The organism is Isoptericola sp. MSGPD8_1_ISO-PGPR-S23-394, assembly GCF_058072785.1.
The window spans coordinates 3,453,957-3,510,961 of sequence record NZ_CM176517.1 but is presented as its reverse complement, the minus strand read 5'-3'; the positions used below and the strand labels follow the sequence as shown (position 1 = coordinate 3,510,961).

Annotated in this window: 49 protein-coding genes and 1 pseudogene (2 of these 50 cut by a window edge); 34 read left to right on the top strand and 16 right to left on the bottom strand. The window is 72.1% G+C overall.

The genetic code is table 11. The features are described 5' to 3' along the window. The 8 genes and pseudogenes from AC3RJ8_RS16140 to AC3RJ8_RS16105 form a co-directional block, all read left to right on the top strand. Window positions 1–86, top strand: the end of a protein-coding gene (locus tag AC3RJ8_RS16140; RefSeq protein WP_489713563.1) for a pyridoxal phosphate-dependent aminotransferase. 1,129 nt of this gene lie to the left of the window's left edge; only the last 86 of its 1,215 coding nucleotides appear in the window; its start codon lies off the left edge, out of view; it ends in the stop codon at window positions 84–86. Window positions 87–164: 78 nt separating this feature from the next. Then, window positions 165–1,418 carry an MFS transporter gene (locus tag AC3RJ8_RS16135; RefSeq protein ID WP_489713562.1) on the top strand — a complete coding sequence of 418 codons (1,254 nt, stop codon included), beginning with the start codon at window positions 165–167 and terminating at the stop codon, window positions 1,416–1,418. Continuing rightward, entirely contained in the window at window positions 1,411–2,241 is an 831-nt protein-coding gene (locus AC3RJ8_RS16130) for a MerR family transcriptional regulator (protein ID WP_489713561.1), read from the top strand. Before AC3RJ8_RS16135 ends, AC3RJ8_RS16130 begins: the two co-directional genes overlap by 8 nt. 148 nt (window positions 2,242–2,389) lie before the next feature. Further along, window positions 2,390–4,057 (top strand): ABC-F family ATP-binding cassette domain-containing protein, encoded by a 1,668-nt coding sequence (locus AC3RJ8_RS16125; protein WP_489713560.1) that lies wholly within the window; start codon window positions 2,390–2,392, stop codon window positions 4,055–4,057. A 193-nt stretch (window positions 4,058–4,250) separates the two neighbouring features. Then, window positions 4,251–5,432, top strand: a complete 1,182-nt coding sequence (gene pdhA / locus AC3RJ8_RS16120; protein WP_489713559.1) for a pyruvate dehydrogenase (acetyl-transferring) E1 component subunit alpha — start codon at window positions 4,251–4,253, stop codon at window positions 5,430–5,432. Further along, the gene (locus tag AC3RJ8_RS16115) at window positions 5,429–6,457 is read left to right on the top strand and encodes an alpha-ketoacid dehydrogenase subunit beta (RefSeq protein ID WP_489713558.1); all 1,029 of its coding nucleotides are present in this window, start codon (window positions 5,429–5,431) and stop codon (window positions 6,455–6,457) included. The genes pdhA and AC3RJ8_RS16115 overlap by 4 nt, the downstream gene beginning before the upstream one ends. Before the next feature lie 25 nt (window positions 6,458–6,482). Continuing rightward, window positions 6,483–7,960 (top strand): annotated as a pseudogene (locus AC3RJ8_RS16110) (dihydrolipoamide acetyltransferase family protein). Between the two features lie 151 nt (window positions 7,961–8,111). Then, on the top strand, window positions 8,112–8,897 hold the full coding sequence (locus AC3RJ8_RS16105; RefSeq protein ID WP_489713557.1) for a hypothetical protein: 786 nt from the start codon (window positions 8,112–8,114) through the stop codon (window positions 8,895–8,897). A gap of 199 nt (window positions 8,898–9,096) precedes the next feature. Here the strand turns inward: AC3RJ8_RS16105 and AC3RJ8_RS16100 are convergent, their stop codons facing one another. The 5 genes from AC3RJ8_RS16100 to AC3RJ8_RS16080 form a co-directional block, all read right to left on the bottom strand. Then, on the bottom strand, window positions 9,097–10,626 hold the full coding sequence (locus AC3RJ8_RS16100; RefSeq protein WP_489713556.1) for a PepSY-associated TM helix domain-containing protein: 1,530 nt from the start codon (window positions 10,624–10,626) through the stop codon (window positions 9,097–9,099). Window positions 10,627–10,637: 11 nt separating this feature from the next. Then, a complete protein-coding gene (locus tag AC3RJ8_RS16095) occupies window positions 10,638–11,873 on the bottom strand; it encodes a Dyp-type peroxidase (protein ID WP_489713555.1) in 1,236 nt (411 codons plus the stop codon). Continuing rightward, entirely contained in the window at window positions 11,873–12,457 is a 585-nt protein-coding gene (locus AC3RJ8_RS16090; protein WP_489713554.1) for a copper chaperone PCu(A)C, read from the bottom strand. The genes AC3RJ8_RS16095 and AC3RJ8_RS16090 overlap by 1 nt, the downstream gene beginning before the upstream one ends. 11 nt (window positions 12,458–12,468) lie before the next feature. Further along, window positions 12,469–13,113 (bottom strand): copper resistance CopC family protein, encoded by a 645-nt coding sequence (locus AC3RJ8_RS16085; RefSeq protein ID WP_489713553.1) that lies wholly within the window; start codon window positions 13,111–13,113, stop codon window positions 12,469–12,471. A 123-nt stretch (window positions 13,114–13,236) separates the two neighbouring features. After that, window positions 13,237–13,872 carry a hypothetical protein gene (locus tag AC3RJ8_RS16080; protein WP_489713552.1) on the bottom strand — a complete coding sequence of 212 codons (636 nt, stop codon included), beginning with the start codon at window positions 13,870–13,872 and terminating at the stop codon, window positions 13,237–13,239. 253 nt (window positions 13,873–14,125) lie between these two features. Here AC3RJ8_RS16080 and AC3RJ8_RS16075 point away from each other — a divergent pair, with 253 nt between their 5' ends. Then, window positions 14,126–16,159: a bifunctional copper resistance protein CopD/cytochrome c oxidase assembly protein gene (locus tag AC3RJ8_RS16075; protein ID WP_489713551.1), complete on the top strand. Its 2,034-nt coding sequence runs from the start codon at window positions 14,126–14,128 to the stop codon at window positions 16,157–16,159. Between the two features lie 73 nt (window positions 16,160–16,232). On the opposite strand, the gene AC3RJ8_RS16070 is transcribed toward AC3RJ8_RS16075, so the two are convergent. Continuing rightward, entirely contained in the window at window positions 16,233–17,405 is a 1,173-nt protein-coding gene (locus AC3RJ8_RS16070) for an FAD-dependent oxidoreductase (protein ID WP_489713550.1), read from the bottom strand. A gap of 195 nt (window positions 17,406–17,600) precedes the next feature. Here AC3RJ8_RS16070 and AC3RJ8_RS16065 point away from each other — a divergent pair, with 195 nt between their 5' ends. From AC3RJ8_RS16065 to AC3RJ8_RS16050, 4 genes are all read left to right on the top strand, one after another. Next, window positions 17,601–19,736 carry a S9 family peptidase gene (locus tag AC3RJ8_RS16065; RefSeq protein WP_489713549.1) on the top strand — a complete coding sequence of 712 codons (2,136 nt, stop codon included), beginning with the start codon at window positions 17,601–17,603 and terminating at the stop codon, window positions 19,734–19,736. An 84-nt stretch (window positions 19,737–19,820) separates the two neighbouring features. Next, window positions 19,821–21,308, top strand: coding sequence for a mannitol dehydrogenase family protein (locus tag AC3RJ8_RS16060; RefSeq protein ID WP_489713548.1), 1,488 nt, complete (start codon window positions 19,821–19,823; stop codon window positions 21,306–21,308). Window positions 21,309–21,350: 42 nt separating this feature from the next. Next, window positions 21,351–21,683, top strand: a complete 333-nt coding sequence (locus tag AC3RJ8_RS16055) for a helix-turn-helix domain-containing protein (RefSeq protein ID WP_489713547.1) — start codon at window positions 21,351–21,353, stop codon at window positions 21,681–21,683. After that, complete coding sequence (locus tag AC3RJ8_RS16050) at window positions 21,680–22,942, top strand: type II toxin-antitoxin system HipA family toxin (protein WP_489713546.1); 1,263 nt, start codon at window positions 21,680–21,682, stop codon at window positions 22,940–22,942. The genes AC3RJ8_RS16055 and AC3RJ8_RS16050 overlap by 4 nt, the downstream gene beginning before the upstream one ends. An 11-nt stretch (window positions 22,943–22,953) precedes the next feature. On the opposite strand, the gene AC3RJ8_RS16045 is transcribed toward AC3RJ8_RS16050, so the two are convergent. After that, entirely contained in the window at window positions 22,954–23,622 is a 669-nt protein-coding gene (locus AC3RJ8_RS16045) for a hypothetical protein (protein WP_489713545.1), read from the bottom strand. A 232-nt stretch (window positions 23,623–23,854) separates the two neighbouring features. After that, on the bottom strand, window positions 23,855–24,811 hold the full coding sequence (locus AC3RJ8_RS16040) for a sugar-binding transcriptional regulator (protein ID WP_407319436.1): 957 nt from the start codon (window positions 24,809–24,811) through the stop codon (window positions 23,855–23,857). A gap of 144 nt (window positions 24,812–24,955) precedes the next feature. Between AC3RJ8_RS16040 and AC3RJ8_RS16035 the strand changes: the two genes are divergently transcribed. From AC3RJ8_RS16035 to AC3RJ8_RS16025, 3 genes are read left to right on the top strand one after another with little or no spacing between them, the layout of a single operon-like run. Continuing rightward, entirely contained in the window at window positions 24,956–26,368 is a 1,413-nt protein-coding gene (locus AC3RJ8_RS16035; protein ID WP_407319435.1) for an ABC transporter substrate-binding protein, read from the top strand. Next, the gene (locus tag AC3RJ8_RS16030) at window positions 26,368–27,324 is read left to right on the top strand and encodes a carbohydrate ABC transporter permease (RefSeq protein ID WP_489713544.1); all 957 of its coding nucleotides are present in this window, start codon (window positions 26,368–26,370) and stop codon (window positions 27,322–27,324) included. Before AC3RJ8_RS16035 ends, AC3RJ8_RS16030 begins: the two co-directional genes overlap by 1 nt. Further along, window positions 27,321–28,196, top strand: coding sequence for a carbohydrate ABC transporter permease (locus AC3RJ8_RS16025; RefSeq protein WP_489713543.1), 876 nt, complete (start codon window positions 27,321–27,323; stop codon window positions 28,194–28,196). Before AC3RJ8_RS16030 ends, AC3RJ8_RS16025 begins: the two co-directional genes overlap by 4 nt. On the opposite strand, the gene AC3RJ8_RS16020 is transcribed toward AC3RJ8_RS16025, so the two are convergent. Continuing rightward, entirely contained in the window at window positions 28,189–28,866 is a 678-nt protein-coding gene (locus AC3RJ8_RS16020; protein WP_489713542.1) for a TetR/AcrR family transcriptional regulator, read from the bottom strand. The genes AC3RJ8_RS16025 and AC3RJ8_RS16020 overlap by 8 nt on opposite strands. Window positions 28,867–29,006: 140 nt before the next feature. Here AC3RJ8_RS16020 and AC3RJ8_RS16015 point away from each other — a divergent pair, with 140 nt between their 5' ends. Beyond that, the gene (locus AC3RJ8_RS16015) at window positions 29,007–31,910 is read left to right on the top strand and encodes an MMPL family transporter (RefSeq protein ID WP_489713541.1); all 2,904 of its coding nucleotides are present in this window, start codon (window positions 29,007–29,009) and stop codon (window positions 31,908–31,910) included. Then, window positions 31,907–34,273, top strand: coding sequence for a YhgE/Pip domain-containing protein (locus tag AC3RJ8_RS16010; protein WP_489713540.1), 2,367 nt, complete (start codon window positions 31,907–31,909; stop codon window positions 34,271–34,273). The genes AC3RJ8_RS16015 and AC3RJ8_RS16010 overlap by 4 nt, the downstream gene beginning before the upstream one ends. Before the next feature lie 2 nt (window positions 34,274–34,275). On the opposite strand, the gene AC3RJ8_RS16005 is transcribed toward AC3RJ8_RS16010, so the two are convergent. Further along, the gene (locus tag AC3RJ8_RS16005; protein ID WP_489713539.1) at window positions 34,276–34,494 is read right to left on the bottom strand and encodes a hypothetical protein; all 219 of its coding nucleotides are present in this window, start codon (window positions 34,492–34,494) and stop codon (window positions 34,276–34,278) included. A gap of 127 nt (window positions 34,495–34,621) precedes the next feature. On the opposite strand from AC3RJ8_RS16005, the gene AC3RJ8_RS16000 reads away from it, so the two are divergent. Beyond that, window positions 34,622–35,713 carry a chymotrypsin family serine protease gene (locus tag AC3RJ8_RS16000; RefSeq protein WP_489713538.1) on the top strand — a complete coding sequence of 364 codons (1,092 nt, stop codon included), beginning with the start codon at window positions 34,622–34,624 and terminating at the stop codon, window positions 35,711–35,713. A 27-nt stretch (window positions 35,714–35,740) separates the two neighbouring features. Here AC3RJ8_RS16000 and AC3RJ8_RS15995 read toward each other — a convergent pair whose 3' ends face one another. Both AC3RJ8_RS15995 and AC3RJ8_RS15990 read right to left on the bottom strand, forming a co-directional pair. Next, window positions 35,741–36,460 (bottom strand): GntR family transcriptional regulator, encoded by a 720-nt coding sequence (locus tag AC3RJ8_RS15995; RefSeq protein WP_489713537.1) that lies wholly within the window; start codon window positions 36,458–36,460, stop codon window positions 35,741–35,743. A gap of 7 nt (window positions 36,461–36,467) precedes the next feature. Then, complete coding sequence (locus tag AC3RJ8_RS15990) at window positions 36,468–36,920, bottom strand: PTS sugar transporter subunit IIA (protein WP_489713536.1); 453 nt, start codon at window positions 36,918–36,920, stop codon at window positions 36,468–36,470. 127 nt (window positions 36,921–37,047) lie between these two features. Between AC3RJ8_RS15990 and ptsP the strand changes: the two genes are divergently transcribed. Then, window positions 37,048–38,721: a phosphoenolpyruvate--protein phosphotransferase gene (ptsP, locus tag AC3RJ8_RS15985; protein WP_489713535.1), complete on the top strand. Its 1,674-nt coding sequence runs from the start codon at window positions 37,048–37,050 to the stop codon at window positions 38,719–38,721. On the opposite strand, the gene AC3RJ8_RS15980 is transcribed toward ptsP, so the two are convergent. Further along, the gene (locus tag AC3RJ8_RS15980) at window positions 38,702–38,989 is read right to left on the bottom strand and encodes an HPr family phosphocarrier protein (protein WP_489713534.1); all 288 of its coding nucleotides are present in this window, start codon (window positions 38,987–38,989) and stop codon (window positions 38,702–38,704) included. The genes ptsP and AC3RJ8_RS15980 overlap by 20 nt on opposite strands. A 124-nt stretch (window positions 38,990–39,113) precedes the next feature. Here AC3RJ8_RS15980 and AC3RJ8_RS15975 point away from each other — a divergent pair, with 124 nt between their 5' ends. Continuing rightward, window positions 39,114–40,715: an MFS transporter gene (locus tag AC3RJ8_RS15975; protein WP_489713533.1), complete on the top strand. Its 1,602-nt coding sequence runs from the start codon at window positions 39,114–39,116 to the stop codon at window positions 40,713–40,715. Window positions 40,716–40,750: 35 nt separating this feature from the next. On the opposite strand, the gene AC3RJ8_RS15970 is transcribed toward AC3RJ8_RS15975, so the two are convergent. Beyond that, complete coding sequence (locus AC3RJ8_RS15970) at window positions 40,751–41,497, bottom strand: TetR/AcrR family transcriptional regulator (RefSeq protein ID WP_489713532.1); 747 nt, start codon at window positions 41,495–41,497, stop codon at window positions 40,751–40,753. Between the two features lie 91 nt (window positions 41,498–41,588). Between AC3RJ8_RS15970 and AC3RJ8_RS15965 the strand changes: the two genes are divergently transcribed. Both AC3RJ8_RS15965 and AC3RJ8_RS15960 read left to right on the top strand, forming a co-directional pair. Further along, window positions 41,589–42,587: an ABC transporter ATP-binding protein gene (locus tag AC3RJ8_RS15965; protein WP_489713531.1), complete on the top strand. Its 999-nt coding sequence runs from the start codon at window positions 41,589–41,591 to the stop codon at window positions 42,585–42,587. Beyond that, the gene (locus AC3RJ8_RS15960; protein ID WP_489713530.1) at window positions 42,584–43,420 is read left to right on the top strand and encodes an ABC transporter permease; all 837 of its coding nucleotides are present in this window, start codon (window positions 42,584–42,586) and stop codon (window positions 43,418–43,420) included. The genes AC3RJ8_RS15965 and AC3RJ8_RS15960 overlap by 4 nt, the downstream gene beginning before the upstream one ends. A gap of 97 nt (window positions 43,421–43,517) precedes the next feature. On the opposite strand, the gene AC3RJ8_RS15955 is transcribed toward AC3RJ8_RS15960, so the two are convergent. Then, on the bottom strand, window positions 43,518–44,300 hold the full coding sequence (locus AC3RJ8_RS15955) for a GntR family transcriptional regulator (protein WP_489713529.1): 783 nt from the start codon (window positions 44,298–44,300) through the stop codon (window positions 43,518–43,520). A 162-nt stretch (window positions 44,301–44,462) separates the two neighbouring features. Between AC3RJ8_RS15955 and AC3RJ8_RS15950 the strand changes: the two genes are divergently transcribed. From AC3RJ8_RS15950 to AC3RJ8_RS15915, 8 genes are read left to right on the top strand one after another with little or no spacing between them, the layout of a single operon-like run. After that, window positions 44,463–45,554: a substrate-binding domain-containing protein gene (locus AC3RJ8_RS15950; RefSeq protein ID WP_489713528.1), complete on the top strand. Its 1,092-nt coding sequence runs from the start codon at window positions 44,463–44,465 to the stop codon at window positions 45,552–45,554. Between the two features lie 32 nt (window positions 45,555–45,586). After that, window positions 45,587–47,086, top strand: a complete 1,500-nt coding sequence (locus AC3RJ8_RS15945; protein WP_489713527.1) for a sugar ABC transporter ATP-binding protein — start codon at window positions 45,587–45,589, stop codon at window positions 47,084–47,086. Continuing rightward, a complete protein-coding gene (locus AC3RJ8_RS15940) occupies window positions 47,083–48,051 on the top strand; it encodes an ABC transporter permease (RefSeq protein WP_489713526.1) in 969 nt (322 codons plus the stop codon). Before AC3RJ8_RS15945 ends, AC3RJ8_RS15940 begins: the two co-directional genes overlap by 4 nt. Next, entirely contained in the window at window positions 48,048–49,109 is a 1,062-nt protein-coding gene (locus AC3RJ8_RS15935; protein WP_489713525.1) for an ABC transporter permease, read from the top strand. Before AC3RJ8_RS15940 ends, AC3RJ8_RS15935 begins: the two co-directional genes overlap by 4 nt. Continuing rightward, on the top strand, window positions 49,102–49,974 hold the full coding sequence (gene lsrF / locus AC3RJ8_RS15930) for a 3-hydroxy-5-phosphonooxypentane-2,4-dione thiolase (RefSeq protein ID WP_489713524.1): 873 nt from the start codon (window positions 49,102–49,104) through the stop codon (window positions 49,972–49,974). The genes AC3RJ8_RS15935 and lsrF overlap by 8 nt, the downstream gene beginning before the upstream one ends. A 51-nt stretch (window positions 49,975–50,025) precedes the next feature. Then, a complete protein-coding gene (locus AC3RJ8_RS15925; RefSeq protein ID WP_489713523.1) occupies window positions 50,026–51,675 on the top strand; it encodes a glycerol-3-phosphate dehydrogenase/oxidase in 1,650 nt (549 codons plus the stop codon). Window positions 51,676–51,695: 20 nt separating this feature from the next. Next, entirely contained in the window at window positions 51,696–53,186 is a 1,491-nt protein-coding gene (locus AC3RJ8_RS15920; RefSeq protein ID WP_489713522.1) for an FGGY-family carbohydrate kinase, read from the top strand. Further along, window positions 53,183–55,114 carry an SDR family NAD(P)-dependent oxidoreductase gene (locus AC3RJ8_RS15915; RefSeq protein WP_489715662.1) on the top strand — a complete coding sequence of 644 codons (1,932 nt, stop codon included), beginning with the start codon at window positions 53,183–53,185 and terminating at the stop codon, window positions 55,112–55,114. Before AC3RJ8_RS15920 ends, AC3RJ8_RS15915 begins: the two co-directional genes overlap by 4 nt. 46 nt (window positions 55,115–55,160) lie before the next feature. On the opposite strand, the gene AC3RJ8_RS15910 is transcribed toward AC3RJ8_RS15915, so the two are convergent. After that, complete coding sequence (locus AC3RJ8_RS15910; protein WP_489713521.1) at window positions 55,161–56,003, bottom strand: aldo/keto reductase; 843 nt, start codon at window positions 56,001–56,003, stop codon at window positions 55,161–55,163. 115 nt (window positions 56,004–56,118) lie between these two features. Between AC3RJ8_RS15910 and AC3RJ8_RS15905 the strand changes: the two genes are divergently transcribed. The 3 genes from AC3RJ8_RS15905 to AC3RJ8_RS15895 form a co-directional block, all read left to right on the top strand. Further along, window positions 56,119–56,340 carry a hypothetical protein gene (locus AC3RJ8_RS15905; RefSeq protein WP_489713520.1) on the top strand — a complete coding sequence of 74 codons (222 nt, stop codon included), beginning with the start codon at window positions 56,119–56,121 and terminating at the stop codon, window positions 56,338–56,340. An 82-nt stretch (window positions 56,341–56,422) separates the two neighbouring features. Continuing rightward, window positions 56,423–56,710 carry a hypothetical protein gene (locus AC3RJ8_RS15900; protein ID WP_489713519.1) on the top strand — a complete coding sequence of 96 codons (288 nt, stop codon included), beginning with the start codon at window positions 56,423–56,425 and terminating at the stop codon, window positions 56,708–56,710. Between the two features lie 5 nt (window positions 56,711–56,715). Beyond that, window positions 56,716–57,005, top strand: the 5' portion of a protein-coding gene (locus tag AC3RJ8_RS15895; RefSeq protein ID WP_489713518.1) for a hypothetical protein. It continues 223 nt past the right edge of the window; the window shows 290 of its 513 coding nt (coding positions 1–290); its start codon is at window positions 56,716–56,718; its stop codon lies beyond the right edge, outside the window.

The window sequence follows — 57,005 nt, the reverse complement described above, 5'->3', positions numbered from 1 at the left end:
ACTTCCGGCTGGTCACGCTGCCGGACGTCGAGGTGCTCGAGGAGGCCATCGGCCGGATCGCGGAGTTCCTGGCGACGCGGCGGTAGACGGCTCGCCGTGCGGTAGGGACCCGTGTCGGACGTCACCCTTGACCCCGACGCGACGTCATAGTTCTCACTGGTCCCATGAGACTCGTACCCGTCGCCTACCTCGCGTCCTACACGCTGTCCCTGCTGGGCAACTCCGTCGCCGGGATCGCGCTTCCGCTGATCGTGCTCCAGATGACCGGGAGCGTGCTGGGGATGGGGGCGCTCGCCGCGGCGACCGCCGTCCCCGCGGTGCTCGCCGGCCTCTTCATGGGTGTGGTGATCGACCGGATCAACCGGCGCACGTCCTCGGTGATCACCGACCTCGTCTCCGCAGCAGCCGTCGCCGCCCTGCCGATCGTCGACATGATCACCGGGCTGAGCCTCGGTTGGTTCATCCTGTTCGGGATCATCGGGTCGGTCGGGGACGTGCCGGGCCTGACCGCGCGGGACGCTCTGCTGCCCGCGATCGTGCGGCACGGCAAGATCTCCTCGGAACGGCTGATGGGCCTGCGGGAGAGCCTGGGCGCGGTGGCGATGCTGATCGGCCCGGCGGCGGCCGGCACCCTCATGGTGCTGTTCGACGGATCCACGGTGCTGTGGATCACCGCGGCGACCTCCTTGCTGGCCGCGCTCATCACGCTCCTCGTCCCGCACCGGGTGGGCGCTATCGTCCGCGACCTCCCCGAGGCCGGCACGGACCGCGTCCCGGCGAGCGGGTGGACGCAGCTGCGAGAAGGCTGGGGCGTCCTGTTCCGCAGCCGGTTCCTGAGGATGACCACGTTGCTCAGCCTCGTGTCCGTCGTGGTCCTGGCTGCGCTGCAGGGCCTGGTCCTGCCGGTCTACTTCACGCTCGCCGACCAGCCGGGCATGCTCGGCTACGTCCTGACGGCGCTGGCGGCAGGGATGCTCCTCGGCGGTGGCACCTACGCGGTGCTCGGTGCGCGGGGTCGGCGCCGGTGGTGGTTCGTCACCGGAGTCGTCGGGACCACCGTGGGCTTCGCCGTCGTCGCGACGCTCGCCTCGGTGTGGGTGGTGTTCGCCGGTGCGTTCGTCGTCGGGCTGTCCGGCGGGCTGTTCAGCAGCCTCGTCGGTGTGCTGATGATCGAACGGATCCCCGAGCAGGTGCGCGGCCGCGTCATGGGGACGCAGAACTCGATGATGACCGCCGGGCCGCCGCTCGGGATCGTCGCTGCCGCTGTGGTCACCGAGTACGCCAGCCTGGACGCGGCGGCGATCATGCTCGCGGGCGTGTGGTCGGTCGCCGCGGTCGTCGGGCTGGCTGCACGGTCGCTGCGTAACCTGGAACCCACGGAGGAGTCGGAGGCGACGGTGGTGACGACCGGTGCGTAGCAGCGAGCTGGCCCGGCTCGCCGGGGTGTCGGTGCGGACGCTGCGCCACTACCACCAGACCGGCGTCCTCGCGGAGCCTGTGCGGGGGAGCAACGGCTACCGCCGCTACGACGTGCACGACCTGGTGCGCGTCCTGCGGATCCGGCGCCTGGCCGGCCTCGGGATCCCGCTCGCGCAGGTGCCGGCCATGCTCGAGGGGACGGAGACCGGCGGTCCGGCGGCCGACTCCGGAGAGCTCCTGGACGAGCTGGACCGTGAGCTGGCCGACCAGATGGACCGGCTCGCCCGCCAGCGGGAGGTGATCGCGCAGCTCCGCGACCACCACGCGGCCCCCGACCTGCCGCCGGAGCTGGCGCCGTTCGTCCGTGCCTCCCCGTGGGTGGGCGTCCTGGCGAAGATCGACCGCGACCAGACGGTGCTGCTGGCCCACCTGGCCGGCGACGAGGGGATGCCGCACCTCGCCAGACTCTACGAGCGGCTCAACGACGCCCTTCGCGCGGCGCGGGGGAACGCCCTGTCGGAGCGGTTCGACCGGCTCGGCCCCGACAGCTCGGACGCAGAGGTCACGGCCCTGGTCGACGACTTCCTGGCGGTCTACGGGCCGGTCGTGGACGAGCTCGCCGCCGCGCAGCTCCCGCTCGACCTGAGCGGGACGGAGGAGTTCTTCACCGAGTTCACCGACACGTTGCTCAACGAGCAGCAGCTGCGGGCCTTCAGGCTCCTGGAGTCCCGGCTCGTGACGCGGGCCACGGACAAAGAGGTTGCCGCCGAGCCCCAGCCGGTGGCACCCTCGACGTCGTCCCCGCGGGCAGGCCGCGTGTGAGAGGGGGCGGGCGGAAGGAAGCACGGTGACGGACACGCACGGCGGTCCCTCGACCTCGCGCTGACCTCTGCTCTCCCGCACCCGGACCGGTGCATCTCCTGGCGGGTGGACGACGTCGGCGCACGCCGCAGCGTCCCCCGGAGCTCCTGTGCCCTCCACTCCCGCCGTCGTCCTGCACGACCTCACGTTCTCCTGGCCCGACGGGGCCACCCCGATCGCCGGCGTGTCCGGCGCGTTCGGCCCGGGCCGCACCGGGCTGGTCGGCCTCAACGGCACGGGCAAGTCCACCTTGCTGCGCCTGGTCGCCGGTCGCCTGGCACCCACCGCCGGTGCCGTCGCCGTCACCGGCACCGTCGACCATCTGCCGCAGCGGATCACCCTCGACACGGACGCCACGGTCGCCGACCTGCTCGGCGTGCGGCGCGTGATCGACGCCGTGCGCGCCATCGCCGACGGCGACGTCCGCCCCGAGCTGTTCGACGTCGTCGGCGCCGACGGCTGGGACCTGGAGGAACGGGCCGTCGCCGCGCTGGCCGCGGCCGACGTCCTCGCCCGGGAGCCGGGAGGCTCGTCGGCCGGCACCGGGGTGCTCGACCGCCGCGTCGGCACGCTCTCCGGTGGCGAGGCCGTGCTGGCGGCCGTCACGGGCGTGCGGCTGCGCGGAGCGGACGTCGCGCTGCTCGACGAACCGACGAACAACCTCGACGGCTCCGCCCGCGAGCGCCTGCACGAGCTGGTCCGGACCTGGCGCGGGGCGCTGGTCGTCGTCTCGCACGACCGCGAGCTGCTCGAGCTCGTGGACGCCACCGCGGAGCTGCGCACGGGCAGCCTGACGACGTTCGGCGGTACGTACTCGCAGTACGAGGACCATCTCGCCCGCCAGCAGGAGGCGGCGCGGTCGGCGCTGCGCGACGCCGAGCAGACGCTCCGGCGCGAGAAGCGGCAGCGCATCGAGACCCAGGAGCGCATCGCCCACTCCGAGCGGCAGGGTCGCAAGGACACCGCGAACCGCAAGTACGTCAAGGCCGTGGTCGACGACCGGCGCAACTCCGCCCAGAAGGCGCAGGGTGCTCGGCGCGGGGCTGCGGCCGACGCCGAGGAGCGGGCGCGCGACGCGGTCGCGGCCGCGGGCCGCGCGGTGCGCGACGACGACCGCATCGTCGTCGACCTGCCCGACCCCGACGTGCCCGCGGGTCGTCGCCTCGCCGTGCTCCGGGGCACCGACGGGCGAGAGGTCGTGCTCGCCGGACCCGAGCGCCTCGCCCTGACCGGGCCCAACGGCGTGGGCAAGACGACGCTGCTCGAACAGCTCGTCGGGCCCGACGCCGGGGACGGGCTCGACGCCCGGCGCCAGGCCGGGCCCGACGGCACACGGGCCGCGGCGCGGCGGCTCACCGGACGCGTGGGCTACCTGCCGCAGCGTCTGGACGGCCTGGACGACGCGGCGACCGTGCTGGACGAGGTCCGGCGCCGGGCGCCGCACGTGCCGCCCGGGGAGCTGCGAAACCGGCTCGCGAGGTTCCTGGTGCGCGGCGACCAGGTCGACCGGCCGGTGCGCACCCTGTCCGGCGGTGAACGGTTCCGGGTGGCGCTGGCGAGCCTGCTGCTGGCCGACCCGCCGGCTCAGCTCCTCGTGCTGGACGAACCGACGAACAACCTCGACCTGGCCAGCACCGACCAGCTCGTGCAGGCGCTCTCCTCCTACCGGGGCGGCCTGCTCGTCGTCAGCCACGACCGGGCCTTCCTCGGCCGGATCGGTCTGGACGGCGAGCTGGTGCTCGGCGCGGACGGCACGCTGGTCGCGACGAGGAGCTAGGGGCCGACGCCGTGTCGGGTTGGAGGAAACCTCCAAAGGCTCGTCGTGAGCATTGGCCGCCGCACCGGGAGCCAAGACGGGGTGCCGACAACCTACGCTTGCGTAGGCTACGAAGGCGTAGGTTCGGCACCTGCCCGAGACTCGGGCACCGGACCTGGACCCGGCGCAGCCGCCCGGCAGGGAAGGAGACCGTGTGAACCCGGAACAGGCACGTCGCCCGGAGACGACTCGAGGCGCGACGGAGGAGGACCTCGTCCAGCTCGTCGCCGTGGACGGTCGCCGCACCGACGGACCTCGCGCCGCCGCCTACCGCGACCGCGCGTCCCACCTCGGCACCGACGAGCTGCGTGAGCTGTACCGCGACATGGTGCTCACGCGCCGGTTCGACGACGAGTCCACCGCCCTGCAACGCCAGGGAGAGCTCGGCCTGTACCCGCAGGGCCGCGGTCAGGAGGCCGCCCAGGTCGGCTCCGCACGGGCGCTGCGCCCGCAGGACTTCGTGTTCCCCTCCTACCGCGAGCACGGGGTGCTGCAGGTGCGCGGCGTCGACCCGGTGGACCGGCTGCGCCTCTACCGCGGTACGGAGCACGGCGGCTGGGACCCGGCCGAGCACAACGTGCAGCTCAACACCCTCGTGCTCGGCTCGCAGACGCTGCACGCCACCGGCTACGCGCTCGGGGTGCAGCGGGACGGGCTCGTCGGCACCGGGGACGCGGAGCGCGACACCGCCGTCGTCACGTACTTCGGCGACGGTGCCTCCAGCCAGGGCGACGTCAACGAGGCGCTGGTCTTCGCGGCGGTGAACAACGCACCCGTCATCTTCTTCTGCCAGAACAACCAGTGGGCGATCTCGGAGCCGACCTCGCGACAGACCCGGGTGCCGCTGTACAAGCGCGGCGAGGGCTTCGGCATCCCCGGCGTCCGCGTCGACGGCAACGATGTCCTGGCCTCGTACGCGGTGATGGACGAGGCGCTGGAACGCGCCCGCACCGGCGGGGGCCCCACGTTCATCGAGGCGTACACCTACCGCATGGGCGCGCACACGACGTCGGACGACCCGACGCGCTACCGCGAGCGTGCCGAGGAGCAGGAGTGGGCGCTGCGTGACCCGATCGACCGGCTCGCCGCCCTGCTGCGCGCCGAGGACCGCTGGGACGACACGTGGGCGGCCGGCGTCGAGGCGGACGCCGACGCGCTGGCCGAGCGGCTGCGGGCCGACGTGCGGGCCATCGAGGACCCGGCACCGTCGTCGATGTTCGACCACGTCTACGCGACGCCGCAGGCCCAGGTGGAGGCCGAGCGGGCGTGGTTCGAGGCGTACCAGCACGACACCGCCGAGGACGACCTGGACAGCAGCCTGGAGGCCGCCCGATGAGCACGCAGACGATGACCTTCGCGAAGGCCCTCACCGCCGGGCTGCGGGCTGCGCTGGACAGCGACGACAAGGTCATGATCATGGGGGAGGACGTCGGCCGGCTCGGCGGCGTCTTCCGCATCACCGACGGCCTGCAGAAGGACTTCGGCGAGCACCGGGTCGTGGACACGCCGCTGGCGGAGTCCGGCATCGTGGGCACCGCCGTCGGGCTGGCGATGCGCGGCTACCGGCCGATCTGCGAGATCCAGTTCGACGGGTTCGTCTTCCCCGCCTACGACCAGATCACCACCCAGCTCGCCAAGATGCACTACCGCTCGCAGGGCCGTCTCCAAGTCCCCGTGGTCATCCGCATCCCCTACGGCGGCGGCATCGGCGCGATCGAGCACCACTCCGAGTCGCCCGAGGCGCTGTTCGCGCACACCCCCGGGCTGCGCGTGGTCTCGCCGGCGACGCCGCAGGACGCCTACGACATGATCCGCGCCGCCGTCGTCTCGCCCGACCCCGTGCTGTTCTTCGAGCCCAAGGGCCGCTACTGGTCCAAGGGCGAGGTGGACCTGAGCAGCCCCGTCCCGTCCTTGGCCGGCGGGCCCGGGTCCGGGTCCGACGGCGGTGCCCCCGACCCGCTGGGGACGGCGCGGATCGCCCGGGCCGGCACGGACGTGACGCTCGTGGGCTACGGGCCGACCGTCGCCACGGCCCTCGCGGCGGCAGACGCCCTGGCCGCCGAGGGCACCAGCGCCGAGGTGGTCGACCTGCGGTCGCTCTCACCGCTCGACGTCCCCACGGTGGTCGGCTCCGTCCGCCGCACCGGGCGCTGCGTCGTCGTGCACGAGGCCCCCACGTTCTTCGGGGCGGGCGCCGAGCTCGCCGCCCGGGTGACCGAGGAGTGCTTCTACTCCCTCGAGGCTCCCGTCCTGCGCGTCGGTGGTTTCCACACCCCGTACCCGGTGGCGAAGATCGAGCACGACTACCTGCCGAGCGTCGACCGCGTCTGCGACGCCGTCGACCGGGCGCTGTCCCACTGAGCGGCCCGAGAACCCGAGGAGCACGATGAGCAACCAGCGCTTCCCCCTCCCGGACGTCGGTGAGGGACTGACCGAGGCCGAGATCGTCGAGTGGAAGGTCGCCGTGGGCGACACCGTCGCGGTCAACGACGTCCTCGTCGAGATCGAGACCGCCAAGTCCCTGGTCGAGCTGCCGTCGCCGTTCGCCGGCACCGTCGTGGCCCTGCTCGCCGAGGAGGGCACCACCGTCGACGTCGGCACCCCGATCATCGAGGTCGGGTCCGCGGACGTCTCCGTGCCCGAGGCCACACCGTCCGGTGCGCCGGCCTCGCCGGGTGCCTCGCCGGGCGCTGCGTCCGGCGGATCGACGAACGGCGAGGGCTCCGGGTCGGTGCTCGTGGGCTACGGCACGGGCGACTCCGCTGCCGGGTCGCGCCGCCGCCGGCGGCGCGCCGAGGAACCGGCAGCACCGGCTGTCCCAGCCCCGAAGCCGGCCCCGCGCCGGCCCCGGCACCGGCCCCGGAGAAGACGCCGGGTATCGCCAAGCCGATGATGAGCGTCCCCGCCGCCGTCGACGGCGCCGGTGCCGCGCCGTCGGGCACCACGCCGGCGACCCGGGTGCGGGTGCTCGCCAAGCCGCCGGTGCGCAAGCTCGCCAAGGACCTCGGCGTCGACCTGGCGTCCGTGCAGCCGACCGGCCCGGGCGGCATCGTCACGCGCGAGGACGTGGTGGCGCGCGCCGAGGCCGCCGCACCGCGGACGCTCGCGACCTACGCCGACGACGACCAGCCGTGGCTCGCCACCGGCTCGGTCACCGACGACGGCCGGCAGACGCGCGTGCCCGTGAAGTCCGTGCGCAAGCGGACCGCCGAGGCGATGGTGGCCAGCGCGTTCACCGCCCCGCACGTCACCGTGTTCCGCACCGTGGACGTCACCCGGACGATGAAGCTCGTCGAGAAGCTCAAGGGCGACAAGGAGTTCGCGGACGTGCGGGTCACGCCGCTGCTGATCGCCGCCAAGGCGGTGCTGCTGGCGATCAAGCGGCACCCCGAGATCAACGCGAGCTGGGACGACGACGCCCGCGAGATCGTCTACAAGCACTACGTGAACCTGGGGATCGCCGCGGCGACGCCGCGGGGCCTCGTGGTGCCGAACGTCAAGGACGCGCACCGGCACGGCCTCCTCCCGCTCGCCCAGGCGCTGGGTGAGCTCACGGCCACCGCGCGCGCTGGGCGGACCACCCCGACCGACATGTCCGACGGCACGTTCACCATCACCAACGTGGGGGTCTTCGGCATCGACACCGGCACGCCGATCCTCAACCCGGGGGAGGCGGGCATCCTCGCGTTCGGCGCGATCCGCCAGCAGCCGTGGGTGCACAAGGGCAAGATCAAGCCGCGCTGGGTCACGCAGCTCGCGTTGAGCTTCGACCACCGGCTCGTCGACGGCGAGCTCGGGTCGCGCTTCCTGTCCGACGTCGCGCGCGTGCTGGAGGATCCTGCCCGCGGGCTGGTCTGGGCCTGAGACCTTCGTCGCACCGGGCGGTGCAGGGGGAAGACACGCCGGTGGCAGGCAGCGGCTCGGGCGGGTGCGCATGCTAAGACTGCGAGAGCCCGCGGCGCCGGTGAGAGCCGGTGCCGGGGCGCCCCGTCCCTCCCCTCCCTGGAGAACCTTGATGCGCTCTGCCCGCTCGACGACCACCTTCGCCCTGAGCTGTGCCCTCGTGCTCGCCCTCGCCGCCTGCGGGTCGGGCGACGAGGCGGACACCACCGACGCCGCTCCCTCCGCCGAGGCCTCCGCCGACGTGTCTGCCGACACCGAGGGCTCGGCCGACGAGGAGGCCTCCGAGACCGACGAGACCGAGGAGGCCTCCGAGACCGACGAGGTCGCGGCGGAGGAGCCGGCCGACGAGGCTGCCGGCGGCACCGGGGCCGAGCCCGAGTGGGCCAACCCGCTGACCACGCCCGGTGAGGAGATCACCTCGTTCACGGTGGGCGACGTGCGCGTCGACGTCTACGAGGTCGGCGTCACCCAGGCGCCCAAGGACGGCCTGTTCGTCGACCCGGAGAAGAACGAGCCGATCATCGCCGAGGGGGACGACATCGTGTTCCTCAACTACGTGATCACCAACGAGGGCGACGCGATCGACCTCGGCTCCAGCCTCGTGAACGTCAGCGCCCGCTACGACGACTGGCCGTACATGCAGGGCATGGACACGATCACCGGCGCCGACCTCTACGCCGAGCAGGACGTCAACGACTCCGGCACGCACGCGACCGCGTTCCGCGACCCGTCGGTGTACCCGTTCGAGTCCGGGCAGTCGTACTCCGTGGGCACCAACTTCCACCACCAGGCGGACTCGCCGATCACGTTCGAGGCCACCGTCACGCCGGTGGACGAGAACGGCGACCTGCTGCACGACGACCGAGTCGAGGGTGAGGGCACGGCCACCATCTCCTGACGCCCTGCCGTGAGACCGACCCCACCCGGTCGGTCTCACGGCGGCGCCAGACGTCCCCCGGAGGCCGCGGCGGCCACCGACGGCGCGGCCGTCGACCGTGTCCAGCGCGACGTCGAGGCATCGGCGACCGGGTGGGGGGTCGCGTCCGGTCTGACGGCGGTCTCAACCCACCGACGCACCACCCAGGAGCGGAGGGTAGCTACTCCGGTTCGGCCTGCTGGTGCGCCGCGACAGGGCGGACACGGGGCGAGCTTCCCCGTGTCCGCCCTTCCTGCTGCTGTGCGGGCTGGTTGGTGAGGTCGGATCGTGACTTGAGGACGCTGATCACCGTGTCGATGAGGACGAACGCAGCGAGGGTGTATCCCACGAGCGGGATGAACAGGCCGATCGTGATGGCGGCGGCGAGCACCGCGGCGACACCCCACCACGGCGCGCTGCGCAGTGCACCGCGTCGGGGTGCGGGCCCGCCGAGCCCTCGCGGTTCGCGGGTGGGGCGTCGCTTCCACCACATGAGGTAGCCGAGCACGACCATGGCACCGATGCCTGCAGCGAGCAGGACGAGGACGAGCTGGTTGGGCAGGCCGAACATGAGGCCCATGTGCAGGGCGATGCCCCAGCTGCTGAGCTTGGCCATGAGCGGGAACGTGTCGACGTCGGACCGGTCGGTGACCTGGAGCGTGGTGCCGTCGATCGCGACGGAGTCGCCCGCGGTGGGGTAGCTGCGCTTGATCTCCCGGACCACCCACGCGGAGCCGGACTCGGTGGGGGGCTTGATCTCGGTCGGGGCCGCGTCGATGTTGACGCGTTGCGCGATGGCGTACACCGAGTCGAATGCGGCGGGGCTCAGGGCGTCCGACGGCACGGCGGGCGCTGCGTCGTGGTCGTGGTGGGCTCCGTCCGAGGTGGCGGGAGAGGCACCGAGGTCGGTCTCCAGCGCCGGTGTCTCCCAGCCGGCGGCGGTGCGCAGGCTCGAGATGTTCGCACCCGCGAGCTGGGACCACGTCATGCCGGTGGCGGAGAGGAACAGTGCGCCCAGGAGCACCCAGGTCCCGAGAGATGTGTGCATCGACAGGTAGCGCCGGTAACCGGTGTGCTTCAGGTTCGGCCGGATCATGTCCTTCTTCCGGCGGGTCCTGCGGATCCTCGAGATCCACATCGCGGCCCCAGCCAGTGCGACGATCCACAGCCACGAGGCGGCGAGCTCGCTGTAGAAGCGCCCGGCGTCACCGAGGTGGAGGCTGCGGTGCAGGTTGGAGATCCAGGTGCGCAGCGGCAGCGAGCCGCTGGTGCCGTACACGGTGAGGTCGCCGCGGACCTCGCCGGTGCCTGGATCGACGAAGATGCCGCGGGTCTCGCTGGAGCCCAGCGAGTCGTCGGCGAACATCACGCGGGTGGTGTCGCCGGGTTCGGGAGCGGGACGAACCGCGGTCGGGATCGCGTCGGTGGCCGCGAACCGCTGGGCGGCCGCTACCTGTTCGCCCAGGCTGAGTGTCGTGGCGGTGGCGGGTGCGTGCAGCTCGTCGTCGTAGACGATCTGCTCGAACGTCGGGGCCAGTGCGTAGAGGGCGCCGCTTGTCGCGGCGACGAGGATGAAGGGCCCGACCAGCAGTCCGGCGTAGAAGTGCAGGCGCCGCATCAGGTCGCCGAACCAGGGACGGTTGCGGCGCGGCGCGGTTCCGCCGTCGTCGGTGGGAGGTCGGGTGGTCGGGTCGGTCAGGGTGTGGGTCATGAGGTCTGCTCTCAGGTCAGGAGCGTCTCGCCCACGTATCCGCCGTCTGCGCACCCGGGGGGCACGGCGAAGACGGCGGAGCCGACGGGGACGGTCCACTCGTTGAGGAGGTCGAGCTGGTCGAGGCGCTGTTGGATCGGCGTGAACTGGGCGTCCACGTCGGCCTGGAAGGACACGAAGATCAGCCCGGCATCGGAGATGCGGTCGGCGGTGGCTCCGTCTTCGTAGTTGTAGGCGCGGCGGAAGATGCGTTGCCCGGGGTCCTCGGGACGGGCGCGGCGCACGTGCGAGAACTCGGGGATGACGGGAAAGCCGATGGCGGTGGTCGCCTCGAAGTCGGGCTCGTCGTGCTCATCCGTGCCGGTCAGGGGTGCCCCGGTGGACAGGGTCCGGCCGACGGACTGCTCTCGCCCGCCTCGGTCGAGCTCGTCCCACTTGTCGAGGTCCATGCGGATGCGGCGCACCACCATGCTCGTGCCTCCGGCGAGCCAACCGTCGTGCTGGGTCCACACGACGCGGTCGAACTCGGCCGTGCCGGGCGACGGGTTGGAGGTTCCGTCGACCTGCCCGAACAGGTTGCGCATCGTGGCGCCGGGCTTGACCGAGCCGTACGCGCGCCGGAAGCCCTGTTGGGTCCAGCGCACGCTCGCGAAGCTGCGGGAGTCTTTGAGCAGCATCCGGGTGGCGTGCGCCACGGTGAGCGGATCGTCGGCGGCGATCTGGATCAGCAGGTCACCGTCGGACAGCTCGGGCTGCAGCCGGTCGACGCTGAACGCCGGCAGGGGCGCCAGCCACGCCGGGGCGACACCCTTCGCTCGTACCACGAATCGCGGGCCGAAGGCGAACGTCACGGTCAGGCGGGCCGGCGTGACGGCGAGCTCCGGCTCGGAGTCCGCTAGTGCTGGCTCCCCCTGGGTGAGGCGGGCCGCGTCGTCGGACAGGATGCGCATCATGCGGCGCATCGCCTCGCGGTCGGTGCCCTCGTGCAGGTCGAGCGCCACGAAGACACCGTGCGCCTGCGCGTCGGTGTCGATACCTGCCTGGTGGGCGCCGTAGAACGGGACCGTCGACTCGCCGTTCATCGGCGCGGCGGCCGGGACGGGCTGCGCGGGCCGGTCGGCGTTCAGCACCGTGTCGACGCCGATCGCGGCGGCCGCGCCGACGCCGGCGACAGCTCCCCCGAGGAGGAACTGCCGCCGGGTCGACCCGGCCCGACCTGTGCGCGCGCCCTTACCGGGCGACGCCATCAGTGGTCCATGTCCGTCTCGGAGTCGGACCCACCCATGTCCATCTCCGAGTCGTTGTCGTCGCCGCTCTGGTAGTTCTCGTTGGCGCCGGAGTAGTCCTTGACCGGTGCCGTGAACTCGTACGTCGAGTCGTCCGAGAACGTCAGGGTGAACGTGACCTCCTCGCCCGCCTGCAGCGGGTCGGTGAGGTCCATGAGCATGATGTGGTTGCCACCGGGCTCCAGGTCCAGCTCTTGGCCGGCGGAGATGACGAAGCCGCCCTCGACCTCGCGCATCACCATCTCGCCGGCGTCGTTCTCGACCGTTTCGTGCAGCTCCAGGGCGGAGGACGCCTCGGTCGTGGCGGACACGACGGTGGCGTCCGTGGAGCCGTTGTGGACGAGCTTGCCGAACGCGGCGGTCATTCCGGAGTCGGCGGCCTTGACCCACGCGTCGTTGATGGTGACGGAATCACCGGCGGGCGCGGCCGACGTCTCGGACGCAGCCGCGCCGTCGTCGGAGGTGGAGCAGCCGACCAGGGCGAGGGAGGCCGCGGCGAGGACGACGCCGAGGCGTGCGGGGGTGGTGTGGTGACGAAGTGTCACGAGAGTGCCTTTCAGGATCGGTCCGACGACGAGGGGTCCTGCCCCTGGTCGTCGTCGCCGTCCGCACGGTGGCGGCGGCGCAACAGCTGGACGATGGTGAGCAGGGCGAGCGCGACCAGTGCGCCGCCCGCTCCGACGAGGGCCGCTCGTGGCAGCCCCTCGCTCTCCTGCGCGGTCTGGTCCTGCGAGTTCTGCGAGCTCGGCCCTGCCTGGTCGGCGTCCGCCGAAACGTCTGACGACGGCGACGGCGACCCTGCCGGGTCAGCACCCGTCGCGTCCGGCCCGCCGTCTCCGACGACGAACCGGACGACCCCCTGGATGGGGTGACCGTCGGACGACACGACGCGCCAACGCACCTCGTAGTCGCCGTCAGGCATACCGGGCTCGAGCTGTGTCGAGACGACCGGACCGTCGACGCTGGGCGGCGAGGCCGCCCAGTTCTCGTCGGACCCGTCGGCGACGACGACGGCGGCACCCACGTCCATGATGTCGGCGCTGTACTCCAACGACACGGACGTCGGCGCACCATCGAGGCGTGCGTCGGACTCCGGGTCGCTCGAGATCAGCTGGTCGTGGCCGGTCGCGGTGGGCGCCGTCGCGAGCATCGCGACCACAGCCACGGCGACCCCTGCCACGACAGGGCGGGTTCGGGGCATGACGAAACCTCTCCTCGGACGCGCAGAGGCGTCAGCGCGACCCGCCGCCACGAGGGACGCGGGCCGGCGCGGGAGCGTGCAGGGCAGCACCCGGCCAGCATGCTGCCGACCAGGATGCAGAGCTCAGACCGCGAGGAGGAAAGGAGGACCCCGCCGCGACACCGGCGACCGCTGCGGGGCGGGATGGGTGGGCCGGTCGTTCGCTGCACCGGCGACCGCCCGGCTCCGAGCACCAGGAACGAGGACGTGCACGCCGGCGACCTGGCGAGGAAGCCTGCGGCCGATCGCACGGCCCGCGGCCTGGCGAATGCGCAACACCATGAGCTCGCCGCGATACAGCACCCCGACCGTGACCAGAGCGGCGACGCCATGCCAGGCCCACATCATGGGCGACGCGTGCACCATCTCCATCGTGGGACCGGTCGCCGCCGACAGCACCCCTTGGCCGTGCGCGGCGTGACCGTGCATGTCGGCAGCAGCCGGAGCGCGACCTGCCGGCGTCGTGCCCAGCACGAACAGCAGGTGGAACAACAGCTGGCTCACCGCGACCGATGCCGAAAGGCGCCACAACGACAACCCGCGGCCGGCCAGCGCGGTACACACCTGGAGCGAGAACACCAACGGCAGGACGATGCCGGGCCAGCCGGGCATCTGCCCGCCGCCCGCAAGGTGGCACACCAGCGCAACCAGCGTGGCCGAGGACGCAGCAAGACCACCGCGCAGCAGACGCGCGGGTCCTCGACGCTCGGCAGAACTCATCGACAGGCTCACCGCTCACTGGGACGAAGGGGCGGCGGCCACGGCCGCCGCGTCACGCACCCTATCCTCCGCCCCGATCGAGGGCCACCCTGGTCGGCGACCGGCTCGGTCGCGAGGCGCCTCGCGGCTGCCGAGCTCGAGCGCGCGGCAGATCGTCGCGCGAGAGAACGGTGCTGATGGACAGGCTCACCACGCGCCACGTCTCACACCGGGGTCGTCGAACACGCCGTCGGGCCAGCCTTAGGCTGGACGGGTGGCCCAGACCAGACCGACCTCGCGCCCCGCCGCGGTGGCGGCGTCCCGCCCGTGGTGGGTCGTCGCCGCCGGGCCGGGCGCCGTCGTCGCCGCGATCCTGGCGCTGCTCGTCGCCGGGTCCTTCTCGGGGGCCTTCGAGGCCCTGGGGACGTTCTCGGACCCCGGCGCCGTGGCCCGCTGGGGCTCGCCGCTCGCGACCGTCCTCGCCGAGCTCGGCGTCTCGGTGACCCTCGGCAGCCTGTTCGCCGCGGCGTGCCTCGTGCCGCCGGGCCGGGCGCAGGCCCGCCTGCTCGACGTCGCCGGCTGGGCTGCCGCGGTGTGGGCCGTCGCCGCGGTGGTCGAGCTCGTGCTGCAGTACGCGGTCGTCTCGGCGCTCTCGCCGACGGCGGGCAACTTCGGGGCGGGGCTGGCCCAGTTCGTCGCTGACGTGGAGCTCGGCCAGATCTCGGTCGCGATCGTGGCGCTCGCCGCGCTCACCTCCGGGCTCGCGCTGGCCGTCCGCGGTGCGGCCGCCGCCCTGTGGACGGCGCTGCTGCCCGTGGCGGCCCTGACGCTGCAGTCGACGACGGGGCACGCCGCCGGCGCGGCCGACCACTTCCTCGCGGTCGGGGCGATGTGGTTGCACCTGCTCGGCGCCGCGCTGTGGGTCGGGGGCCTGGCGGCCCTGGTCGTGCTGGTGCTGCTCCGGGACGACGGCGTCACGGCCGCGGCGGTGGCGCGCTACTCACCCGTCGCGGCCTGGTGCCTGGTGACGGTGGGCGTCTCCGGGGTCGCGAACTCGTGGATCCGCATGGAGGGGGTCGACGACCTGGCCACGCGGTACGGCGTGCTGGTGCTCGTCAAGGCGGCGCTGACGGCGGCCCTCGGGGTGCTCGGCTGGGCGCACCGGAGCTGGATCATCGGCCGGCTGGACAGCGCCCCGCGCGAGGGCACCGGCCTCGTGCGGCGGCTGTTCTGGCAGCTCCTCGCCGTCGAGCTGCTGGTCATCGGCGCGGTCTCCGGGGTGGCGGTCGCGCTCGGGTCGACCGCGCCGCCCGTGCCGGACGAGGTGCCGGTCGACGCCTCGCCCGCCTACCAGCTCACCGGCTACCCGCTGCCGCCCGAGCCCACCGCGTCCCGGTGGCTCACGGAGTGGGCCGTCGAGCCGATCCTCGCCTTCGCCTGCGTCGCGGGGGTCGTGATGTACCTGCGCTGGGTGCGACGGCTGCGACGCCGCGGGGACCGGTGGCCGCTGGGCCGCACGGTCTCGTGGTGCGCGGGCATGGTGGTGATGATCTGGACCACCAACGGCGCGCCGACCGTGTACGGGCACGTCGTCTTCAGCGGTCACATGGTCCAGCACATGACCCTGGCGATGCTGGTGCCGCTGCTCCTCGTGCTGGCGGCGCCGGTGACGCTGCTGCTGCGCGCGGTCCCGGCCCGCAAGGACGGGTCGCGGGGACCGCGCGAATGGGTGCTGGCGCTCGTGCACTCGCGGGTGGGCGAGCTGCTGGCCCGGCCGGTGGTCGCGGCGGTGCTGTTCGCGGGCGGGATGATCGCCTTCTACTTCACGCCGCTGTTCGAGTTCGCCCTGACGAACCACCTCGGGCACCTGTGGATGATCGTGCACTTCACGCTCGTGGGGTACCTCTTCGCGAACGCCCTGGTCGGCATCGACCCCGGTCCGCAGCGGCCCAGCTACCCGATGCGCCTGGTGCTGCTGTTCGCCACGATGGTGTTCCACGCGTTCTTCGGCGTCGTGCTCACCACGGGTACGTCGCTGCTGGTGGCCGACTGGTACGGCAACATGGGCCGCGAGTGGGGGTTGAGCGCCATCGAGGACCAGCAGCGCGGCGGCGGGATCGCGTGGGGCATCGGCGAGCTGCCGACGCTGGCGCTGGCGATCGTCGTCGCGCTCCAGTGGACCCGCTCGGACGAGCGCGAGGCCCGGCGCCGCGACCGTCAGGCCGAGCGCGACGGTGACGCCGAGCTGACCGCCTACAACGACATGCTGGCGCGCATGGCCGAGCGGGACGATCCGGCCGGCCGCTGACCACGGCCGAACAGGAGGTTGAGCCCGCAATGAGGGGTCGATACGGGCGCAGGTTCCTGTTCGGCGCGGCGGGTCAGAACAGCGCGTCGAGCACGCGGGGCGCGAGGCCGAGTGCCGTCGTCGTCGCCAGCCCGTCCGCGACCGTCACCGTGCGGACGCCGGGCAGCGGCTCGGTCACGACGAACGGGTCGTCGCTGCCGTGGCCCGGGGTGCGCACCACCTCCGTGACCGACCACCGGTTGCGGACCACGGGCCGCTCGGTGCCGAGCAGCGTCGTCGTCTCGCGCAGCAGCAGCTCGTCGACCTCCTCGGAGCGACCCGTCGCGTCCGCGGGGGCACGACCGTCGCCGACGACGACGGACCCGTCGGGCTGGGCGGTGAGCGTCAGGTGGATCTCGGCCGCGAGCAGGTCGGGGTGCCGGGCACGCAGCCGTTCACGGACCTCGCCGAGTGCGCGGCTGTGCAGGTAGGCGGTGTCTCGCAGGAGCGTGCTGGCCCCGACGAGCACGGGGCCGGTCGCCAGTCGCTCGGCGGCGGGGACGCCCTCGGGCAGCGGTGAGGTGACCCGCAGCATCTGGCGACGGACGGGCAGCAGCCGGTCGCCGACGTCGCCGAAGAGCTGGCCGACGTCGTGGCCCACGGCGACGACGACCCGCTTGGCGACGACCTCGCCCCGGGACGTGCGCACGAGGGTGCAGCCGCTGCCGGCGTCGAAGGTCTGCGCGGCCGTCGACCAGGCGACGTGCACCTGGGGGCGGCCCGCGAGCCAGTCCGCCGTGATGCCGAGCGCGGAGGCCGGCTCCACCCGCAGGTCCAGGGGCAGGAACGCTCCGCCGGCGGCGTCCTGCACGGGCGTGCGGTCCGCGACCTGCGGCCCGGTCAGCAGCGTGGCGTCGCCGGCCCGGGCGGCGACCAGGTCGTCCAGGACGGCGAGCTCGTCCGCGTGCCGCGCGACGACGACGGCCCCGCTCTCCCGCACGCCGAAGCCCGCCTCCCGGCCGATCTTGAGCCACCGTTCGCGGGACGCCAGCGCACAGGCGAGCGCGGTCGAGTCCTGGGTGGTGATCGCGAGGTGGCCACCGCGTCGCGCGGTGTTGCCGACCGGGCGGGGGGTTGCGTCGACCACGAGCACCGAGAGGCCGCGCGCCTGCGCCTCGACGGCGTGAGCCAGCCCGACCGCGCCCGCCCCGACGACGGCGAGGTCGACCTTGGCGGGGAGCGGTGGCAGGGCGCTGTCGTGGTTCACGTCCAGAATCTGCCTGAGCGGGCGGCCGCCGTTCAAGGCCGGAGCGGCCTGTGGACAAGGTGTTCGGCCAGTGTTCACCTACGGTTCCTCCCGGCGTTCCCGCAGGGTCGTGGTGGCGCTCCGAGCGGGGCCACGTGGGGCCGCGCGACCGCCGTCTCCACCGCGCCGGGAGCTCCGTGTGGTAGACCCGGTGAGGTGACCCAGGACACCACGCCGGATACCGCTCCGACCCCGCCCACCCCGTTCCACGACCTCGACGCCTACCTCGCGCTCGGCCGCCTCGGCGGGCTGGTGCTCAGCCCCGACGGCACCCGGCTGGTGACGTCCGTGCAGACGCTCGACCACGGACGCACGGGGTACGTGTCGTCGCTGTGGGAGGTCGACCCGGCCGGCGACCGTCCGGCCCGGCGCCTGACCAGGAGCGCGAAGGGCGAGTCCTCCGCGGCGTTCACCGCCCGGGGCGACCTGCTGTTCACCTCCGCCCGGCCCGACCCCGACGGCGCGCCGGACGATGACGCCCGCGCCGCTCTGTGGATGCTGCCGGCCGACGGCGGCGAGGCACGGGTCGTCGCGACGGCTCCGGGTGGCGTCGGCGGCGTGCGCCCCGCGCGGTCCGCCGACGTCGTGTCGGTCACGTCGCCCGTCCTGCCGTCCGCCGAGGACCTCACCGAGGACGCGGCCCTGCGCCAGGCCCGCAAGGACCTCGAGGTGGACGCGATCTGGCACACGGGCCACCCCGTGCGGCACTGGGACCATGACCTCGGCCCGGACGCGGACCGCCGCTTCGTGCTGACGCTCGACGGTCTGGCCGAGGGTGAGCGGGTCGACCTGCGCCAGCTCACGGGGGCGGGCCGACAGCTCGACGAGGCCGATGCCGCGCTCTCGCCCGACGGCGCGACCCTGGTGACCGGCTGGACCGTCGACGACCCGGGGGCCGCACGCCGCGAGACGCTCGTGGCGATCGATACGGCGACGGGTGAGCGGCGCACGCTGGTCGACGACCCGGACGCCGACGTCGGCTCGCCGGTCGTCTCGCCCGACGGGCGCTGGGTCGCCTACGTGACCTCGACGGTCACCTCGCCGTCCGACCCGCCGGTGGTGCGCGCGGGGCTGGTGCCGCTGGACGGCGGCGGCGAGCCCGAGGTGCTGGCCGACGACTGGGACCGCTGGCCCACGTCGCTGACCTGGCTCCCCGACTCCGCGGGCCTGCTGATCACGGCGGACGACGACGGCCGCGGCCCGGTCTTCCTGCTCACCTTCGACGGCGCCCCGGGCGAGGGCCCCGTGACCGTCGAGCAGGTGACGGCCGACGACGCGACGTTCACCGACGTCCGCGTCGCACCGGACGGTGCGGCGGTCTACGCGCTGCGCACGTCCTACGCCGCGCCGTCGGAGCCGGTCCGGATCGACCTGCGCGGCTTCCTCGCGTCCGGCGCGCCGGGCGAGCGTGCGGCGCTGCCCGCCGTCGTGCTCCCGTCGCCCGCACCGGCGCCGGAGCTGCCGGGCACGCTCACCGAGGTGGAGACGACGGCGCCCGACGGCGCGCGGGTGCGGGCCTGGCTGGCGCTGCCGGCAGGGGCGTCGGCGTCGGACCCGGCACCGCTGCTGCTGTGGATCCACGGGGGGCCGCTGAACTCGTGGAACGCCTGGTCGTGGCGCTGGAACCCGTGGATCATGGTGGCCCGCGGCTACGCGGTGCTGCTGCCGGACCCGGCGCTGTCGACCGGGTACGGGCAGGAGTTCGTGCAGCGCGGCTGGGGCGCGTGGGGCGACAAGCCCTACACCGACCTGCTGGCGATCACCGACGCCGCGGAGGCGCTCGACGAGATCGACGCCTCGCGGACGGCGGCGATGGGCGGGTCGTTCGGTGGCTACATGGCCAACTGGGTGGCGGGGCACACGGACCGGTTCCGCGCGATCGTCACCCACGCCTCGCTGTGGGCGCTGGACCAGTTCGGGCCGACGACGGACCACGCCTACTACTGGGCGCGCGAGATGACGCCGGAGATGGCCGCGGCGCACAGCCCGCACCGGTACGTAGGGGACATCCGGACGCCGATGCTGGTGGTCCACGGCGACAAGGACTACCGGGTGCCGATCGGCGAGGGGCTGCGGCTGTGGCGTGAGCTGCTGGCGGACTCCGGGCTCCCCGCGGCCGACGACGGCACGACGGTGCACCGGTTCCTGTACTTCCCGACCGAGAACCACTGGGTGCTCTCGCCGCAGCACGCGAAGGTCTGGTACGCGGGGGTGCTGGCGTTCCTGGCCGAGCACGTGCTGGATGTCCCGGCGGGGGAGGGGGACCGGGTGCTGCCCGTGACGCTCGGCTGACAGCCGGGGGTGCTCATATGTGAGACGCGATGGCGCTCATCTGTTACGTTGGGATCCCAGGACCCCACGGAGCAAGGACGCGCCATGACAGCACTCACCGACGAGACCGTGCAGACCCTCCGAGACTCCGCCGGGGCCGAGACGCTCGCCGTGCCGACCTACGACCGGTCCACCCTCCGTGCCGGCATCGTGCACGTGGGGGTGGGCGGGTTCCACCGGGCGCACCAGGCGATGTACCTCGACCGGCTGATGGCCCAGGGCAAGGCGCTCGACTGGGCGATCTGCGGGGTCGGGGTGCTGCCGCACGACGCACGGATGCGCGATGCGCTGCGCTCCCAGGGTGGGCTGTACACCCTGGTCCTCAAGCACCCGGACGGGACGCTCGAGGGTCGCGTGATCGGATCGGTCGTGGACTTCCTGCTCGCGCCGGACGACCCGGAGGCGGTCATCGAGAAGATGGCCTCGCCCGAGATCCGCATCGTCTCGCTCACCGTCACCGAGGGCGGCTACAACGTCCACCCGGTGACCGGGGAGTTCGACGAGTCCGACCCGGCCGTGCGGGCGGACCTCGCCCCCGGCGCCGTACCCGGGACGTCGTTCGGCCTCGTCACCGAGGCGCTGCGCCGCCGTCGGGACCGGGGGGTCGCGCCGTTCACGGTGATGAGCTGCGACAACATCCAGGGCAACGGCGAGGTCGCGCACCGCATGTTCGGCGCGTTCGCGCGGCTCAAGGACCCGGAGCTGGGGGCGTGGATCGAGGAGCACGTCCCGTTCCCCAACTCGATGGTCGACCGGATCACCCCGGTCACCACGGACGACGACCGCGCGATGGTCGCCGAGCGGTTCGGGGTCGACGACGCCTGGCCCGTGGTCGCCGAACCCTTCACCCAGTGGGTGCTCGAGGACCGCTTCGCCGACGGCCGCCCGCCGCTGGAGGAGGTCGGCGTCCAGGTGGTCGGCGACGTCGAGCCGTACGAGCTCATGAAGCTGCGGCTGCTCAACGCGAGCCACCAGGCGCTGTGCTACCTCGGCTACCTCACCGGCTACCGGTACGCCCACGAGGTCTGCGCCGACAAGGCGTTCGTGCGGTTCCTGCTCGACTACATGGAGCGCGAGGCGACGCCCACGCTGCAGCCGGTCCCCGGCATCGACCTCGGCGACTACCGGCGCACGCTCATCGAGCGGTTCGCCAACCCCGCGGTGCGGGACACGCTCGCGCGGCTGTGCGCCGAGTCCTCCGACCGGATCCCGAAGTGGCTGCTGCCGGTGGTGCGGGAGAACCTGGCCGCCGGCGGCGAGATCCACCGGGCGGCCGCCGTCGTCGCCGCCTGGGCGCGCTACGACGAGGGTGTCGACGAGCAGGGCGAGCCGATCGAGGTCGTGGACCGCCTGGCGGACCGGCTCCGGGCCGCCGCGGCGCGGCACGGGGAGGATCCGCTCGCGTTCCTGCGCGACCGCGAGCTGTTCGGCGACCTCGTGGACGACCAGCGTTTCACGGCCGCCTACCTCGCGGCGCTGGAGTCCCTGCACCGCGACGGCGCCCGGGCGACGGTCGAGCGTCTGGTGGGCTGAGCCTCGTCGTAAAGATTGATAGAACGACCATTATCTGCGAGAGTGGTGCTCGCAGCGAGCATTGGAGCACCCGTGGCTACTCGACCTCTCTCACTCCGCGTTCGCCGGTCCGCGGCTCAGCTGGGCGAGCACGTGAGCACGTGGCGCAAGCTGCAGGGACTGACCGCAGAGCAGCTCGCAGAGCGCGCGGGGATCAACCGGGGCACTCTTCGTCGGCTCGAGCACGGCGACCCCGCCGTGGGGAGCGGCGTGCTCCTGTCCGTCCTTCGTGCACTGGGGCAGCTCGACCGTGTCGTCGAGGCGCTCGACCCCTACGAGACCGACCTCGGGCGGGCGCGGGCTGACGAGACCCTGCCGCAGCGGGTGCGCCGATGAGCCGAGCAGGAGTCGTCCAGATCGACGTCCACGTGGAGCTGTCCGGCGACACTGTTCGGGCGGGCACCGCGTACATCACCGAGAGGCGTGGCACCACGTCCACGTCGTTCGTCTACGACCCCACGTACCTCGGGCGGCGCGACGCGTTCAGCATCAGTCCTGATCTGCCGGTGGCCGTCTCACGCCACCAGGTGGCAGGTCTGCCGGGCGCCGTCGCCGACACCGCGCCGGACAGGTGGGGGCGCAACCTGATCGACAAGCAGATCCGGTACCGTGCGCGGGACGACCACGCGCCCGCGACAATCCGTGAGGTCGACGACCTGCTCGGCGTGGCCGACCTGACCCGGCAGGGCGCGCTCCGGTACACGACCGCCGATGATGTCGACTTCCTCGCACCAGACCCGCACGTCCCGCGGCTCATCGAGCTGCCGAGGCTGATGCGTGCCGCCGAGCGCGTGGCCAGCGACAGCGACGACCTTGCCGAGGTCGAGCTGCTCCTCGACGCCGGGACCGGTTCCCTCGGTGGGGCGCGGCCCAAGGCGTCCGTCCGCGACGGTCACCAGCTGCAGATCGCGAAGTTCCCGCACCCGGGTGACCGTTGGGACGTCATGGCCTGGGAGATGACCATGCTCGACCTCGCCGAGCAGGCCGGCATCCGTGTACCGGGGCGTCGTCTCCTCACGGTCGACGGCCGGTCGGTCCTGGTCCTGGACCGGTTCGACCGGGACGGACGAGGACGCCGACTCGCCTATGCGAGCGCGATGTCCTTGGTCGGCGGCGTCGACGGCGCATCGTTCGACTACCTGGAGGTCGCCGAGTCGCTCGCGACCCACGGGAGCGACGTGACGGCCGACCTGCGCGAGCTCTGGCTGCGCGCGCTGTTCTTCACGACGGTCAACAACACCGATGATCACCTGCGGAACCACGGCTTCCTTCACGCGCGTGGCGGATGGCGCTTGGCGCCGGCCTTCGACGTCAACCCCGACCTGTACGACCGTGCTCCGGCCACCTCGATCGGCTTCGTCAGCGCGGATCGGGTGAGCCGCTTCGAGGCGCTGATCGACGTGGCTGCCGAGTTCGGCATGTCGGCCGCGGATGCCGGTGATGCGATGGAAGTCGTGGCCGCGGTCGTCGACCGGTGGCGCGAGGCAGCGGCCCGGAACGGGATCGGGGAGCGCGGGCAACAGCAGTTCAGGGATGTCTTCGACTCCGGCACGCGGCTCGTCCGCGAGGTGCGTGCCTCGACCCGGAGCGCCTAGCACCCCTCCTGTCACCCCGTCCGGCGGGCTGCCTTCCGTGGGTAGGGCGTCTCCCGGCTCTCCTGCTGGAAGCGATGGTGGAAGTCGCCCACCACCGCGGCGACGGGCGCGTCGCGCGCGAGGATCGTCGCGACCGTCGCGGGGGCGTCCTCCGGGAGGTCCCCCTGGGCGCAGGCGCGCACGAACGCCCGCCGTTCGTCGCCCTGGTACCCGTACATCGCGACGGCCAGCCAGTTCACCAGGTACGTCGCGGCATAGTCCCGGTCGTAGGCCGCGTGCTCGTCGACGAACGCGATCTCCTCCGTCGCGAGGTCGAAGCGCGAGGAGATCGCCAACCCGTAGTCGGCGAGGTAGAGCCGGTGGCCGTCGGTCAGGATGTTCTCGAAGTGGGTGTCCAGGTGCAGCAACCCGCGGCCGTTCATGAACGACACGCCTGCGCTCAGCTCGTCGTCCACCCAGGCGAGGGCCTGCTCGTCGGCCTCGCCGCCGGCGTCCATCCGGGCGCTCAGCCAGTCGTGCAGGGTCTGCGGGATGTGCTCCAGGAACAGCAGCAGGCTCGCGGACGACCCCTGCAGGTCCTCGATCCGCCGGCGCACCGCCGGTCCGCCACCCCAGTAGGTGACGGCCCGGTCCACGTCGACCAGCTCCTCGGGCAGCGGGTGGCCGCCGTCCGGCAGCACCCGTCAGAGCGGACGTGCTCCGGCTGCCGTTCGAGGTCGGTCAGGCGCACCTGCTTGACGAAGACCGGCGTGCCGTCGACGTCCAGCCGGAGGGTCTCTCCGCCGATGCCGGCACCGATCGGCACGGCGGCGTCGACGAGCTCGCGCAGCCGGTGGTCGCTGCACAGCGACAGCGCGGTGGCGACGGCGCCGTGGGTGGCCAGGCGAGCGCCTCGGGTCCTGTCGGCCGTGGTCACGGCGTGCCGGCGGGCGGGTCCGCCAGCAGGCGCTCGAGCTCGACGGCGGCAGCGTCGTCCATGACGAGCACGGAGGCGATCCCGCCCAGGACGGCACCGCGCAGCCCGGCGGCGGCCTCGGTGCCGTAGCCGATCGCGATCACCTCGGGGGTGCGGACGAGCTGGTCGAGCGTGACGCCCACGACCCGGGCGTCCAGCGGCGTGACGACGGCTCGGCCACGGGAGTCGAAGAGCCGCCCGGAGCACTCCGCGACGGCGCCGTTCTCGGTCGCGGCGCGTCGTTCGGCGTCGGTCACCTGGGGGTGGACGGTCGACCCGGTGGAGTTCCACGCCCCGATCGACACGACGGCGAGGTCGAGGCGGTCGGCCCGGTCGAGCGCCGCCGCGATCTCCGGCTGGTGCCGCATCCCTGCTGCCGTGGCCGGGTCGCCGACGAGCAGGGGGGACCAGACCGGCCAGGTGCGCACGCCCTCCATGCTGGTGAAGCGCTGGATGAGCTCGAGCGAGTTGCCGCTGCCGTGCACCGGGAGCGCACCGACGAGCTGGACGACGTCGCAGGGCGGCAGCGTCCCGAGCGTGCGGACCGCCGCCTCGATGGTCCGGGACCACGAGACCCCGACGGTCGTGCCGGCGCGGACCCGGGCGGCGACGATGCGTGCCAGCTCGCGGGCGAGCAGGTCGCGGGTGCTGTCCCGGTCGGCGCCCCCCGGGACGATCACGACCTCGTGCGCGCCGAGGCGTTCGGCCAGGAGCCGCGCGCGCCCCGCGTCGAGGTGGGCCGGCGCCGCGATCTCGATCTGCACCACACCGCTCTCCCGGGCCTCGGTGAGCAGGCGGGCGACCTGGAAGCGGGAGATCCCGCGGTGCTTGGAGATCTCCACCTTGGACCGACCGTCGAGGTAGTAGTCGGTGCTCACCTCGACGAGGAGGCGGAGGTGGTCGGGATCGGTCACGGGTCCTCGTCTCTCCTCGCGGCGACGCTGGGCGAGAGTTTGAGCGGATGGCCTTGCTCACGTGAGCATATCGGACTATGGTCGCTTCAGATGAGCAGCAAGGTTGCTCTCAGATGAGCGAACCGTCTCGACGTGAGGACAACGATGTTCCGACCATCCGGCGCGCGACGCCGACCTGACCGACGGACAGCGCCCGGTGCCGTCGCCGCGGCCACGGCGGTCGCCCTCGGACTCGCCGGGTGTGCCGGCGCAGGTGCCGTCGGCGGCGACGGTGAGCAGATCGTCGTCGCGATCGTCTCCAACCCGCAGATGCAGGACGCCATCTCCCTGCAGGACCACTTCCGTGCCGAGCACCCCGGCATCGACGTCCGGTTCGTCAGCCTCCCGGAGAACGAGGCGCGGGCGAAGATCACCGCGTCCGTCGCGACGGGCGGCGGCGAGTTCGACGTCGTGATGATCTCCAACTACGAGACGCCGATGTGGGCCGAGAACGGCTGGATCGAGAACCTCCAGCCGTACGCCGACGCCACCGAGGGCTACGAGCCCGACGACTTCGTGCCCAGCGTCCGGGAGGCCCTGTCGGTGGACGGAGACCTCTACTCGGTGCCGTTCTACGGGGAGTCGTCGTTCCTCGCCTACCGCCAGGACGTGTTCGACGAACGGGGCCTGGAGATGCCCGAGCGTCCCACGTGGGACGACGTCCGCGACCTCGCCGCCGAGCTGCACGACCCGGCCCGGGACTTCTCGGGCGTCTGCCTGCGCGGGCTGGCCGGCTGGGGCGAGGTCATGGCCCCGATGGGCACCGCCATCAACACCTTCGGCGGGCGCTGGTTCGACGAGGGCTGGAACGCCCGCCTCGACAGCCCCGAGGTCCGCGAGGCGGTCGAGACGTACGTCGACACGGTCCAGCGGTACGGGCAGCCCGGGGCCGCGACCTCCGGGTTCGGTGACTGCCTCACCCGGTTCTCCCAGGGCAACGCGGCCATGTGGTACGACGCGACCTCGATGGTCTCCAGCGTCGAGGACCCGGCGTCGTCGAACGTCGCCGGCGACGTCGGCTACGCCCCGGCCCCCGTCAGCGAGACGGACGCGGCCGGGTGGCTCTACTCCTGGTCGCTGGCGATCCCGTCGACGTCCGAGCACAAGGACGCGGCGTGGGACTTCGTGTCCTGGATGACCGACCAGGACTACATCGAGCTCGTGGGCGAGGAGCTGTCCTGGGAGCGGGTGCCGCCGGGGAGCCGGCTGTCCACCTACGAGCTGCCCGAGTACGCCGAGGTCTCCGCGGCCTACGCCGACGCCACGTTGCGCTCGATGGGCGAGGCGACCCAGGACAACACGATGGTCGAACCCGTCCCGTACCCGGGCATCCAGTTCGTGGGCATCCCGGAGTTCCAGGATCTCGGCACGCGGGTCGGCCAGCAGATGTCGGCCGCGATCGCGGGGCAGCAGACCGTCACCGAGGCGCTCGAGCAGTCCCAGTCCTACGCCGAGACCGTCGCCGAGACCTATCGGGACGAGGCCGACGCCGCAGCCACCACCGACGGAGGCTCCTGATGACCACGCTCACGACCCAGGCGGCGAGCGCGCGCCGCGCGCAGGAGCAGCGCGCCGCGCGCGCCGAGCACACGATGAGCCGCGCCGAGCGCTGGCGCCGCCGGGGACCGCTGCTGCCGGCGCTGCTCTTCACGATCGTCGTCACGCAGATCCCGTTCCTCGTGACGATCTGGTACTCGCTGCACTCGCGCAACCTGCTGCGCCCCGACTCCGACCTGTTCGTCGGGTTCGCCAACTACGGGGACATCGTCGGCGACTCGACGTTCCGCGGCGCGGCGGTGAACTCGGTCGTCATCACGCTGGGGTGCGTGCTGGTCGCGATGGCCCTGGGCATCGTGCTCGCGCTGCTCCTCGACCGGCCGTTCCGCGGGCGGGGCGTGGCCCGGACGTTGCTCATCACCCCGTTCCTCATCATGCCCGTCGCGAGCTCGGTGCTCTGGTCGATGGCGATGCTCAACCCGACGTACGGCCTGTTCAACTGGACGCTGGGCCTCGTCGGGATCGACCCGGTGGACTGGACGTCGACGTACCCGATCGTCGCGATCCTCATGGCGCTCGTGTGGCAGTGGACGCCGTTCATGATGCTGCTCGTCCTCGCCGGCCTGCAGGCGCAGCCGAAGGACGTCCTCGAGGCGGCGTCGGTCGACGGCGCCGGCCCGTGGCGCACGTTCACGTGGATCACGATGCCGCACCTGCGCCGCTACGTGGAGCTGGGCGTGCTGCTCGGGATCATCTACGTGGTCAACACGTTCGACCAGATCTACCTCATGACGGCGGGCGGGCCCGGCACGGCGAGCGCCAACCTGCCCTTCTACATCTACCAGCGCGCGTTCCTCGGCTTCGACGTGGGCCAGGCCGCCGCGATGGGTGTGGTCGTCGTGATCGCGACGATCTTCGTCGCGATGGCCGCGCTGCGCCTCATCTTCCGCAGCTTCGACGTCAAGGAGCGCTCATGACCACCACCGCACCGGCCCCGACCTCCTCACGGCCCGCCGCGCCCGGCGGTGCGCGGCGTCCCCGCCGTCGGACCACGGGCACGCTCCTGACGGCTCTCACGTGGATCCTGGCCATCGGGTTCTTCTTCCCCGTCGCCTGGATGGCGATGACGGCCTTCAAGCAGGAGAGCCAGGCGTCGTCGAACCCGCCCACGTTCTTCTTCGAGCCCACGCTCGACCAGTTCCGCGCCGTCGTCGGCGAGTCGGGCACCTACGTGGCGAACTCCCTCATCGCGACCGGGTTCTCGACGATGCTGGTGCTGCTGCTCGGTGTCCCGGCCGCCTACGCCCTGTCGATCCGGCCGGTGGAGAAGGTCGGCGACGTGCTGTTCTTCTTCATCTCGACGAAGATGCTGCCGGTCGTGGCGGTCATCGTCCCGATCTACGTCATCGCGGGCCAGCTGAAGGTCCTGGACAACATCTGGACCCTGGTGGTGCTCTACACGGCGATGAACCTGCCGATCGCCGTGTGGATGATGCGCTCGTTCCTCCAGGAGGTGCCCGCCGAGGTCCTCGAGGCGGCGTCGGTCGACGGTGCGGGGCTGCTGCGGACCATGCGCTCCGTCCTGCTGCCGATGGTCGCGCCGGGCATCGCCGCGACCGCGCTCATCTGCGTGATCTTCGCGTGGAACGAGTTCTTCTTCGCGCTGAACCTCACCGCCTCGCAGGCGGCCACCGTGCCGCTGTTCATCGTCTCGACGATGACGAGCGAGGGTCTGTTCCTCGCCCGGCTGTGCGCCGCGGCCCTGCTGGCCTCGTTGCCGGTCATCATTGCCGGGTGGATCGCTCAGAAGCAGCTCGTGCGCGGTCTGTCGATGGGCGCCATCAAGTAGCCGACCGGTCCTCCCGCGGGGCGAGGAGCAGGTCGACGAGGGCCTCGAGGCGACGGGCGGGCGCAGGCGCGGGTTCGTCCGCGCCGCCCGTCGACCGTTCGAGGAGGTCCGTCCGTCCGGCGGCGTCCTCGGCGGACATCAGCAGGTCGACGGCCGTGGGCATGTCCACGACGAACCGGAGCCCCAGGCTGTCGAGGATGCGCTCGAGCACGGCGCCCACCTCTGCCCGGATCCGCCGGTGCTCCGTCAGGTAGAGCTCGGCCACGGCGGGGTCGCGCAGCGCGAGGAGCTCGAACTCGGCGGCCACCAGGCACCACTGCCGGCGCGCCCCGCCGTCCGGTCGGACGGCCGCCATGACGGTGCCCAGGGAGGCGCGGAACCCCTCCGGCGTGGCCAGGCTGTCGGCGTCGAGCGTCTCGACGGCCTGCTCGAGCGCCCGGAGCTGACGCTTGGCGTCGCGCTGCATGAGCGCGAGGAACAGCTCCTCCTTGGAGGCGAAGTTGGAGTAGAACGCACCGCGCGTGAAACCGGCCGCCTCGCAGACGGCCTCGATGGAGGTCGCCTGCATCCCGACCTCGGCGAACACGTCGAGCGCCGCGTCGAGCAGGCGCTCCCGGGTGCGCTCACGGCGCGGGGAACGCACGCTGGTGGCGTGCTCGGTGGTGGTCACGGCGGGTCCTCCTCGGTCTGGCGGTAGACCCACTCTAGCCAATACACCGCTGTATCGGATACGTTTCTGTATCGGATACAGTGCCGTATCGGATCGTTCGTCGATCGACCACCCGTCCCCCCGGCACCCGGGAGCATCCTGTGTCCTCCGTCCTGTACTCGCTCGGCCGCTGGGCCGTGGGCGCGCGCCGCCTCGTCGTCATGGCCTGGCTCGGGATCCTCGTGGTCACCGGGGCGGGTGGCGCCTTCGTCTTCCAGGGGTTCGACAACTCCATCACCATCCCGGGGACGGAGTCCCAGCAGGCGCTCGACCAGCTCTCCGCGACGTTCCCCGAGGTGAGCGGCTCCTCCGCCCAGGTGGTCGTCGTCGCGCCCGACGGCGGCTCCGTCCAGGACGACGCGGTCCGCGGCCCCGTCGAGGACGCCGCCGACGAGATCGCCGACCTCGACGAGGTCGCCGCCGTCGCGACGCCCTACGACGAGCAGGCCGCGTCCCCGGTCAGCGACGACGACACGGCCGCGATCGTCACCGTCCAGCTCGACGGCGACTCGATGTCGGTCAGCGACGCCACCAAGGACGACCTCGCCGAGATCACCGACGAGCTCGCGGCGGCGCTGCCCGCCGGGTCCCAGGCCGAGCTCGGCGGCGAGCTCTTCGCGACCGAGCTGCCGCACCTGAGCATCGTCGAGGTCGTCGGCGTCGTGGTCGCCCTCATCGTGCTGCTGTTCACCCTGGGCTCGTTCGTCGCCGCCGGGTTGCCCCTCGTCAACGCGCTGCTCGGCGTCGGCGTGTCGATGCTGCTGCTCCTCGCCGCCACGGTGTTCGGGCCGATCAACTCCACGACGCCCATGCTCGGACTGATGCTGGGGCTCGCCGTCGGCATCGACTACGCCCTGTTCATCGTCTCCCGGCACCAGGAACAGCTCCGTGACGGGCTCGACGTGCGCGAGTCCGTCGCCCGGGCGACCGCCACGGCCGGGTCGGCCGTGATCTTCGCCGGGCTCACCGTCATGATCGCCCTGGTCGGCCTCGGCGTCGCGGGCATCCCCTTCCTCAGCGTCATGGGCATCGCCGCCGCCGCCGCCGTCGGCATCGCCGTGCTCGTCTCCCTCACTCTGCTGCCCGCGCTGCTCGCGATGGCCGGCGACCGGCTCCGTCCTCGCCCGCGGAAGCGCCGCGCCTCGCGCCGCGCCTCGCGCCGCGCCTCGCGCCGCGCGGAGCGAGCCGGCCAGGAGACGGCGCCCGACGGCGGCACCGAGCACAACCGGTTCTTCGCGGGCTGGGTCCGCGGCGTCACGAAGGCCCCGGTCGCCACGGTCGCGATTGTCGTGGTCGCGCTCGGCGCGCTCACGCTCCCGGCGGCGAACCTGCGCCTCGCGCTGCCCGACGCCGGGTCGCTGCCCGAGGACTCCTCGGCCCGCCAGACGTACGACCTGGTCAGCGATCACTTCGGCGACGGGTTCAACGGGCCGCTCATCGTCACGGGCTCGATCATCACCAGCACCGACCCGGTCGGGCTCATGGACGACCTCGCCGCGGAGATCGAGGACCTGCCCGGCGTCGCGGACGTCCCTCTGGCCACCCCGAACCCGTCGGCGGACACCGGCATCATCCAGGTGGTGCCCGAAGGCGCGCCGGACTCCGAGGAGACCAAGGCGCTCGTCGCCGAGATCCGGTCCCTGCACGACCACTTCCTCGACGAGTACGGCGTCGACTTGGCCGTCACGGGGTTCACCGCCGTCGGCATCGACGTCTCGGACAAGCTCGGCGACGCCCTCGTGCCCTTCGGGCTCGTCGTCGTCGGCCTGTCGCTGCTCCTGCTGACCATGGTGTTCCGCTCGGTCTGGGTCCCGGTCAAGGCGACGCTCGGTTACCTGCTGAGCGTCGGCGCCGCGTTCGGCGCGGTCACGCTCGTCTTCGAGGACGGCGTGTTCGCCGAGGCATTGAACGTCACCCGGCTCGGCCCGGTGATCAGCTTCATGCCGATCATCCTCATGGGTGTGCTGTTCGGGCTCGCCATGGACTACGAGGTGTTCCTCGTCTCGCGCATCCGTGAGGACTACGTGCACAACGGCGGCCGGGCACGCCAGGCGATCCTCACCGGCTTCCAGGGGTCCGCCAAGGTCGTCACCGCGGCCGCGATCATCATGTTCAGCGTTTTCGTCGCGTTCGTGCCGGAGGGCGACATGACGCTCAAGCCCATCGCCCTCGGGCTCGCCGTCGGTGTCGCCGTCGACGCGTTCGTCGTCCGGATGGTGCTCGTGCCCGCGGTCCTCGCGCTGCTCGGCGACAAGGCGTGGTGGATGCCCCGCTGGCTGGACCGTGCCCTGCCGACCTTCGACGTCGAGGGCGAGGGCCTCGCCAAGGAGCTGCGGCTCGCCGCGTGGCCCGGCACCCGCCCCGACGGCCGGGCGGACGCCGTCGTGGTCCGCGACCTCGAGGTCGCCGGCCCCCGGGGACCCGGGCGCGGCGAGCCCCCGCTCGTCGGCCCGGTGAGCGTCCGCGTGCCCGACGGCGGCACCCTCGCCGTGCACGGCGACGCGGCCGCACCGGTGAACGCGTTCCTGCTGGCCGTCGCCGGCCGGCTGCGCCCCGACGCAGGCGTGGCGAAGGTCGCCGGCCTGGTGCTGCCCGAGCGCGCGCCGGCGGTGCGTTCCCGTGTCGCCGTGGTCGACGCCGTCCAGGAGGACGGCGACCCGGCCGCCGCGGTCACCGCCGCCGTCCGGCAGGGCGCCACGATCGTCGTCGTCGACCGCACCGACGTCGTCGCCGACCGGCCTGCGCGCGCGGCCCTCGCGACGGCCCTGTCCGGCGCGCACGCCGCCAACGCCACGCTGCTGGTGGGAGCCACCGGCGTCGTCGCCACCGACCTGCTGCCCGCCGACACCGCCGTCCTCGACGTCGGTGCCGGATGGGGCGCCGCCGCGACGCTGCACGGCGGTGACGAGCCACCACCGGTGCCCGAGCACGACCCGACCGGCGGCACGTCGCACGCCGGGACCACCGAGACCACCGACGCCACCACAGAGGAGGTGCGGGCATGAACCGCGTCACGCAGAACCCCTGGACGATCGCGCTCGTCGCGCTCCTGCCCGTCCTGGTGCTCGGCATCCTGCTCGCGGCGCTGTGGAACCCCATGGACCGCCTCGACACGGTGCCGGCCGCCATCGTCAACGAGGACGAGCCCGTCGAGGTGGACGGCCAGACGGCGCCCCTCGGGCGGCAGCTCGCCGCCGGGCTGGTGGACGGCGGCACCGAGGACGCGGAAGGCTCCGACGTCAACTACGACTGGACGATCACCGACGCCGAGCACGCCACCGACGGGCTCGCCGACGGCACCTACGCCGCCGTCGTCACCATCCCCGAGGACTTCTCCGCGGCGGCGACGTCGTTCGGCTCCGAGGACGCCGACGACGCCCGCCAGGCGACGATCGACATCGCCACGCCGCCCGGCGGACGCGTGGTCGACGACGCGCTCGCCCGGGTCGTGGCCACGACCGCGACCTCGGTCATGGGCTCGACCCTCACGGAGACCTACGTCGACAACGTCCTCGTCGGCTTCAACACGCTCTCCGAGGGGATCGGCGAGGCTGCCGACGGCGCCGGCGAGCTCGCCTCCGGGGCGGGCGACGCCGCGTCCGGTGCGGGCGACCTGTCCGACGGCGCGGGGCAGCTCGCCGACGGTGCGGGCGAGTACGCCGCGGGCGTGGGCCAGGCGGCGTCCGGCGCGGATGAGCTCGCCGGTGGCGCCAGCCAGTACGCCGCCGGGGTGGGCGAGGCCGCCACCGGTGCGGACCAGCTCGCCGACGGTGCCGGCGAGCTGGCCGGTGGTGTCGCCGGCCTGGCCGACGGCGCCCGGTCGCTGTCCGACGGCGCCCAGCAGGTCGCCGACGGTGCGACCGGCCTGGCGGACGGTGCGCAGGAGAGCGCCGCCGGTGCCGGGCAGCTGGCCGGTGGCGCGAGCGACCTCGCGGACGGCGTCGACCGTGTCGCCGGAGGTGCGGACGAGCTCGCGACGGGTCTTCAGCAGCTCGCCGAGCGGGCCGGCGGGCTGCCCGAGCAGACCAGGACCTCCGCCGACACGGTGCAGGGGCTCGCCGACGGGCTCGCCTTCGCGATGGCGTGCGAGGCAGACCCGAGCACGCCCGGTTGCGAGCAGGCGCCCTCCGTCGGCGACATCCAGTCAGGCCTGCAAGAGCTGGCGACCGGCATGGAACAGGGCGTCGGAACGCCGGGCAGCGCGACGAGCGACCCGACCGGCTCCTATGCGCTGACCGAGGGGATCGCCGCGCTGAGCGCCGGCGCCGACGAGCTGGCGGCGGGCACCGACGGCCTGGCGACGGGCGCTGACGAGCTCGCGACGGGGACCGAAGGTCTCGCCGGCGGCCTCGACGAGCTCGCGTCGGGCGCGGACCAGGTCGCCACGGGCGCCTCCGGGGTGGCGGACGGGGCCTCCGGCCTGGCGGACGGTGCCGGACAGCTCGCCACGGGTGCGTCCGGGGTGGCGGACGGGGCCTCCGGGCTCTCGGACGGCGTCTCCCGGCTCGACACGGGTGCGCAGGGACTGGCCACGGGTGTCTCGCAGTTCGCCGCCGGTGTCGACCAGCTCGACGCGGGGGCCCAGGAGCTGGCCACGGGCACGGAGGGTCTGGCGGACGGAGCCTCCGGGCTGGCGGACGGCGTCGACCAGCTCGCGTCGGGCACCGACGACCTCGCCGACGGCCTCGTCGAGGCCCAGGAGGGCATCCCGACGTACTCCGACGGCGAGCGGGAGAACCTCGCGAGCGTGGTGTCGGCACCGGTGGCCGCACCGGGGGTCGACGACCTGTCGACGGGTGCGACGGGCCCGCTGTTCGCCGTCGTCGCGCTGTGGCTCGGAGCCCTGGGCATGCTCACGGTCTTCCCGCCCGTGGCGGCCCGCGCGCTCGGGTCGACGCGGTCCGCCCTGCGGCTGACGCTCGACGCCCTCGCGGTGCCGGCCGCGGTCGGTGCGGGCACCGGGGCCGTGGTCGGCGCGATCCTGGCCGGGGTCGAGGGACTGTCGCCGGTCGGCTGGGTCGGCTCGATCCTGCTCGGCGCGCTGGTCTCCGTGGGCTTCGTCGCCGTCCACCTGGGCTTCCTGGCCTGGCTGGGGAACGTGGGCCGGGGCATCAGCCTGCTGATCGCGGTGCTCATGATCGGCACCGGCGTCGTGGCCACCGTGCCCGACGTCCTCGTCTCGGTCGCGGACGCCCTGCCGACCGGAGCGGCACGGGACGCGCTCGCCGCCGCCGTCCTGCCCGAGGTCGGCGGCCTCGGCGGGGCGACGACCGTGGTGGTGCTGTGGGGGCTCGTCGGCCTCGGTCTCGGTGTGGGGGCCGCCGCGCGGGCGCGCCGGACCCGGGTCGCCGCGCTGCTGCGCGCCTGACCTCAGCAGTGCGTGCGCGGGTGCTCCGTCACGAGCCGCCGCGCACGCACGCTGCCGTCGTCCGTGGCGTCGTGCCACCGGGCCACCAGGGCAGCGTCGGCCTGCCAGCGCGCCCCTTTGTCCAGGTGAGCGACCTGACGGTAGGCCAGGAGCGCCGCGAGGTCGTGGTTCAGGGCCCAGTCGACCGCGGAGCGGACGTCGTCGATCGTCGGATTCCTCATCACTTGCTTGAGAGGGGCGAGAGGGCGTTTCGTGACGCGGAGCGGGTGAAATTTCTCGACCGCCGTGCGGATGTCCTGTCGGCGTGCCGCACCGGTGCCGCTCGCCCGGGCACGTCAGACTCCCACCATGGACCTCACGCATGCCCGCGAGACGAAGGCGCAGCTCGCCGACTACGCCCGTGACCTGGCTGAACGCTACGGGGCGGCGGTCGGCCCTCTGCTGGCCGACGGCGGCGCCGACACCGCGGTCCGGGCCCCGACAATCGCGATCGGCATCGCCCCGTCCGCCGACCCCGGGGAGTTCGAGATCGCTGTGCGCTACCGGCTCGGCGTGCCCGCGGCGCGCGCCGTCGTGCGCAAGGTGGTCGCGGAGGCGGGCGAGGCTCCGGACGTGCGCCGCACCGGCCGGATCCGCCGGCTCGGACCGGGACGCCGGGGGAGTGTGCGGGCGGACGTCCTGCAGCCGCAGCCGCCGGTCGCCACGGCCCAGGCCGTCGGGGAGACGGGCCGCGTCCGCCCGTTGCGTCCCGGGGTGTCGGTCGCGCACGTCGACGTGACGGCGGGGACGCTGGGCGGGTTCGTCGTCGCTGCGCCCGGCACGGACTCCGGCACGGCCCCGGGTACCGTCGTCCCGGTCCTGCCGGGCGGGCCGGACGCGCTGTACGTGCTGTCGAACCGTCACGTGCTCGACGGCGTCCCGGGCGACGGGGTCCTGCAGCCCGGCCCGGCGGACGGCGGGACGGACCCCGACGACCGCGTCGGCACGGTGGCCGCCGTCGTGCCCCTCGCGCGCGGCGAGCGGGCCTCGGTCGACGCGGCGCTCGCCCTGCTCGACGACCCGCAGGTGGACCTCGACTACCCGGTCGGTCGCATCACGACGACGGCGGCCGCGGTGCCGGGCGACACGGTCGAGAAGATCGGTCGCACCACCGGGCACACGCACGGCCGCGTCTCCGCGATCGAGATGGACGACGTGCTGGTCGGGTACGGCCCGGAGCTCGGGGTGCTGGCGTTCGACGGCCAGATCGAGGTCGAGTCGACCTCGACGGGGCCGTTCTCCCGCGGCGGTGACTCCGGATCCCTCGTCTACCGGTCCGACGGCGTCGCGCTCGGGCTGCTGTTCGCCGGCTCGGAGACCGGGGGGACGGGCGGGACCGGGCTGACCTACGTCAACCCGATCGACACGGTGCTCGACGCGTTGGGCGTGCGGCTGCGCTGATCGCGCCCACGGCGTGCCCCGGGCCGCTCATGCCCACCGAGGCACGGGGGAGCGGGCCTCGCCCAGGGGCACGAACACGCTGTACCGGTCGCCGCGGTAGCTGAACCGCGAGTGGATGAGCGGGATGTCCTCGGCGTACGTGCGGCGCTCGATGCGCATGACGGCGTGGGTCGTGCCCATCGCCAGCAGCCGGCGTTCGTCGGCGGTGGCGTCCGCGGCCGTGATGGTCTCCTCGCCGCCGGTCGGGAGGTGTCCCCGGTCGCGCAGCGCCTGGTCCAGGGACTCGGGCACGCCGTCGTCGAGGAGGTCCGGCGCGAGGGCGGCCGGGATCCAGGCGTCCTCCACGGCCCACGGCTCGCCGTCGGCGGTGCGGACCCGCAGCACCCGGTGGGCGGGGTCCCCGACGGCGAGCGCCAGCAGCTCCGCGACGGCGGCGGGGCACGGGGTGGTGCGAGCCTCCAGCACGTGGGAGGCCGGCGTCATGCCGCGGCGGCGCACCTCCTCGCCGAACGTCGTCAGCCGCATCTCCAGGTCGGCGCGCGGCGGTGCGACGAACGTGCCGCGCCCCTGCGAGCGTTCGAGGACGCCCTCGATGACGAGCGCGTCGATCGCCTGGCGCACGGTGGTGCGCGAGACGCCGAGCTGCCGGGTCAGGGCGCGCTCGGACGGGACGGCGTCGCCGACGGCGAGCTCCCGGGCGACGAGGTCGGCCAGGTGGGAGCGGACGGCGAGGTACTTGTGCGCCATCGACGTCTCAGCCGTCGACCCGGAGCAACGGGTCGCCGGCGGTGACCACGGTGCCGGGGGCGGCGACGAGGTGCACCGTCTCCGGAGCGGCCTCGAGCACGACGACGGGGCACACCGCGGCGAGCCCGGCGGCGCGGACCGCCTCGGGGTCCCACTCGACGAGCGGGTCGCCGGCGCGGACCGTGGCCCCCTCGGTGACGCGGACCGAGAACCCGTCGCCGGCGAGGCGCACGGTGTCGACCCCGAGGTGGACGAGCACGGCGGGCCCGTCCGGCACCTGCACCACGCAGGCGTGCGGGTGCAGCTTGACCACCGTGCCGTCGACGGGGGAGACAGCGGTGCGGCCCACCGGTTCCACGGCGGTGCCCGGGCCGACCATCCCCTCGGCGAAGACGGGGTCGGGGACGTCGGCGACGGGGACGACGGTCCCGCTGACGGGGGAGCGGACGGAGAGGGGCATCGGACTCCTGGAGGTACCTGCGGCGTGCCGGATATTGACACAGGGTGCCGCATCGGCCACTGTGCGAGCCAATGGTCCCGTGCGCACGCCGGACGGCGCGGCGCCGGGCGGACGGAGGTCACTGTCGATGAGCACGACCCTCACCGGTGCGCCGGTCAGCCCCGGGCGGGCGGCGGGCCCGGCCGTCACGATGCCCGACCCGGTGCCGGAGCCGCGCACCACGCGACTGGCGAGCGCCGACGTCGAGGCCGCCGTCGAGCACCTGACCGCCGCGGCCGCGACCGTGCGGGACGACCTGACGGAGCGTGCCGGCCACGTGACCGGCACCGCGGCCGACCTCCTGGCGGTGACGGCCGCCATCGCCGCCGACCCCTCGCTCGCGGCCGACGCCGAGCGCCTGGTCCGCGCCGACCGGCTGACGCCGGAGCGGGCGATCTGGGACGCGGCGCGCGCCCTGGTCAAGCAGCTCGAGAAGCTGGGCCCGCCGCTGTCCGAACGGTCCCGGGACGTGCGGGACGTGCGGGACCGGATCGTCGCGGAGCTCATCGGCGTGCGGCCGCCCGGCGTGCCGCGCCCGGACCACCCGTTCGTGCTGGTCGCGGACGACCTCGCCCCGGCCGACACCGCGACGCTCGACCCCGACGTCGTGCTCGGCGTGGTCACCAGCGGCGGTGGCCCCACGTCGCACACCGCGATCCTCGCGCGTGCCCTGGGGATCCCTGCCGTCGTGGCGGTCCGGGGCGCCGAGAAGATCCAGGACGGGGAGACGGTGCTCCTCGACGGCGGGGCGGGCGTCGTGGTCCGCGACCCGGACCCGGAGACGGTGGCCGCCGCGCAGCAGCGCGAGGCCGCGCGTCGGGCGTTCGACGGGCGTGGCCGCACCGCGGACGGCACCCACGTCGAGCTGCTCGCCAACGTGGCCGACCCGGCGGGGGCGCAGGCCGCGATCGAGGCGTCGGCGGAGGGTGTGGGCCTGTTCCGCACCGAGTTCTGCTTCCTCGGGCGCAGCACCGAGCCGGCGGTCTCCGAGCAGGTGGCCGCCTACCGACGGGTCCTCGCGGCGTTCCCGGACCGCAAGGTCGTCGTCCGGACCCTCGACGCGGGCGCCGACAAGCCGCTGCCGTTCGTCACGTCCGACGGTGAGCCGAACCCTGCGCTCGGGGTCCGCGGCCTGCGCACGGCGGCGACGCACCCCGGCGTGCTGGACCGCCAGCTCCAGGCGATCGCCGTGGCGGCCGAGGCGGAGAACGCCGAGGTGTGGGTGATGGCACCCATGGTCGCCACGGCGGCCGAGACGGCGGAGTTCGTCGGTGCGTGCGCCCGGCACGGGCTGGACACGGCGGGCGTGATGATCGAGGTGCCGGCGGCGGCGCTGCGGTCGGCGGACATCTTCGCCCGTGCCGCGTTCGGCAGCCTCGGCACCAACGACCTCATCCAGTACACGCTCGCCGCGGACCGGATGCTCGGCGAGCTCGCGGGGCTCTCGACACCGTGGCAGCCGGCCGTGCTGGAGCTCGTGCGGCTCTCGTGCGAGGGCGCGGCGGCTCACGGCCGTCCCATGGGGGTGTGCGGGGAGGCTGCGGCGGACGCGACGCTCGCGCCGGTGCTGGTGGGGCTCGGCGTGCGGTCGCTGTCGATGACCCCGCGCGCGCTGGCGGACGTCGCGGCGGTGCTGGCCCGGGTGACGCTGGACGAGTGCGAGGAGCTCGCCCGGCTCGCCCTGGCCGAGCACGACCCGGTCGAGGCCCGCAACGCGGTGCGTGACGCGATCCGGCCGGTGCTCACCGACCTGGGCCTGTGAGGAACTCCTCGAGGGTGTCGAGCGCGCCGCGGGCGCGGTCCACCTCGGGCTGAGCCGCGCCGTCGGGCACCTCGACGGCGAGCGTGACCTGGGTCCCGGCGTCGGCACCGAGCGTCATGACCGCGAGGATGCTCGCGGCGTCGACCGGCGGGCTCCCGTCCCGCGAGATCCGGACGGCGACGGGCTGGTCGGCGGCGAGGCGGGTGAAGAGCGCGGCGGGGCGCGCGTGCAGACCCTCGGGGATCGCGACCACGGCGTGGCGTTCCATGACCACATCCTGCCCGACGAAGGCCCGTCCTACCGGCCTTCGCGCGCACCTGTTGACCTCAAGCGAACTTGAGATTCTAGGTTCGGATCCACCGCACAGGGCGGACCGACGAAGGGGCAGACGCATGCAGGACGACACCAGGACCCGCACGAGCGCCGCGCCGCAGCCCGAACCCGGTCCCGAGCCGGGGCCGGGCACGGCCGCGGCGCCGCCGCGCGCCGGGCGCAAGGAATGGACCGGCCTGGCCGTCCTCGCGCTGCCCGCGATGCTGCTGATGATGGACATGACGGTGCTCCACCTCGCCGTGCCGCAGCTCACGGCCGACCTGGCCCCCAGCGCGACACAGCTGCTGTGGATCACCGACATCTACGGCTTCCTCATCGCCGGGTTCCTCATCCCGATGGGCGTCCTCGGCGACCGGATCGGTCGGCGCCGGCTGCTGCTCACGGGCGCCGCCGCGTTTCTCGTGGCGTCGCTCCTCGCCGCGTTCTCGCCGAACGCCGAGCTTCTCGTCGCCAGCCGGGCGCTCCTGGGGGTCGCCGGCGCCACGCTGATGCCCTCGACCCTCGCGCTGATCCGCAACATGTTCCACGACCCGGCGCAGCGCACGTTCGCCGTCTCGCTGTGGATGCTGAGCTTCATGGTGGGTGGGGCCGTCGGTCCGCTCGTCGGCGGCGCCCTGCTCGAGCACTTCTGGTGGGGGTCGGTGTTCCTCGTCGGCGTCCCCGTCATGCTGCTGCTGCTCGTCGCCGGTCCACTCCTGCTCCCCGAGCACCAGGACCCCGCACCCGGCCGCGTCGACCTGACGAGCGCGGCGCTGCTCGTCGTCGCGATCCTCGCGACCGTCTACGGGCTCAAGGAGCTGGCCTTCCACGGTGCGACGGTCGGCTCGATCGCGGCGACGCTCCTCGGTGCCGGGCTGCTCGTCGTGTTCGTGCGCCGCCAGCGGCGCAGCAGCGCACCGATGATCGACCTCACGCTGTTCTCCCGCGCGAGCTTCAGCGCGTCCCTCGCGCTCGTCGCACTCGGCACCTTCGCGATGATGGGCTTCAACCTCTTCGTGGCGCAGTACCTGCAGCTCGTCGCCGGGCTCAGCCCGCTGGTCGCCGGCCTGTGGACCCTGCCAGGGACCCTCGGCGGCATCGTCGGGGCGCTGGGCGCCGCCGCGGCCGTGAGCAAGGTCCGGCCCGCGTTCGTCATGGCGACGGGGCTGGCCGTCAGCGGCGGTGGCTTCGCGCTGTTCCTGCTGGCCGACTCCGCGGCGGGGCTGCCGATCGTCGTCGTCGGGTCGGTCGTGGCGTTCGTCGGCCTGTCACCGGTCGCGGTGCTCGGCACCGACCTCGTCCTGAGCACCGCCCCGCCGGAACGGGCCGGTGCGGCGTCGGCCATCTCCGAGACCGGCAACGAGCTCGGTGGTGCTCTCGGCCTCGCGGTGCTCGGCAGCATCGGCACCGCCGTCTACCAGTACCTGATGGTGGAGTCCGGCGCGCTCCTCGGCGACGTGCCCGACGCCGCGACCGAGACCCTCGGTGCCGCCCGCGCGATCGCCGTCGACCTGGGCGGTGAGCAGGGCGCCGCACTGCTCGCAGCGGCTCGCGACGCGTTCACGTCCGGCCTGCACGTCGCCGCAGCGGTGTGCGCCGTCCTGGTCGTCGCGCTCGCCGGGGTCGCCCTCGCGACGCTCCGCCAGGTCCCCGCCGGTGGCGGCACGGGGGAGGAGCACTGAGACGCGTTCGGCGGTCGAGCGGTCAGGCGGTCGGTTCAGGCGGCCGCGCGGTCGATGGCGAGCTCGATGCCGTCGAGCAGGCGGTCGAGCGTCGTGTCGAAGGAGGCGTGCCCGGTGTCGAAGCCGCCGGCCTCCCAGACGCGGGTCATGGTGGGGTAGCGCTCGGGGTCGAAGTAGGTGCCCCAGAACGTCGACATCGAGTCCCAGTAGTCGTCGTTGCTCAGCCCGGACTCCGAGCCCTCGGACTGCTCGGCCACGGTGGCGCGCGCGACGCCGCGCACGTAGGTGTCCACGAGGCCGATCACCTCGACCACGCGGGTGGCCGGCAGGCCGGCGCCGACGAGCACGCGCAGCCCGGCCTCCTCGGCGTCGAGCACGTGCGGGGCCAGCGGCAGGCGCCACATGTTGGTCTGCAGGATCCACGGGTGGCGCAGGTAGAGGTCGCGGTGCTCGCGGGCGTACCGGGTCATGGCGGTGCGCCACGGCCGGCCCTCGTCGGCCAGCTCGAGCTCGGCGAAGGCGCGGTCGACCATGAGGTCGACGAGCTCGGTCCGTCCGGGGACGTAGGTGTAGAGCGTCATGGCGCCGACGCCGAGCCGGGCGGCCACCTTGCGCATGGAGAGCCCGTCGAGCCCGGCCTCGTGGACGACGGCGGTCCCGGCCTCGACGACCTCGTCGAGGGTGAGGCGCGCCTTGCGCCCGCGGGAGGAGGGCTGGGGCGGGTCCCAGAGCAGGGCAAGCCGCCGCTCAGCATCGGAGGGTGTGGTCGCGGTGCTCGTCATGATTCCTCGCTCCGGGGTTCCGCCGCATTCTCGTACAGTGTATGCTCAATCCGCGGCATCATTTCGGTACAACGTACGGGAGGCGGTCCAGATGATCCGAGCGAGAGGTCTGGCCAAGACCTTCACGCGGGGCAAGGAGAGGGTAGAGGCCGTCAAGGGGATCGACGTCGACGTGTCCGAGGGCGAGCTCGTCGCCTTCCTCGGCCCCAACGGAGCGGGCAAGTCGACCACTCTGCGGATGCTGACCTCCCTGCTGCAGCCCACCGCCGGCACCGCCACGGTGGCCGGGTACGACGTCGGCACGCATCCCGCGCAGGTGCGCGCCCGCCTCGGCTTCATCGGCCAGGGCAACGGGGGCGGCTTCAGCTACCAGGTGCGCGACGAGCTGCACAACCAGGGCCGCTTCTACGGGCTCTCCCCGGCCGAGTACAAACGCCGGGCCTCGGAGCTCGTCGAGGCGCTCGAGCTGGGCGGGCTCGAGAAGCGGACCGTCCAGTCGCTCTCCGGCGGTCAACGGCGGCGGCTCGACGTCGCCCTCGGCCTGATGAACCACCCGCCGCTGCTGTTCCTCGACGAGCCGAGCACCGGGCTCGACCCGCACGCGCGCGCCAACCTGTGGGACCACATCGTCGCGATGCGCGAGCGGTACGGGATGACGATCGTGCTCACCACGCACTACCTCGACGAGGCCGACGACATGGCCGAGCGCGTCGTCGTCATCGACCACGGCGAGATCATCGCCGACGCCCGCCCGGACGTGCTCAAGCGCGAGCACGCTGACGACGTCCTCACGCTCACCGTGCGCGGCGGGCCGTCCGAGGCGGTCCGCGCGGCGCTCGCCGCCGTCGTCGGACCGGGCGCCCCGCACCCCGGCGAGGTCACGGTGCCCGACGGCGGTGCCCCGGACGCGGAGGGCGACCTGCGGGTCCGGGTGGCCACCACGCACGGTGCGGACCGCCTGCCCGAGGCCATCGAGGCGCTGCGGCTGGCCGGTCTGACCACGACGTCGGCGACGGCCAAGCAGGCCAGCCTCGACGACGTCTTCCTCAACCTGACCGGGCGCAGCCTGCGCGAGGAGGCGGCAGCATGAGCGCACAGACGGAGGCCGGCACGGGACCGGCCGTGCACGAGGAGGCCCGCATCGTGGTGCGGACCGGGCCGGGCAAGTTCGTGGCGGACACCCGCGCGGTGTTCACGCGCGAGATCCTGCTGATGCTGCGCGACCCGTTCACGCTCATCTTCTCGCTGCTGCAGCCGCTGGTGTTCCTGGGGCTGTTCGCCCCGCTGCTCACCGGCACGTTCGGCGGGACCGGGATGTCCACGGCGGACACCCTGCAGTGGTTCGTGCCGGGCGTGATCGTCATGATCTCCCTGTTCGGCACCTCGATGACCGGCTCGAACCTGCTGTACGAGCTGATGACCGGGTCCTACGAGCGGGTGCTCGCCACGCCGCTCGACCGCTCGGCGATCCTGGTGGGGCGTGCGCTCAAGGAGTTCGCGCCCCTCGTGGTCCAGGGGCTGCTCATCGCGGTGCTGTGCCTGCCGTTCGGGTTCCGGTTCAACCCGGTGCATGCGGTGGCCGCGCTGGTGCTCCTGGGTATCTTCGGCGTCGGGGTCGGGGCGCTGTCCTACGCCCTCGGGCTGGCCGCCAAGAACCGTGAGTGGCTGTTCTGGGGCGTGCAGCAGGCACTGATCTTCCCGCTGCTGATCCTCTCCGGGATGATGCTGCCGCTGGAGGCCGGCCCGGGCTGGATGCAGGTCGCGGCACGCTTCAACCCGCTGACGTACATCGTCGACGCGGAGCGGGCGCTGTTCGCCGGGGACGTCGCGGACCCCGTGGTGCTGTGGGGTCTGGTCGCCGCCGCGGTGACGTGCGCGGGCGGCCTGCTCGTCGGCATCCGCACCACTCGCCGCCACACCTGACCGAGTGTTGTGGGCGGGAATTCTGGCCGGCTTTGTACCTGACAAACGGCGTTTGAGCCTAGAATTCTCGCCCACAACGGTGAGTGGCCGGTGCCGGTCAGCGGATGCCGACATGGAAGCGCACCTCGTCGCTCCGGTGTAGTGCGCGGTAGTGCTCGAACGGCACGCCGTCACCGTCCCAGGCGACCGACTCGATCGAAAGCACCGGCTGCCCCGCCGTGAGCTCGAGGAGCGCCGCACTGTCGGGCGAGGGTATGACAGCACTGATCCAGCGGTCGGCGCCGCTGGGCTGGACTCCGAAGTTGCGGCGCAGGTGCTCGTAGAGAGAGCGATTGACGAGGTTCGCGCGGGTGAGCGTCGGAAACCGTCGGGTGGGCAGGACGGTGTCGACGAGAAGCCAGGGGGTTCCGTCCACGCGGCGAAGTCGTCGGAGTCGCACGACCGGATCGCCGATCGCCAGTCGCAGCATGGCTGCTTCGTTCGCCTCTGCGGTCCCGGCCTCGAACGTGAGCACCTGGGTCGTCACCGTACGCCCCGCCGCTGTGAGGTCGTCGGACGACCCGGTCGTCGAACCGATGAACTTGAGATCTGGGCGCTGCGGTGAGACGAACGAGCCGCGTGCCCGCACCTTGTAGATCAGGCCGGCGCGGACGAGCTCGGCGAGTGCTTCACGCACGACCGTGCGCGAGACCCCGAAGCGGTCGATGAGCTCGGACTCGGAGGGGAGCGCCTGGTCGGGGAGCAGGTTCCCCTGCTGGATCTCGTCACGGAGCACCTTCACGAGCTGCTGCCACAGCGGGATGTCGGAGGTGCGGTCCAACGCCGCCGATGTAGGCGCTGCCGGCACCGGGCTCCCCTCTCGTGCAGTTCTCGTGACCATCAGAGCATACCAACGCGGGGGTGGCCGTCCGGGACTTCACCGAGGGGGTTGATCATCATCAACTCATCATGTCATACTCGTCATGACAAGTTGCCGAAGGTGTGCAGCTACCTGTGCGGCGACCCCGCCGGCGCAATGAAGCGAGACAGGAGAAACGGGATCATGGAGTTGACGAAGACTCGCCGCGCGTTGACCGCGGCCATCGCAGCGACCGCGACAGCAGCGACACTGGCAGGGTGCGCGAGCGATGCTGCAGGAGGCGACGGTGACGGCGCCGGCGGTGGAGAGCCGAAGGGCCTGAACGTCGCGCTGTCGAACGGGTTCGTGAATGGCTGGCGCCTCACGCTGATCGACAAGTTCGAGTCAGAGGCCGCACAGCTCAAGGACGAGGGCGTGATCTCGCAGTACACGGTCGTCAACGCCCCTGGGGAGAACAGCGCGACCGAGCAGGCGTCGCAGATCCGCAGCCTGATGCTTGAGAACCCCGACGTGCTGATGGTCATCCCCGCCTCCTCCACGGCGTTGGTCCCGGTGGTCGAGGAGGCCTGCGCCGCCGACATCAACGTGATCATCCTCGACGCCGACATGGACACCAGCTGTGGCACTGTCGTGCGCAACGACTACTCGCAGTGGGGCGAGGACTCCCTGGTACCGGCCCTGGACGCCATCGACGGTGAAGGCAACGTCGTGATCAACCGCGGTGTCATCGGGTCTCAGCCGGAGGAAGCGTTCCACGCACGGCAGACCGAGATCCTCGAGGAGCACCCGGACGTCGACGTCGTCGCCGAGGTCAACGGCTACTGCGACTCGGCCACCGCGCAGAAGGAGCTCGTCTCGATCATCGGGTCGCTGCCCGAGGTTGCGGCGGTCCCCGGCTGCATCGGTGGGATGGGCATCGTGCAGGCCTTCGAGTCCGCCGGCCGTGAGGCCCCTGTCGTGGTGTTCGACACCGACGGCAAGTCGCTGAAGTTCTGGCAGGACAGCGGTATCGCCAACGGTTCGTTCGCCGCGCTGACCGACCCGGGCCAGGTCGTCGCAGCCCTCCACGTCGCCCTCGCCAAGGAGCGCGGCGACGACGTGCCTGAGCAGGTCGTGCTTCCGCTGGTGCACATCGCGCAGGAGGACCTCGACTCGTGGGTCTCGCAGCTGGACACCGACGAGTACGCCGCGAACCCGTGGGACGAGGAGTCGACGCGCGCAGCGATAGATGCGCTGCTCACCGGCGACGAGGTTCACGCACCGGTCGTCGAGTGACACCTGGCCGACGAGTTCGAGGGAGAACTTCGATGACAGCTGCGGTACAGCATCGAGAGGGCCCTACGGCCCAGGCGCAGGACGCCGTCCTCGCCGCGAAGGGCGTGACCAAGCGCTATGGCAGCACGACGGCCCTCGCCACCGTCGACCTCGCCGTCGATCACGGAGAGATCCTCGGGCTCGTCGGTCACAACGGGGCCGGCAAGAGCACCCTCATGCGTGTGCTCGCCGGGCGTGAGCAGCCCGACGCCGGTCATGTCGCCTGGCACGCAGGTGGCCCATGGACGCAGAGCGCTGCCGCCGAGGCCGGTGTACGCATGGTCTACCAGGAGCTCGCACTCTGCCCGGACCTCACGGCCACCGAGAACATCGCGTTGTCCGACCGTGGAGCCCGCGGCTGGTCATGGCGTCGGCGCGCCGAACGGGACCTGGTCGAGACCCTCGACACAGTCTTTCCCGGCCACGGGATCAGCACCGTCCGCCGGACGGGAGACCTGTCGATGGCGCAGCGACAGATGGTCGAGATTGCTCGCGCCCTGTGCACTCCGCACCTTGCGATGCTCATCCTCGACGAGCCCACCGAGTCGCTCAGCGTCGACGCGACTCGTCAGCTCTACGCGCACCTGCGGTCGTTGGCGTCGCTGGGTCTGAGCATGGTCCTGATCTCGCACCGCATGCAGGAGGTGCTGGCCGCCGCCGACCGTATCGCGGTCATGAAGGACGGCTTGATCGTCGATGTCGTCAGGTCCCAGGACACCAGCGAGAGCGAGCTGCTGGCAGCGATGGGCGGTGAGGTGCAGGCCGACAGCGCCACGACCCGCCGTGTCATGCCGAGCGCCCGTTCGGACAGGTTCGGCGCACGAGGTGTCACGGCACGCCTCACCGGGGCGGGTGGCGAGTCGTTCTCGGTCCGGTCCGGCGAGATCGTCGGTCTCGCCGGTCTCGCCGGCCACGGGCAGGACGCCCTGCTGCGCAGGCTCTGGTCTCACCAGCGCGGCACGTCGATCGCGGAGAACCGCGCCTACGTGCCCGGCGACCGGCAGACCAGCGGGATCTTCCCTCTGTGGAACGTCGCGGAGAACCTCACAGTCTCGGCGACACGCACGCTCTCGGTCGGGGGAGTCGTCCGCTCCGGGGCCAAACGTCGGCTGGCGGGGGAATGGGTCGAGCGTCTCAGCGTGAAGGGCGGTGCGAGGGCGCCCATCACCTCACTGTCGGGCGGGAACCAGCAGAAGGTGCTGGTCGCCCGCGCCTTCGCGACCGACGCAGCGATCGTGCTGCTCGACGACCCCTTCCGCGGTGTCGATGTGAGCACGAAGAACGAGCTCTATGCACTGATGCGCGTCGAAGCGTCACACGGTCGCTCGATCGTCTGGTACTCGACCGAGAACAGCGAGATGACGCACTGCGACCGCGTGTACGTCTTCCGCTCCGGAGAGATCGTCAGCGAGCTCGTCGGCGACGAGATCACGGAGGACCGGATCATCGCCGACTCGTTCGGTGAGGCCCACACCGAGGAGCCGACCTCATGAGTGCGACCACCACGTTCCCCACGACCGGACAGCGCCTGCGATCCAGCGCTGTCAACGGCTCGCCCGCCTTGCTGGCGCTCGTCGCGCTGCTGGTGATCTTCGCGGCCACCGCGGCGCTGCAGCCGAGCATCCTCAGTGTTCCCGGACTCACCCTGATGCTCATGTCGTCGGTACCGCTCGTGTTCGCCGCACAGGCGCAGATGGTGATCATGAGCGTCGGGGACATCGACCTCGGCGTCGGCTACCTCGTCGGACTCGTCACGGTCGTCGCCGCCACGTTGCTGGTCGACGCGCCGCTGCTCGCCGCGGCGCTCATCGTCGGCGTCTTCGCGGCCTACGGGGCGATCGCCTGGGTGGTGCAGCGCTGGTCGGTGCCATCGATCATCGTCACGCTCGGGATGTCGTTCGTGTGGCTCGGTATCGGCCTGCAGATCCTGCCCACCCCCGGTGGTCAGACACCAGCCTGGCTGTCGGTGCTCTCCCAATGGCGCCCGACGTGGTTCCCCGCCCCGGTGGTCTTCATCCTGCTTGCCACCTTCGTCGGCTGGTACGTCACCCGCCGATCGTTGATGGGCACCCGGATGCGTGCGCTCGGGTCGCAGGCCGCAACCCTCGGAAAAGCCGGTGTGTCGCCCCAAGGAACCCGGGTGGTGGCCTATCTGGTCGCTGCTGTCCTCATGGTTCTCTCCGGGCTCCTGCTCGCCTCGCAGACCTGGTCGGGAGATGTCAACGCCGCAGGGGAGTACACGCTCATGACCATCGCAGCCGTCATCCTCGGTGGCGGCACCTTCTCCGGAGGGCGCGCTCTGCCGGTCGGCACGACGCTGGGCGCGGTCACCCTGGGCCTCATCACCGTGATGCTCAGCCTGGTCAACCTTCCTTCCAGCATGCAGGCTGCAGCACAGGGCGCGATCGTCATCGCGGTGCTGGCCGGCCGAATCGTCACGGAGAGGCTCGCTCGATGAACGCCACCGCCGCGCACCCGCCCCGCGCCCGCCGTGCTGTCTCCTGGCCCCCGTGGGGCTGGTCGCTCCTCGGCGTCCTCGTGGTCTGGGCCGTCACGATCGTCGTACGGCCCGGGTCACCGTTCGATCCTCTGACGCAGGCCTTCTCTCTCGCACCTTTCCTCGTTCTCGTCGCGCTCGGGCAGATGCTCGTCATCACTCTCGGCCCCGGCAACATCGATGTGTCCGTCGGCACCGTCATCTCCATGACCTCGTACGCCTCGGTCGCAGTCGGTGTCAGCGCCGGCCCGGTCGTCGGCCTCGCCGCAGGGGTCGGAGCAGGACTTCTTGCTGGGACGGTCAGCGTCGTGGGGATCGTGCTGCTGCGCGTGCCGCCGATCATCGCCACGCTCGCCACGAGTCTCGTCGTCACGAGCGTGACGTTGCTGCTCGCCTCCGAGGCACGTGGCGGAGCCGACGAGTCGCTGCGCCAGCTGGTCAACGCAAGGGTCCTCGGCGTTCCAGCGGTCGCGCTGCTGGTCGCTGTCGTGACGGTCGTCTGCTGGTTCGTCCTGCGGCACACGCGGCTCGGGCTGGCGATCATCGCCGTCGGCCAGAGCAAGCGTGCCGCCGAGCGCGCCGGCTTGCACGTCGTCGCGGTGACGGCGACCGCCTACCTTGCCAGTGCTGGGCTCGCCGGTCTCGTCGGCGGACTCCTGGCCGCCTACATCTCCCCGAGCACAGTGCTCGGCACGTCGTACATGCTCGACTCGATCGCCGTCGTCGTCATCGGCGGCACCCTCATCTCGGGTGGCCGGCCCGTGTCTGCGGGCACCTGGACCGGAGCGCTCTTCTTCGTGCTCCTCTCCGGGCTGCTCAACCTCGTCGGATGGTCGGTCGGTGCCCAGAACGTGCTCAAGGGAGTGCTCGTCGTGCTCGTCGTGGTCGTCTCGGCTGCGACGAGTACCGGTGGCGCCACCGCTCTGCGACGACGCACCTCGTTCCGACCTGGCTCGCCGACGGCGACCCCAACCGCAACCCTGACCCCCACGAACCAGAAGGAGTCCATCCATGGCTGACCTCGACGACCTCCGTGACGGAACCGACTTCTCCGAACCGGCCGTCCACGAGACCGGGTCCCGACTGAAAGGCATGTCCGGGCAGGACTGGGGTCTGCGTGCGCGGATGTCCCGCGTGTTCAGCCCGGCGGACGGTAAGTCGGTGATGCTCGCGTTCGACCACGGCTACTTCCAGGGACCGACCTCGGGGCTCGAACGCCTCGACCGCTCGATCCTTCCCCTGGTACCGCAGGCCGACGCCCTGATGTGCACGCGAGGTGCTCTGCGGACCACGATCCCCGCCGACAACGGCAAGGGCATCGTCCTACGCGCCTCCGGCGGGCCGAGCGTGCTCAAGGAGCTGTCCGACGAGGAGCTCGCCGTCTCGATCGACGACGCGGTCCGTCTCGACGCCGCGGCGCTCGCCGTCCAGGTCTTCATCGGCGGCGAGAACGAGACGAAGTCGGTCAGGAACATGACGACCCTCGTCGATCAGGGCCAGGCGGCCGGCGTCCCGGTGCTCGCCGTCACCGCCGTCGGCCGGGAGATGGCGCGTGACGCCCGCTACTTCCGTCTCGCCACGAGGATCAGCGCCGAGCTGGGTGCCTCGTTCGTCAAGACCTACTACGTCGAGGACGGCTTCGAGACGGTCACCAGTGCGTGCCCGGTACCGATCGTCATCGCCGGTGGCAAGAAGGTCGAGGAGAAGGAAGCTCTGCGTGTCGCGTACCAGGCGATCCAGGAGGGAGCTGCCGGTGTCGACATGGGCCGCAACGTCTTCCAGTCAGAGCAACCGGCCGCGATGCTCGCGGCCGTGCGGGGCGTCGTGCACGACGGCCTCGAACCTGCCGAGGCCTTCGACCTCCTCCAGGACCTTTCCCATTGACCGGCCCGCCGGTCGTCCCGTGCGGGCCCCCGGCATCAACTGAGGAACCCCATGCCCACTCTGAGCACCTACGCCGTCCCGACGACCGCCGACGTCGTCGTGATCGGTGCCGGCATCAACGGTCTGGCGATCACGCGCGAGGTCGCGCGGCGGGGCCTGCACGTGGTGATGATCGACCAGGACGACATCGCGGCGCGGACGTCGGCGATCTCGACACGGCTCATCCACGGAGGGCTGAAGTACCTCGAGCGACTCGAGATCCCCCTCGTCCTTGAATCCATCCGTGAACGCAACACCCTGCTACGCACCGCGCCACACCTGGTGAAGCCCTACCCGATGCTGATCCCGTACACGAAGTCGGCGTCGCGCCCCGGGTGGTTGCTGACCTGCGGTCTCCTCCTGCACGAGGTGTTGTCGGTCGGCAAACATCTGCCTGGCAACCGCATCGTGTTCTCCCCCCGGCTCCGACGTCAGTGGCCGTCGGTCGCCGAGGGCGGGGTGAGGTGGGGTGGTCTCTTCCAGGACGCGCACGTCCCGGTGACTGAACGGTTCGCCGTCGAGCTCGCCATCGATGCTTCCCGTCACGGTGCGACCGTGCTCACCCACACACCGGTCACCTCGCTCCTGCACGAGAACGGCCGTATCGCCGGGGTCACCTACCGAGACCGTTCGAGCGGCGAGGAGCGCCGGTTGCGTGCCCCGGTCGTCGTCAACTCGACAGGGCCCTGGGTGGATGCCGTCCTCGAACTCGACGGTGAGCACCGGCGCCGGATCGGACCGACCAAGGGCAGCCACCTGGTGGTCGACAGGTTCCCGGGTGCGCCGGACACGTGCATCTTCTTCGAATCGCCCGACGATCACCGCCCGATGTTCGTGCTGCCCTGGCACGACGGCAAGTACATGATCGGGACCACGGACCTGCCCTACGACGCATCGATCGACGACATCGTCATCGAGGACGAGGAGGTCCGCTATCTGTTGCGTGCTGTCAACGAGCTGCTGCCACGGGCGGGCCTGACGCCCGACGATGTGCTCTGGTCGTACTCGGGGGTCCGCCCGCTTCCCTACGTCGGCGACGTGGATGATCCTGCGTCCGTCAGCCGGGACAGCGAGATCGTGAGCCACGACGGCGAGGCCACCGGGCTGCTGACCATCATCGGTGGCAAGTACACCACGCACCGCGCTCTCGGGGAGGCCGTGCTGCACCGGATCGAGAAGGTGCTCGGCGTCGGGCGACGCGCGTCCTCGACCAGGCGTGCCCCGCTGCCCGGTGCGCCCGCGGCGACGATGACGCACTTCTGCGCATCGTTCGTGCGGGGCAGTGCCCTGCCTGAACGAGTGGCGAGCCGTCTGGCCGAGCTCTATGGATCGCTCGCCCATCCGATCGAGATGCTCGCGGCGTCCGACCCTGCGCTCGCCGAAGTGATCGACGACGAGACGGGTGCCATCGCCGCCGAGGTGGTGCATGCGGTGTGCAGCGAAGGAGCGGTGACCCTCGAGGACGTGCTGATCCGGCGCACGGCGATCGCCTTGAACAGCGATGTCGCCTTGGCGTGCGCCCCGCGTGCTGCGGCGGTGCTCGTGGCGCACGGGGGGTGGGACGCCACCTACGCCGAAGATCAGGTGACGCGCTACCGTGCAGCGGTCCGGCGCTTCAGACCGAGGGCGTTGGAGCGGGCGACCCACAGCACGGCGTTGTGAGACGAGAGAGCGAGAGATCAATGAAGATCTGTGTCATCGGTATCGATGTTGGCTTGACGTCGGCCAAGGCCGCAGCCTTCGACGACGTCGGGCAGGAGATCCGCACGGTCTCGGCGCCCAACCCCCGGGTGGCCGTCTCGCGGGCGCGCCAGGAGATCGACATGGATGCGCTGTGGTCGGTGGTCGCGGGTGTCCTACGGGAGCTCACCGCCGACCTCAAGCTCGACGGATGGACGATCGGCGCCGTCGCAGCGACCGGGCATGGCAACGGCCTGTACCTCGTCGACGAGAGCCTGCGCCCGGTGCGGTCCGCGATCGCTTCGACCGACAGCCGTGCCGAGCACATCGTCGCAGCCCTCGACGGCATGACCGTCGAGGACGTGCGTCGTGTCACTGGTTCGATGCCGTGGCCGGCTCAGCCGGCCGTGCTGCTGCGCTGGCTGCACGACAACGAACCCGAGTCCATCGAGCAGGCGCGTTGGTCGCTCACCTGCAAGGACTGGCTGAACCTGTGCATGACCGGTGCTCCGAGCGCCGACTACTCGGACTCCTCCGGCTGTGGGTTGGTGAACCTGCACAACCGGCAGTACGAGCCGGCGGTCCTGGACATGCTGGGCCTGCCGGCCGAGGTCGGCCGGCTCTTCCCGTCGTTGCGAGGATCCGACGACATCGTCGGACATGTCACGACGGCTGCCGCCGAGCAGACCGGGTTGCCGGCAGGCACTCCGGTGGCCGCCGGCTGCATGGACTGCGTCGCGAGCCCGCTCGGAGCGGGCTCGGCGCGCCTCGACGACGTCACGATCATCGTCGGAACCTGGGCGATCAACGGTGTTGTGGTGCCGTCCGACGAGGAACCGCCCCGCGTGACCATCAATGCACTGCTCCCCGATCCTGGGACCATGCTCGCGATGGAGGTCGCCCCCACGTCCGCGGCGAGCATCGAGTGGGCGGCGCAGGTCGTCGGCGCGTGCGCCTCGACGACGGTCCAACCGAGCGACCTCCTCGATGCTGCCCAGCATGTCCCGCCGCTCGCCGACGGCATGATCTTCCTGCCTTTCATCCACGGCGCGCCGGAGCACCTGGGCGCGTCGGGGACGTTCCTCGGGATCAAGGGCAGCCACACGTACGAGCACGTCGCTCGGGCGGTCGCTGAGGGCATCACGCAGTACCACCGCGTCCAGCTGGCCAAGGTGTTGGCCTGCGGGGCCGCTGTGTCCGACGGACCCTGGACTCTGGCGGGCGGCGGGGCGAAGAATCCGTCATGGGCACAGATGTTCGCCGACGTCGTCGGGCGTCCGATGCGCAGACAGGTCGACACCGAGCTCGGAGCTCGCGGGGTCGCCTCGCTCGCCGCACGGGGCATCGGCCTCGATGTCACGCCCTGGAGCACCGACCCGGATCCCGCCCTCGTCGTGTCGCCGAGCGAGCATCGATCGGCCTACGAGCAGCAAGCACGCATCTTCGACCGAACGATAGCGGCCATGGAAGCCGTGTGGGAGGTGTCCGCATGACTGCGTCCACGACAGACCTGGACGCCGCGCTCTCCGAGATCGTCCGCGTGAGCCGCGTGCTGGGCGCCGACCCGTCGCTGGTGCTGCACGGTGGCGGGAACACGTCGATCAAGGCGGCTGGCACGACGGTCACCGGTGAGACGGTCGAGCTCGTGCTGGTGAAGGGAAGCGGGTGGGACCTCGCCACGATCGAGCCCGCCGGCTTTGCGCCCTTGCGCCGCGACCGGCTGTGCGAGCTCCTGCGCCTGGAGGAACTCGACGACACCACGATGGTCAACGAGCTGCGTCAGGCGTCGCTGACGGCGAACGCACCGACCGCCTCCATCGAGGCGATGCTGCACGCCTACCTGCCTGGACGCGTCGTGCTGCATACGCACGCCGATGCGATCGTCGCGCTGACGAACCGCGACGTGGACCCCGATGAACTGCGCGACGAGCTGGGGCCACACGTCCTCGTGCTGCCGTACGTCATGCCAGGCTTCCCGCTGGCCCGGCTCGTCGCGCGGACCGACGTCACCGACGTCGATGCCGTTGTGCTGAGCAACCACGGCCTGTTCACCTTCGGCGACGACCCGGACGCCGTGCTCCGTCGTCATCGAGAGCTGGTGGCGCACGCGAGCCGGATCGCGTGCGTCGAGAGCTGGGGGAGGGAGGGGGATGACATCGACCGGCGGGGCCGCGCACTCGATGTTGCGCGGCTCCGGCGGGCGGTCAGTGACGCCGCCGGGCGCCCTCTGCTCGTCCGTCAGTCCAGGTCGTCGCGAGGCGACGCGTTCGCGCAGCGCGATGACCTGGATGAGGTCACCGGCCGGGGAACTGCCACCCCGGAGCATGTGCTGTACACGAAACGCCGTCCCCTCGTGGGGCGAGATGTGGTCGCGTATGCGGACGCCTACCGCGCCTATGTCGCTCGCCACCGGCCTCGTGCGACGACCGAGATCACTGAGCGTGACCCGGCCCCACGCGTGGTGCTCGACGACGAGCTCGGTCTCCTCGTCGCCGGAGAGACCGTGGCGGCGACACGGGTGACGCACGACGTGGCGATCCACACGATGGACGTCGTGGACGCTGCCGATCGCCTCGGCGGCTATCGGTCGCTCGACGAGGCGCATACCTTCGACATCGAGTACTGGTCCTTGGAACAGGCGAAGCTCTCCCGACGCGACCGCCGTCCGCTGGACGGAGAGGTGGCGCTCGTGACGGGCGCAGCCTCGGGGATCGGACGGGCCGTCGCCGAACGTCTCGTTACCGATGGTGCCGCGGTGGTGGGCCTCGACCTCAACCCCGACGTCGTGTGCGCGGTCCCGAGCGAGGCGTGGCGTGGCGTCGTGGGGGACGTGAGCGACCCGAAGGTGCTCACCACCGCCGTCGAGACTGCTGCGCGCGAATTCGGTGGACTCGACATGGTCGTGGTCGCCGCTGGCATCTTCCCTCCGAGTGCACGGCTGGCCGATCTCGACGACACGGTCTGGGAACGAGCCTTCCGGGTGAACGCCGCCGCCCCAGCACGCCTGTTGCGCGCGACGCATCCCTTTCTGGCGCTCTCCCCACGGGGCGGTCGAGTCGTGCTGGTGTCGACGAAGAACGTCGTCGCTCCCGGACCGGGTGTCGCGGCCTACTCGGCGAGCAAGGCGGCCGCCGCCCAGCTCGCCCGTGTCGCCGCGCTCGAGTGGGCGTCGGACGGCATCCGGGTGAACCAGGTCGAGCCGGACGCCGTCTTCGACACCGCGATCTGGACCGACGAGCTGCTCGCGGCGCGTGCGGCTCACTATGGGATCACGGTGAACGAGTATCGGACCCGGAACCTCCTCGGGGTCGAGGTGCGGAGTGCGACAGTCGCCGAGGCGGTCGCCGCGTTCTGCGAGTCATTCCCGGCGACCACCGGAGCACACCTCAGTGTCGACGGGGGAAACGACCGAGTCGTCTGAGCAGACCGTTGGCGCTGTGCCGTTGCGGGACGCCCACACCCGTTGCTCAGCGGCCGGTGTTGTTCATCTCGTCCGGGTGCGAGCCGATGCGCTCGCCCCGGTCGAGAGCCGTGATGTCCGCCATGTCGGCCTGCGACAGCTCGACGTCGAACAGCCGGAAGTTCTCCTCGATGCGGGCGGGCGTCACCGATTTGGGGAAGATGACGTCACCCCGCTGGATGTGCCAGCGCAGCACCACCTGGGCGGGCGTGCGGCCGAGGTTCTCGGCGATGCGCACCACGGTGGGGTCCTCGAGCACCTGCCCCCGGCCGAGCGGCGACCACGCCTCCGTGACGATGCCGTGCTCGGTGTTCACCGCGCGGACGTCCTCGTTGCCCAGCCACGGGTGGACCTCGACCTGGTTGACCGCCGGCACCACGGTGGTCTCGTCCATCAGCCGGCGCAGGTGGTGCGGCTGGAAGTTGGACACGCCGATGGCGCGCGCCCGGCCCGAGCGGTAGATCTCCTCCAGGGCACCCCATGCCTCGACGTACCGGTCGACGGCGGGCAGCGGCCAGTGGATCAGGAACAGGTCGACGTGGTCGAGCTGCAGCTCCTCCAGCGTCCGGTCGAAGGCCGCCAGTGCGTCGTCGTGGGCGTGGAAGGCGTTGTTGAGCTTGCTCGTGACGAAGAGGTCGTCCCGGTCCAGCCCGGAAGCGGCCAGCGCCTCGCCGACGCCGCGCTCGTTGCGGTACATCTGCGCGGTGTCGATGTGGCGGTAGCCCACCTCCAGGGCGGTCGTCACCACGTCACGCGTCTGCTCCGGCGGGATCTTGAACGTGCCGAACCCGAGCTGCGGGATCGACACGCCGTTGTTGAGAGGAACGGTGGGGATCGGCTCGTTGCTCATCAGCCCATCCTGCGCACATCGGGCGGCCGGACGCGAACGACGGACGTCAGCGTGCCTGGGGCTGTCCGTGGTGCACCGGTCGGGGGCACAATGGAAGAACACCGGGAGGTGTCCGATGGTCACGAGGGACGAGGCGCGATCCGCCAAGAACGCCCTGCGCCACACGCTCGAGCAGGTCGAGGGCGTGTGCGGCGTCGGGCTCGCGCAGCGCGGCGACAGCCACGACTGGGTGCTGCAGGTCAACGTGCAGAGCCTGAGCGCCCGCAAGGACGTGCCGCCCGACGTCGACGGCGTCCCCGTGCGCGTCCACGTGGTCGGCGCGGTCGAGGCGCTGTAGCTCGCACCGGGCCGGCGCGTCCGACAGGTAGGTCTGCGCGTACGGTCTGGACGGCCGCACTCTCGCAACGTATGTTGGTGTCGTGGTCGAGGAGTTCGGCGAGCCGGAGATGAGGTTCGACAAGTCTGCGTTCAAGCGGGCGGAGCTCCTCGGCTACGACGAGGACGACCTTCGTCAAGTCATCCTCGGCGACATGTTCATCGAGGAACGCGACCAGGAGGTCAGATCCCTCCCCGATGCACGTGCCTATATGGCGCACGGCTGGACCCGGAACGGCCACTACCTCGAAGTCGGTTTCTACTCGCCCGACCACGGTGGTGGCTACTACGTCGTTCACGCCATGCCGTCCCGAAAATCTCCAGGGAGGTGAAGCAGATGCCGCGCACACTCGAAGACCTGATCGCTCACGGCGAGGAGCTCGCCGCGGAGTTCGAGACCTATGAGCCGGATTCGTTCGGTCCGCCTTCTGCCGAGAGCATGCTCGCCCATGCGGCCATGCAACGGGCGGCAGCGGAGCGTCGCCTGCGCGAGATCGTTGTCGAGGCCCGAGGTGAAGGCTTGTCCTGGCCGGTGATCGGAAAGATCCTGGGCGTCTCCGGCGAGGCGGCACGCAAGCGCTATGGCCGCGCCGTTGAAGAGACGAGTGCGGTCGTGCCGAACCAGGG

Coding starts and splice junctions, on each gene's coding strand:
- AC3RJ8_RS16135 (WP_489713562.1), top strand. CDS start 165: ATGAGACTCGTACCCGTCGCCTACCTCGCGTCCTACACGCTGTCCCTG.
- AC3RJ8_RS16115 (WP_489713558.1), top strand. CDS start 5,429: ATGAGCACGCAGACGATGACCTTCGCGAAGGCCCTCACCGCCGGGCTG.
- AC3RJ8_RS16105 (WP_489713557.1), top strand. CDS start 8,112: ATGCGCTCTGCCCGCTCGACGACCACCTTCGCCCTGAGCTGTGCCCTC.
- AC3RJ8_RS16100 (WP_489713556.1), bottom strand. CDS start 10,626: ATGACCCACACCCTGACCGACCCGACCACCCGACCTCCCACCGACGAC.
- AC3RJ8_RS16095 (WP_489713555.1), bottom strand. CDS start 11,873: ATGGCGTCGCCCGGTAAGGGCGCGCGCACAGGTCGGGCCGGGTCGACC.
- AC3RJ8_RS16085 (WP_489713553.1), bottom strand. CDS start 13,113: ATGCCCCGAACCCGCCCTGTCGTGGCAGGGGTCGCCGTGGCTGTGGTC.
- AC3RJ8_RS16080 (WP_489713552.1), bottom strand. CDS start 13,872: ATGAGTTCTGCCGAGCGTCGAGGACCCGCGCGTCTGCTGCGCGGTGGT.
- AC3RJ8_RS16060 (WP_489713548.1), top strand. CDS start 19,821: ATGACAGCACTCACCGACGAGACCGTGCAGACCCTCCGAGACTCCGCC.
- AC3RJ8_RS16050 (WP_489713546.1), top strand. CDS start 21,680: ATGAGCCGAGCAGGAGTCGTCCAGATCGACGTCCACGTGGAGCTGTCC.
- AC3RJ8_RS16035 (WP_407319435.1), top strand. CDS start 24,956: ATGTTCCGACCATCCGGCGCGCGACGCCGACCTGACCGACGGACAGCG.
- AC3RJ8_RS16030 (WP_489713544.1), top strand. CDS start 26,368: ATGACCACGCTCACGACCCAGGCGGCGAGCGCGCGCCGCGCGCAGGAG.
- AC3RJ8_RS16025 (WP_489713543.1), top strand. CDS start 27,321: ATGACCACCACCGCACCGGCCCCGACCTCCTCACGGCCCGCCGCGCCC.
- AC3RJ8_RS16010 (WP_489713540.1), top strand. CDS start 31,907: ATGAACCGCGTCACGCAGAACCCCTGGACGATCGCGCTCGTCGCGCTC.
- AC3RJ8_RS16005 (WP_489713539.1), bottom strand. CDS start 34,494: ATGAGGAATCCGACGATCGACGACGTCCGCTCCGCGGTCGACTGGGCC.
- AC3RJ8_RS16000 (WP_489713538.1), top strand. CDS start 34,622: ATGGACCTCACGCATGCCCGCGAGACGAAGGCGCAGCTCGCCGACTAC.
- AC3RJ8_RS15995 (WP_489713537.1), bottom strand. CDS start 36,460: ATGGCGCACAAGTACCTCGCCGTCCGCTCCCACCTGGCCGACCTCGTC.
- AC3RJ8_RS15990 (WP_489713536.1), bottom strand. CDS start 36,920: ATGCCCCTCTCCGTCCGCTCCCCCGTCAGCGGGACCGTCGTCCCCGTC.
- ptsP (WP_489713535.1), top strand. CDS start 37,048: ATGAGCACGACCCTCACCGGTGCGCCGGTCAGCCCCGGGCGGGCGGCG.
- AC3RJ8_RS15980 (WP_489713534.1), bottom strand. CDS start 38,989: ATGGAACGCCACGCCGTGGTCGCGATCCCCGAGGGTCTGCACGCGCGC.
- AC3RJ8_RS15975 (WP_489713533.1), top strand. CDS start 39,114: ATGCAGGACGACACCAGGACCCGCACGAGCGCCGCGCCGCAGCCCGAA.
- AC3RJ8_RS15970 (WP_489713532.1), bottom strand. CDS start 41,497: ATGACGAGCACCGCGACCACACCCTCCGATGCTGAGCGGCGGCTTGCC.
- AC3RJ8_RS15965 (WP_489713531.1), top strand. CDS start 41,589: ATGATCCGAGCGAGAGGTCTGGCCAAGACCTTCACGCGGGGCAAGGAG.
- AC3RJ8_RS15960 (WP_489713530.1), top strand. CDS start 42,584: ATGAGCGCACAGACGGAGGCCGGCACGGGACCGGCCGTGCACGAGGAG.
- AC3RJ8_RS15955 (WP_489713529.1), bottom strand. CDS start 44,300: ATGGTCACGAGAACTGCACGAGAGGGGAGCCCGGTGCCGGCAGCGCCT.
- AC3RJ8_RS15950 (WP_489713528.1), top strand. CDS start 44,463: ATGGAGTTGACGAAGACTCGCCGCGCGTTGACCGCGGCCATCGCAGCG.
- AC3RJ8_RS15945 (WP_489713527.1), top strand. CDS start 45,587: ATGACAGCTGCGGTACAGCATCGAGAGGGCCCTACGGCCCAGGCGCAG.
- AC3RJ8_RS15940 (WP_489713526.1), top strand. CDS start 47,083: ATGAGTGCGACCACCACGTTCCCCACGACCGGACAGCGCCTGCGATCC.
- AC3RJ8_RS15935 (WP_489713525.1), top strand. CDS start 48,048: ATGAACGCCACCGCCGCGCACCCGCCCCGCGCCCGCCGTGCTGTCTCC.
- lsrF (WP_489713524.1), top strand. CDS start 49,102: ATGGCTGACCTCGACGACCTCCGTGACGGAACCGACTTCTCCGAACCG.
- AC3RJ8_RS15925 (WP_489713523.1), top strand. CDS start 50,026: ATGCCCACTCTGAGCACCTACGCCGTCCCGACGACCGCCGACGTCGTC.
- AC3RJ8_RS15920 (WP_489713522.1), top strand. CDS start 51,696: ATGAAGATCTGTGTCATCGGTATCGATGTTGGCTTGACGTCGGCCAAG.
- AC3RJ8_RS15915 (WP_489715662.1), top strand. CDS start 53,183: ATGACTGCGTCCACGACAGACCTGGACGCCGCGCTCTCCGAGATCGTC.
- AC3RJ8_RS15910 (WP_489713521.1), bottom strand. CDS start 56,003: ATGAGCAACGAGCCGATCCCCACCGTTCCTCTCAACAACGGCGTGTCG.
- AC3RJ8_RS15905 (WP_489713520.1), top strand. CDS start 56,119: ATGGTCACGAGGGACGAGGCGCGATCCGCCAAGAACGCCCTGCGCCAC.